This window comes from Shimia ponticola (genome assembly GCF_007995215.1).
Classification (GTDB): domain Bacteria; phylum Pseudomonadota; class Alphaproteobacteria; order Rhodobacterales; family Rhodobacteraceae; genus Shimia_B; species Shimia_B ponticola.
This window is the reverse complement of the sequence record NZ_VCDK01000005.1, coordinates 456599-512934: the sequence shown is the minus strand read 5'-3', so window position 1 is coordinate 512934 and position 56336 is coordinate 456599. Positions and strand designations below refer to the sequence as shown.

Annotated in this window: 57 protein-coding genes and 1 pseudogene (2 of these 58 running past the window's edge); 32 read left to right on the top strand and 26 right to left on the bottom strand. The window is 59.2% G+C overall.

Translation table 11 applies throughout. The features are described 5' to 3' along the window. Positions 1–696, top strand: the 3' portion of a protein-coding gene (locus tag FE702_RS12675) for a PAS domain-containing hybrid sensor histidine kinase/response regulator (RefSeq protein ID WP_147126673.1). It extends 2085 nt beyond the left edge of the window; 696 of the gene's 2781 nt are visible here — the last part of the coding sequence; its start codon lies off the left edge, out of view; its stop codon occupies positions 694–696. Next, on the top strand, positions 693–1307 hold the full coding sequence (locus FE702_RS12670) for a response regulator transcription factor (RefSeq protein WP_147126672.1): 615 nt from the start codon (positions 693–695) through the stop codon (positions 1305–1307). The genes FE702_RS12675 and FE702_RS12670 overlap by 4 nt, the downstream gene beginning before the upstream one ends. 21 nt (positions 1308–1328) lie before the next feature. On the opposite strand, the gene FE702_RS12665 is transcribed toward FE702_RS12670, so the two are convergent. From FE702_RS12665 to FE702_RS12635, 7 genes and pseudogenes are all read right to left on the bottom strand, one after another. Next, complete coding sequence (locus FE702_RS12665; protein WP_147126671.1) at positions 1329–3806, bottom strand: calcium-binding protein; 2478 nt, start codon at positions 3804–3806, stop codon at positions 1329–1331. Between the two features lie 41 nt (positions 3807–3847). After that, positions 3848–5251: a UDP-glucose dehydrogenase family protein gene (locus FE702_RS12660; protein ID WP_147126670.1), complete on the bottom strand. Its 1404-nt coding sequence runs from the start codon at positions 5249–5251 to the stop codon at positions 3848–3850. 310 nt (positions 5252–5561) lie between these two features. Then, positions 5562–5900, bottom strand: a pseudogene (locus tag FE702_RS12655) (cupin domain-containing protein); the annotation flags it as partial. A 221-nt stretch (positions 5901–6121) separates the two neighbouring features. After that, the gene (locus FE702_RS12650) at positions 6122–7714 is read right to left on the bottom strand and encodes a glycosyltransferase (protein ID WP_147126668.1); all 1593 of its coding nucleotides are present in this window, start codon (positions 7712–7714) and stop codon (positions 6122–6124) included. Further along, positions 7711–9123 carry an HlyD family secretion protein gene (locus tag FE702_RS12645; protein WP_147126667.1) on the bottom strand — a complete coding sequence of 471 codons (1413 nt, stop codon included), beginning with the start codon at positions 9121–9123 and terminating at the stop codon, positions 7711–7713. The genes FE702_RS12650 and FE702_RS12645 overlap by 4 nt, the downstream gene beginning before the upstream one ends. Positions 9124–9232: 109 nt before the next feature. After that, a complete protein-coding gene (locus FE702_RS12640; RefSeq protein ID WP_186827077.1) occupies positions 9233–12259 on the bottom strand; it encodes a M10 family metallopeptidase C-terminal domain-containing protein in 3027 nt (1008 codons plus the stop codon). A 152-nt stretch (positions 12260–12411) separates the two neighbouring features. Continuing rightward, entirely contained in the window at positions 12412–12837 is a 426-nt protein-coding gene (locus FE702_RS12635) for a CoA-binding protein (protein ID WP_147126665.1), read from the bottom strand. A gap of 113 nt (positions 12838–12950) precedes the next feature. Between FE702_RS12635 and FE702_RS12630 the strand changes: the two genes are divergently transcribed. The 14 genes from FE702_RS12630 to FE702_RS12565 all read left to right on the top strand — a co-directional run bounded on the left by FE702_RS12630 (position 12951) and on the right by FE702_RS12565 (position 23484). Then, positions 12951–13565, top strand: a complete 615-nt coding sequence (locus FE702_RS12630; protein ID WP_147126664.1) for a ribonuclease D — start codon at positions 12951–12953, stop codon at positions 13563–13565. A gap of 5 nt (positions 13566–13570) precedes the next feature. After that, positions 13571–14530: a KpsF/GutQ family sugar-phosphate isomerase gene (locus tag FE702_RS12625; protein ID WP_147126663.1), complete on the top strand. Its 960-nt coding sequence runs from the start codon at positions 13571–13573 to the stop codon at positions 14528–14530. After that, a complete protein-coding gene (gene lptC / locus FE702_RS12620; protein ID WP_222611814.1) occupies positions 14530–15141 on the top strand; it encodes an LPS export ABC transporter periplasmic protein LptC in 612 nt (203 codons plus the stop codon). Before FE702_RS12625 ends, lptC begins: the two co-directional genes overlap by 1 nt. A 24-nt stretch (positions 15142–15165) precedes the next feature. After that, positions 15166–15651 (top strand): LptA/OstA family protein, encoded by a 486-nt coding sequence (locus FE702_RS12615; protein WP_186827075.1) that lies wholly within the window; start codon positions 15166–15168, stop codon positions 15649–15651. Continuing rightward, the gene (gene lptB / locus FE702_RS12610) at positions 15651–16406 is read left to right on the top strand and encodes an LPS export ABC transporter ATP-binding protein (RefSeq protein ID WP_147126660.1); all 756 of its coding nucleotides are present in this window, start codon (positions 15651–15653) and stop codon (positions 16404–16406) included. The genes FE702_RS12615 and lptB overlap by 1 nt, the downstream gene beginning before the upstream one ends. Positions 16407–16429: 23 nt before the next feature. Further along, positions 16430–16954, top strand: coding sequence for a 2-thiouracil desulfurase family protein (locus tag FE702_RS12605; protein ID WP_147126659.1), 525 nt, complete (start codon positions 16430–16432; stop codon positions 16952–16954). Between the two features lie 245 nt (positions 16955–17199). Continuing rightward, positions 17200–17775, top strand: coding sequence for a ribosome hibernation-promoting factor, HPF/YfiA family (gene hpf / locus FE702_RS12600; RefSeq protein WP_147126658.1), 576 nt, complete (start codon positions 17200–17202; stop codon positions 17773–17775). Between the two features lie 32 nt (positions 17776–17807). Continuing rightward, positions 17808–18272, top strand: coding sequence for a PTS sugar transporter subunit IIA (locus tag FE702_RS12595; RefSeq protein ID WP_147126657.1), 465 nt, complete (start codon positions 17808–17810; stop codon positions 18270–18272). 65 nt (positions 18273–18337) lie between these two features. Beyond that, complete coding sequence (locus FE702_RS12590; protein ID WP_147126656.1) at positions 18338–19267, top strand: histone deacetylase family protein; 930 nt, start codon at positions 18338–18340, stop codon at positions 19265–19267. A 20-nt stretch (positions 19268–19287) separates the two neighbouring features. Next, positions 19288–19527 (top strand): exodeoxyribonuclease VII small subunit, encoded by a 240-nt coding sequence (locus tag FE702_RS12585; RefSeq protein WP_147126655.1) that lies wholly within the window; start codon positions 19288–19290, stop codon positions 19525–19527. Positions 19528–19530: 3 nt separating this feature from the next. Then, positions 19531–20394 carry a polyprenyl synthetase family protein gene (locus FE702_RS12580; RefSeq protein WP_147126654.1) on the top strand — a complete coding sequence of 288 codons (864 nt, stop codon included), beginning with the start codon at positions 19531–19533 and terminating at the stop codon, positions 20392–20394. Between the two features lie 37 nt (positions 20395–20431). Beyond that, positions 20432–22378 (top strand): 1-deoxy-D-xylulose-5-phosphate synthase, encoded by a 1947-nt coding sequence (gene dxs, locus FE702_RS12575; RefSeq protein ID WP_147126653.1) that lies wholly within the window; start codon positions 20432–20434, stop codon positions 22376–22378. An 89-nt stretch (positions 22379–22467) separates the two neighbouring features. After that, positions 22468–22767 carry a DUF6525 family protein gene (locus FE702_RS12570; RefSeq protein WP_147126652.1) on the top strand — a complete coding sequence of 100 codons (300 nt, stop codon included), beginning with the start codon at positions 22468–22470 and terminating at the stop codon, positions 22765–22767. 54 nt (positions 22768–22821) lie between these two features. Then, positions 22822–23484, top strand: coding sequence for an androgen-induced gene 1 family protein (locus tag FE702_RS12565; protein ID WP_147126651.1), 663 nt, complete (start codon positions 22822–22824; stop codon positions 23482–23484). On the opposite strand, the gene FE702_RS12560 is transcribed toward FE702_RS12565, so the two are convergent. Further along, positions 23481–24326 (bottom strand): SDR family oxidoreductase, encoded by an 846-nt coding sequence (locus FE702_RS12560; protein ID WP_147126650.1) that lies wholly within the window; start codon positions 24324–24326, stop codon positions 23481–23483. The two genes, FE702_RS12565 and FE702_RS12560, sit on opposite strands and share 4 nt — an antisense overlap. A gap of 102 nt (positions 24327–24428) precedes the next feature. On the opposite strand from FE702_RS12560, the gene paaA reads away from it, so the two are divergent. From paaA to FE702_RS12530, 6 genes are all read left to right on the top strand, one after another. Next, complete coding sequence (gene paaA / locus FE702_RS12555; protein ID WP_147126649.1) at positions 24429–25412, top strand: 1,2-phenylacetyl-CoA epoxidase subunit PaaA; 984 nt, start codon at positions 24429–24431, stop codon at positions 25410–25412. Between the two features lie 67 nt (positions 25413–25479). Then, positions 25480–25761, top strand: coding sequence for a 1,2-phenylacetyl-CoA epoxidase subunit PaaB (gene paaB / locus FE702_RS12550; protein WP_147126648.1), 282 nt, complete (start codon positions 25480–25482; stop codon positions 25759–25761). After that, on the top strand, positions 25761–26480 hold the full coding sequence (gene paaC / locus FE702_RS12545) for a 1,2-phenylacetyl-CoA epoxidase subunit PaaC (protein ID WP_147126647.1): 720 nt from the start codon (positions 25761–25763) through the stop codon (positions 26478–26480). The genes paaB and paaC overlap by 1 nt, the downstream gene beginning before the upstream one ends. Beyond that, complete coding sequence (gene paaD, locus FE702_RS12540) at positions 26474–26962, top strand: 1,2-phenylacetyl-CoA epoxidase subunit PaaD (protein WP_147126646.1); 489 nt, start codon at positions 26474–26476, stop codon at positions 26960–26962. Before paaC ends, paaD begins: the two co-directional genes overlap by 7 nt. A gap of 10 nt (positions 26963–26972) precedes the next feature. Continuing rightward, entirely contained in the window at positions 26973–28013 is a 1041-nt protein-coding gene (locus FE702_RS12535; RefSeq protein WP_147126645.1) for a 2Fe-2S iron-sulfur cluster-binding protein, read from the top strand. A gap of 11 nt (positions 28014–28024) precedes the next feature. Beyond that, entirely contained in the window at positions 28025–28651 is a 627-nt protein-coding gene (locus FE702_RS12530; protein ID WP_147126644.1) for a class I SAM-dependent DNA methyltransferase, read from the top strand. Here FE702_RS12530 and FE702_RS12525 read toward each other — a convergent pair. From FE702_RS12525 to FE702_RS12515, 3 genes are all read right to left on the bottom strand, one after another. After that, positions 28648–29502 carry an extracellular catalytic domain type 1 short-chain-length polyhydroxyalkanoate depolymerase gene (locus FE702_RS12525; RefSeq protein WP_147126643.1) on the bottom strand — a complete coding sequence of 285 codons (855 nt, stop codon included), beginning with the start codon at positions 29500–29502 and terminating at the stop codon, positions 28648–28650. The genes FE702_RS12530 and FE702_RS12525 overlap by 4 nt on opposite strands. 82 nt (positions 29503–29584) lie before the next feature. Next, positions 29585–30364, bottom strand: coding sequence for a carnitinyl-CoA dehydratase (locus tag FE702_RS12520; protein ID WP_147126642.1), 780 nt, complete (start codon positions 30362–30364; stop codon positions 29585–29587). Then, positions 30351–32390: an acetate--CoA ligase family protein gene (locus FE702_RS12515; protein WP_147126641.1), complete on the bottom strand. Its 2040-nt coding sequence runs from the start codon at positions 32388–32390 to the stop codon at positions 30351–30353. The genes FE702_RS12520 and FE702_RS12515 overlap by 14 nt, the downstream gene beginning before the upstream one ends. 204 nt (positions 32391–32594) lie before the next feature. Between FE702_RS12515 and FE702_RS12510 the strand changes: the two genes are divergently transcribed. Continuing rightward, a complete protein-coding gene (locus FE702_RS12510) occupies positions 32595–32789 on the top strand; it encodes a hypothetical protein (protein ID WP_147126640.1) in 195 nt (64 codons plus the stop codon). A 3-nt stretch (positions 32790–32792) separates the two neighbouring features. Here the strand turns inward: FE702_RS12510 and FE702_RS12505 are convergent, their stop codons facing one another. Continuing rightward, the gene (locus tag FE702_RS12505; RefSeq protein WP_147126833.1) at positions 32793–33953 is read right to left on the bottom strand and encodes an acyl-CoA dehydrogenase family protein; all 1161 of its coding nucleotides are present in this window, start codon (positions 33951–33953) and stop codon (positions 32793–32795) included. A gap of 72 nt (positions 33954–34025) precedes the next feature. Between FE702_RS12505 and FE702_RS12500 the strand changes: the two genes are divergently transcribed. From FE702_RS12500 to FE702_RS12485, 4 genes are all read left to right on the top strand, one after another. Next, complete coding sequence (locus FE702_RS12500) at positions 34026–34934, top strand: GlxA family transcriptional regulator (RefSeq protein ID WP_147126639.1); 909 nt, start codon at positions 34026–34028, stop codon at positions 34932–34934. A gap of 233 nt (positions 34935–35167) precedes the next feature. Then, on the top strand, positions 35168–35980 hold the full coding sequence (gene map / locus FE702_RS12495) for a type I methionyl aminopeptidase (RefSeq protein WP_147126638.1): 813 nt from the start codon (positions 35168–35170) through the stop codon (positions 35978–35980). Beyond that, positions 35977–36897 (top strand): serine hydrolase domain-containing protein, encoded by a 921-nt coding sequence (locus FE702_RS12490; protein ID WP_147126637.1) that lies wholly within the window; start codon positions 35977–35979, stop codon positions 36895–36897. The genes map and FE702_RS12490 overlap by 4 nt, the downstream gene beginning before the upstream one ends. Positions 36898–37112: 215 nt before the next feature. Further along, on the top strand, positions 37113–38159 hold the full coding sequence (locus tag FE702_RS12485) for a TRAP transporter substrate-binding protein (RefSeq protein ID WP_147126636.1): 1047 nt from the start codon (positions 37113–37115) through the stop codon (positions 38157–38159). Between the two features lie 186 nt (positions 38160–38345). Here FE702_RS12485 and FE702_RS12480 read toward each other — a convergent pair whose 3' ends face one another. Both FE702_RS12480 and FE702_RS12475 read right to left on the bottom strand, forming a co-directional pair. Beyond that, positions 38346–38888: a methyltransferase family protein gene (locus FE702_RS12480; protein WP_186827074.1), complete on the bottom strand. Its 543-nt coding sequence runs from the start codon at positions 38886–38888 to the stop codon at positions 38346–38348. A 5-nt stretch (positions 38889–38893) separates the two neighbouring features. Next, the gene (locus FE702_RS12475) at positions 38894–39529 is read right to left on the bottom strand and encodes a cation efflux transmembrane domain-containing protein (protein WP_147126634.1); all 636 of its coding nucleotides are present in this window, start codon (positions 39527–39529) and stop codon (positions 38894–38896) included. 72 nt (positions 39530–39601) lie between these two features. Here FE702_RS12475 and FE702_RS12470 point away from each other — a divergent pair, with 72 nt between their 5' ends. Further along, a complete protein-coding gene (locus tag FE702_RS12470) occupies positions 39602–40018 on the top strand; it encodes a MerR family transcriptional regulator (RefSeq protein ID WP_147126633.1) in 417 nt (138 codons plus the stop codon). Between the two features lie 143 nt (positions 40019–40161). Here the strand turns inward: FE702_RS12470 and FE702_RS12465 are convergent, their stop codons facing one another. Genes FE702_RS12465 through arfB form a run of 3 tightly spaced genes read right to left on the bottom strand, consistent with a single transcriptional unit; the run spans position 40162 to position 42771 of the window. Continuing rightward, complete coding sequence (locus FE702_RS12465) at positions 40162–41109, bottom strand: phosphotransferase enzyme family protein (protein ID WP_147126632.1); 948 nt, start codon at positions 41107–41109, stop codon at positions 40162–40164. Beyond that, positions 41097–42359, bottom strand: a complete 1263-nt coding sequence (locus FE702_RS12460) for an aspartate aminotransferase family protein (protein ID WP_147126631.1) — start codon at positions 42357–42359, stop codon at positions 41097–41099. Before FE702_RS12460 ends, FE702_RS12465 begins: the two co-directional genes overlap by 13 nt. Continuing rightward, a complete protein-coding gene (gene arfB / locus FE702_RS12455; protein WP_147126630.1) occupies positions 42352–42771 on the bottom strand; it encodes an alternative ribosome rescue aminoacyl-tRNA hydrolase ArfB in 420 nt (139 codons plus the stop codon). Before arfB ends, FE702_RS12460 begins: the two co-directional genes overlap by 8 nt. Positions 42772–42869: 98 nt before the next feature. On the opposite strand from arfB, the gene FE702_RS12450 reads away from it, so the two are divergent. Then, positions 42870–43556 carry a D-lyxose/D-mannose family sugar isomerase gene (locus FE702_RS12450; protein WP_147126629.1) on the top strand — a complete coding sequence of 229 codons (687 nt, stop codon included), beginning with the start codon at positions 42870–42872 and terminating at the stop codon, positions 43554–43556. A gap of 167 nt (positions 43557–43723) precedes the next feature. On the opposite strand, the gene FE702_RS12445 is transcribed toward FE702_RS12450, so the two are convergent. Then, positions 43724–44839 carry an aminotransferase class I/II-fold pyridoxal phosphate-dependent enzyme gene (locus FE702_RS12445; RefSeq protein WP_147126628.1) on the bottom strand — a complete coding sequence of 372 codons (1116 nt, stop codon included), beginning with the start codon at positions 44837–44839 and terminating at the stop codon, positions 43724–43726. A 24-nt stretch (positions 44840–44863) separates the two neighbouring features. Between FE702_RS12445 and FE702_RS12440 the strand changes: the two genes are divergently transcribed. After that, complete coding sequence (locus FE702_RS12440) at positions 44864–45592, top strand: MBL fold metallo-hydrolase (RefSeq protein WP_147126627.1); 729 nt, start codon at positions 44864–44866, stop codon at positions 45590–45592. Here the strand turns inward: FE702_RS12440 and FE702_RS12435 are convergent. After that, positions 45585–46283 (bottom strand): SDR family NAD(P)-dependent oxidoreductase, encoded by a 699-nt coding sequence (locus tag FE702_RS12435; RefSeq protein WP_147126626.1) that lies wholly within the window; start codon positions 46281–46283, stop codon positions 45585–45587. The two genes, FE702_RS12440 and FE702_RS12435, sit on opposite strands and share 8 nt — an antisense overlap. Before the next feature lie 111 nt (positions 46284–46394). Then, a complete protein-coding gene (locus FE702_RS12430; protein WP_147126625.1) occupies positions 46395–48005 on the bottom strand; it encodes an alpha-amylase family glycosyl hydrolase in 1611 nt (536 codons plus the stop codon). Between the two features lie 138 nt (positions 48006–48143). On the opposite strand from FE702_RS12430, the gene FE702_RS12425 reads away from it, so the two are divergent. Together FE702_RS12425 and FE702_RS12420 are read left to right on the top strand one after the other, a co-directional pair. Beyond that, positions 48144–49166 carry a substrate-binding domain-containing protein gene (locus tag FE702_RS12425; protein ID WP_147126624.1) on the top strand — a complete coding sequence of 341 codons (1023 nt, stop codon included), beginning with the start codon at positions 48144–48146 and terminating at the stop codon, positions 49164–49166. 69 nt (positions 49167–49235) lie between these two features. After that, the gene (locus FE702_RS12420) at positions 49236–50450 is read left to right on the top strand and encodes an NAD(P)/FAD-dependent oxidoreductase (protein ID WP_147126623.1); all 1215 of its coding nucleotides are present in this window, start codon (positions 49236–49238) and stop codon (positions 50448–50450) included. A gap of 2 nt (positions 50451–50452) precedes the next feature. On the opposite strand, the gene FE702_RS12415 is transcribed toward FE702_RS12420, so the two are convergent. The 6 genes from FE702_RS12415 to galU form a co-directional block, all read right to left on the bottom strand. Beyond that, a complete protein-coding gene (locus FE702_RS12415) occupies positions 50453–50746 on the bottom strand; it encodes a DUF6958 family protein (RefSeq protein WP_147126622.1) in 294 nt (97 codons plus the stop codon). Between the two features lie 55 nt (positions 50747–50801). Continuing rightward, a complete protein-coding gene (locus FE702_RS12410) occupies positions 50802–52190 on the bottom strand; it encodes a sulfotransferase family 2 domain-containing protein (protein ID WP_346722160.1) in 1389 nt (462 codons plus the stop codon). Between the two features lie 48 nt (positions 52191–52238). Further along, positions 52239–53942 carry a DUF5927 domain-containing protein gene (locus FE702_RS12405; RefSeq protein ID WP_147126621.1) on the bottom strand — a complete coding sequence of 568 codons (1704 nt, stop codon included), beginning with the start codon at positions 53940–53942 and terminating at the stop codon, positions 52239–52241. Then, positions 53939–54967 (bottom strand): glycosyltransferase family 2 protein, encoded by a 1029-nt coding sequence (locus FE702_RS12400; RefSeq protein ID WP_186827090.1) that lies wholly within the window; start codon positions 54965–54967, stop codon positions 53939–53941. The genes FE702_RS12405 and FE702_RS12400 overlap by 4 nt, the downstream gene beginning before the upstream one ends. 166 nt (positions 54968–55133) lie before the next feature. Beyond that, on the bottom strand, positions 55134–56162 hold the full coding sequence (locus FE702_RS12395) for a glycosyltransferase family 2 protein (protein ID WP_147126620.1): 1029 nt from the start codon (positions 56160–56162) through the stop codon (positions 55134–55136). A 70-nt stretch (positions 56163–56232) separates the two neighbouring features. Then, a protein-coding gene (gene galU, locus FE702_RS12390) for a UTP--glucose-1-phosphate uridylyltransferase GalU (RefSeq protein WP_147126619.1) crosses the window boundary here: on the bottom strand, positions 56233–56336 show its 3' end. The gene runs 790 nt beyond the window's last position; only the last 104 of its 894 coding nucleotides appear in the window; its start codon lies off the right edge, out of view; its stop codon occupies positions 56233–56235.

Here is a 56336-nt window from a genome sequence, read left to right as displayed (position 1 = left end):
CTGAGTCGTTTCAGCCCTTCGGCAGACCGCGCTCCCATGGTCGGCAAGGTCCTGTCCGACCGCGCCTACGCAAGCATCACAGTTAGCGACACCGGAACCGGGATCGCGCCTGACGTTCTTCCGCGCGTCCTTGAGTCGTTTTTCACGACCAAAGGCAGCCGCGGCACGGGTGCGGGACTGGCCATGGTGTCAGCCATCGTGAAACGCTTGGGCGGTGCGTTGTTCATCGACAGCGAATTGGGCCACGGCACATCGGTCGAAGTGATCTTGCCCATGGTGGTCGAAAACGTCACCGCCGAAGATGCAAGTGTCGGCGGCGACCTACGCGGCAAGGCCATCCTGATCCTCGACGACCAGCCCGAAGTGGCCGAAGTCGTTGCCTCGTTTCTTGAAACATGCGGCGCTGAGGTCAGCGTTCTGGAGGAACCGGCGCTCGCGATTGAAACGGTTCTGGAAGACCCCTCAGACTGGGCGGCTTTGATCACCGACTACGATATGCCCGAATTGAACGGCGGCGATGTCGTCGAACGCATCCGTGCCGAGCACCCTGATTTTCCCATATTCGTGATCACCGCCCTGGCACGTCGATTGTCGGACCCGCGTATCAATGCATCGTCGGTGCAGGGAGTATTTGCGAAACCGACCAATCTCGGGCAACTTGCACAGGCGCTAGAAAAGGTTGGGAACGACGCATGAAAATCCTGATTGCTGACGATCATGATTTGGTTCGGGATACGCTGGCAGCGTTCCTGGGTCGGGAAAAGGATTTCGAAATCGACACGGCGTCGGATCTTGCCGACGCCTTGGACAAGATCAACGCGAAACCACGCTATCATCTTGTGCTCTTGGATTACTCGATGCCCGGCATGAACGGGCTGGAAGGGCTTGCCAAAGCCAAGGAGGCAAATGAGCCTTGGCCGGTCGCCATTATGTCCGGCATTGCCCCCAAAGCCATCGCGCAGGAGGCTTTGGACGCTGGGGCAATTGGTTTCCTGCCCAAGACCATGGCCGCCAACTCCATGATCAACGCGATCCGCTTTATGTCCGCCGGTGAAACCTTTGTGCCCGTGCAGTTCATGACCGCAGAAGAGCCTGAGGAAACCAACGAACTTGCCAAAGGGCTGTCACCACGCGAACTCGAAGTCCTGAGTGGGCTTTGCAGAGGTCTTGCGAATAAGGAAATCGCGCGCGAGCTTGATCTGCAGGAGGTCACGATCAAACTGCATGTGAAAACCCTGTGCCGGAAGCTGGACGCCAAGAACCGGACGCAGGCCGCGATGATTGCGAAAGAGGCCGGCCTGTTCTGACCGGCCTCTTCGCTTGTTTGATTAGAGCAACAGGCCATCCAAGACCTGATCCATGAACGACTGTCCCAGATCGTTGTGATCGTGCAGCAGGATTGTCGCGCCACCCAAATCGATCTCGATATCGCCGTCCTGTTGCTGTGACAGGTTCGCAGCAATCCAGTCGTCGACGCTCGATCCGTTGTTCACGAGGTTGAGCTGACGCAGATCCAGTCGGTCACGGCCAGAACCATCGCGGGCGTAGTCGAGGATTTGGTTGGTGTTGCCGTCCAGATCCTGCGTCCGGAACACGAAACGGTCAGAGCCCGCGCCGCCGGAGGCGATATCCGCGCCGGCACCAAGGTAAATCGTGTCGTTCCCGGCCCCGCCGTCGACGACATCATCGCCCTTGTGCGCGTTGATATAGTCGCGTCCGTCGCCGCCGGTGACGCTGTCATCACCAGAACCAGATTTGATCCGGTCGTCTCCTTCGCCGCCTGCGACGGTGTCATTGCCGGAACCGCCATTGATCCGGTCGTTTCCAAGACCGCCTGTGATCGTGTCGGCACCGCCGCCCCCAATCAGGTTGTCGGCGCCGTCACCCCCATCAAGAACGTCGTTGCTGGACCCCCCGTTCAAGGTGTCGTCGCCATCGCCGCCAGACAGCGTATCAGCATGCCGACCACCGCTGAGCAAATCGTCGCCGGTACCGCCAAACAACTGGTCGTTGCCCGACCCACCAAAAAGGCGGTCATCGCCCGATTCGCCCGACAGGACGTCGTGACCAGCAGAGCCTGACAGCATGTCCTGACCCGCACCGCCAAACAGGATGTCGTCATCCTCTGGCAGAAGGTTGCCAAACTGATCATAGCGCAGGCCGTTTTCGTCGTAGAAGGAAACGATCGTCGAGGTGCTGTTTGGTCCTGCGCCGCCATAGATCATGTCGTCGCCATCGTTACCGCTCAGAGTGTCCCCGCTGGACGAGCCGATGATTTCGTCTTCACCGAACCCGCCCAGCACCGTGTCGGCTCCACCGCCGGCATGGATGTTATCGTCAAAGCTGTTGTTACCGCCTTCGACAGGCAACAATTCCGGCGACCGGATCAGGACCGTTGCGCCGGGATCGGTTTCTGTGAACGGATCAATCGCACGTGGGTCTGCCGCGCCGTCGTTGGAATAGGCCTTCGGGGCTTCGGTGACCAACTCAAGGCGTGCGGTGCCCGTCGCTTCGTCAAGAATCACGCGGTAGATGCCACCGCTGGTGCCAGTAGCGTCGTTCATGTCGTGATCGCCACCGTTGCCGCCAACATAAAGGTTGCCGTCTCCGTCAACGATTGCAGCGCCGAATGTGATCGCTGGTGCGCCGTTGTGCAGAACCCCGTCAATCAACGTGCTGTCGATCTCATAGGTCGAGAATTGCGGAACGCCTCCATCCTGGACGTCCTGGACATCGACGACCATCAGCTTTGCCGACGCACCTTCGTATTTGGGGCGCACGACACCGTAGAATTTTTGTGTCGTCGCATCAAAGGCAACGTCCCAGACCGAGTCTGTCACTAGCGACTTGGGAAATTTGAAAACGGTCGTGAGCGGATTGCCATCTGCATCACGCTGATCGACGTCGATGACGGTCACGCGGTCCATGCTGGAATGGAACGACCAGAGGTTGCCCTTGTCGTCAAAATCACCGGTCCATGACGCATAAGGACCATCGCCCAGACGATAGCTGTCGCCATTTGCGTCCATCATGACAATGTCATTTTTGGTCACAACGTTGCCAAGCGAGTCGACACCGTTTTTGACTGCGATGCCGTAGAACAGGTCGTCTTCCTGGTTGAAACCAAAACCGTTAATCACGACGGTCGCGTCAGAACCAGCTTGCTGGTAGGTTTCGGTTTCAACATCAAACACGTTCAGGGTGCCGTTCATCACCTGATAGAGGTTCGGTTGACCCGGAGCGACGGCTTTGACGGTGACTGTCTGGCCGCCAATCTCCATCTCTTTTTCATAGTAGAAGACCGGGCCATCCGTGTTGATTACGGGACCATCCGACTGGGCTGTACTTTCGACTGAGCGGAATGTCAGTTGATCCTGCCCACCCGTACCGATCAGGTTCAGCGTGTGGCTCTCGAACCCGGCTTCCGCCGTGTTGATTGTGTCGATCACTTCGCCGTTCCAGAGAACTTCGATGGTACCCGACAGATGGCCTTCGCCAATATTGGCTGCGGCTTCGAAGGTGATGGAATACGCGCCGTCGGTGACGGTTTGTACCGACTGGGTCATTGCAGAATGACCGTTGCCCAGGTCGGTCAGGGTCCACGCACCGTTTTCAGCGAATTGCGCAAAGCTGAGGGCATCTTCTGTGCCTGTCAGCATGTTGTCTGGCAGATAGTCACCGATGATTACATCGTCGCCTGCCGTACCGGTGACTGTATCGTCACCGCCTTGGCCGATCAGAAGATCGTCGCCCGGAGTTCCGGAGATGAGATCATCTCCGGGTGTTCCTACAAAAGTCTGGGTCATGTCACTCGTCCTTTTATCGTGAAGTGAAACCGGAGGCTGGGTTACCAGCCGATCCCTGTGCAAGTTGCTGGCTTGGCTCCGTCAAACAGGCGAACGACGTCGATCACTGGCACATCGGCGACCGATGCAAGGGCAGCAGAGTTGCGGTAGGTTTCGTTCTTTTGGGTCACCACCAGAGCGTCTGCGCCAGCGGTCGCTTCTTCGACGGTGTCGCAGATCATGTCTGCGAGGTGTGGCGCAACGGCTGCGAGACCTTTGGAACCGTGCTGAACGTAGCTCAGCTGACCGTCGAGTGGCGTTTCACGGGTGATCGCCGGGTCATGGATTTTGATCTCGACACCTTCGGCATGCAGTGCTGCGATGGTCTCAAGGATTGGGCTTTCACGCAGGTCATCGGTGCCTGGTTTGAACGCAAGGCCAAGGATCGCCACCTGGCGTGCTTCGGTTGCACGCACCATTTGCGTCGCCGATTCGATGTGCTGTTCGTTCGAAACACCGAGGCTTTCGATCAGTGGCAGGCTGACGCCCTGTTCACCCGCGATGTGCGCAACGGCGCGAACCTCTTTTGGCAGGCACGAGCCGCCATAGGCAAAGCCGGGTTTCAGGTAGTACGGCGACAGGTTCAGCTTGGTGTCCTGAACAAAGATATCCATGACGTCGTGGCTGTCGACACCCAGCGGCTTGCACAAGCGACCGACTTCATTGGCAAAAGTCACTTTGGTCGCGTGCCAGACGTTGTCGACATATTTGACCATTTCTGCAGTCTCGATCGAGGTAACGATGACGTTCTCATCGACCGGCAGATACACTTGGCGCAGGATGTTGCCCGAGCGTTCGCAGGTCGCACCGATCACGGTTTTTGGTGGTTCGTAGAAGTCTGCAACCGCCACACCTTCGCGCAGGAATTCAGGGTTGAAGCACACACCGAAATCTTCGCCGAGGACCTTGCCCGACACTTGCTCGATGATCGGGGTCATCACGTTCAGGGTGGTGCCTGGTGGGATCGAGCAGCGCATGACGACAACGTGAAAATCATCCTTCTGCGCGATGCCGGCGCCGATCGAACGGGCCGCCGATTCGATGTAGCGGTAGTCACAACCGCCATCTTCGGATGTAGGCGTGCCGACCGAGACAAAGGTGACGTCGGTATCGATAACCGCTTGGGTCAGATCGTCGGTCGCGGTGACAAGACCGGCTTCGACGCCCTCGGACAGCAGTTTGCCCAGGTCTTTTTCGTGGATTGGCGAAACACCTTCGCTGATCTGCTGGATTTTGACCGCGTCCAGATCGACACCGATAACGCGGTGGCCAAGGCTGGACAGGCAGGCTGTCGAGACAGCGCCAACATAGCCCAAACCTACGACAGAAATGGATGGTTTTTCTTCAACCACATACAGGGCGGCTGGTACTGCGTTCGAGAACTGTGCTGTGTTTTGGTTCAACATTTTCGTCGGTCCTTTGCCGGAATTTCGTTTCTGAAAATCGGTATAAAGGTCTGGAAAAACGAAAATATTCGGAGACGGTATAGATTCCGGCGCAAAGGCCCAGAGGCGCTATCCTTTGGGATATGGCGACTATCCCGGGCCGAAACTGCTGAGTTTAGTTGGCTTTTTTTGGCGGTGTTTCCATTTCAGAAACAGTTGGTCGCAAAACAACAAAGCCCGGCCAATGGCCGGGCTTTGGAGCTGTCCTCAGAGCGCGTGAGTGGAGGACTTTAAAAGGACAGCTAAGACTTGAGAGAGGCTTAGTTTGGGATCAGGCGGCGCGCCCGTAGACGTCGTCGTAGCGCACGATGTCGTCTTCCCCGAGGTAGGTGCCGGTTTGCACTTCGATCAGCGCCATTGGCATTTTGCCGGGGTTTTCGAGGCGGTGAACTGCGCCCAGCGGGATGTAAACGGATTCGTTTTCGCTCAGCATCATGATCTCTTCATCACGGGTGACGCGTGCGGTGCCTTCGACGACGATCCAGTGCTCAGCGCGGTGGTAGTGGCTTTGCAGCGACAGCGTTTCGCCAGGGTTCACAACGATGCGTTTGACCTGAAACCGTGCGCCGAGGCTGATGGTCTCGTAGTAACCCCAAGGACGCTCATAGCGCTGGCCAGCTTCGTTCAGCTCAGGCGACTTTGCGGCGGTCTTGGCAGGGGCAACCAGCGCGGTGCTGGCGGTGTTGATCTTTGCAATGGCGTTCATGTCACTGTTCCTCTTATCAAGTGATGTCAGAGGTTTATGCTTAAGAAACCGTTAAATCCTGCCTGCGGAGGCATAGCTTTTCGCGCTTTCGACCAGCCTCCCCATCCAAAAGGATAGCCGCTTTATCAGAACGCCAACGGGGCAGGTGCGAGGCCAACATACCAGGCAAGAAAGTACACGAATGCGGTGACGGTCGTGACCAGTTGGACCTTTGCCATGCCGTTCTGGGTGCGCGCCAAGAGACCTTCGCCGCCGCCAGAGGTTTGGTTACCCCGGTTCGACCATTTCTGTTTGGACAGGTGAAAGATCATGAAGATCTTCACCGAGGCGTTAATGATCTGGTTGAAGTACAGAATCACCGGCCAGCTGAGATCGACGCGTCGGCTATAGGTGTACAGGAACAGACACAGCACGATCCGGCTAAACAACACCCAGATCAGACAAGACCAGATGTAGGATGGCTCAACAATCGTTCCGAGGATGGCGACGATGGGCGACACCATCATGGTCCACATTGCGATTCGCTGATCGACCAGACACCACCAGATGAACGGCTTCACCTGACGCGGACCAAGCGCGATGGCGCGGCTCCCGTTGCGCAGCATGTTGCCGGACCAACGGCGGAAGTTCTGGACCATCCGCTCCAACCCGTTCTCTTTGATCACCTCGATCGTGTAGACGGTCGCGTCCGGCACATAGGTCATTTTCGCGCCACGGGTCAGCATGTGATACCACGTCGACTTGTCATCACCCGACAAGAACCGAAAGCGGCCCCAAAGCCAGTGATCCAGATGGTCGGCTTCAATCGTGCGGATGAACTTCAGGCTCAGCATGTGCTCAGCCCGAAACACCGACATCCGACCCGTCAGGGTCAAAACCTTGTCCGACATCGCGTGGCTTTGCATCGCCAAACGCCGCTGGGCAAAGCGCATATCGAGCCAGTTCGCAATCCAGGTCGGACCGTAGCAGATCACTTCTTCATCGGTCGTCAGAGCCTGCAATTCAGGATCAGCGCCGAACATCGACAGCGTCTTTTCCAGAACGTCGCCGCCATAAAGCGCGTCGCCATCCATGAAGATCACAAGGTCATCTTTGTGGACACCGTTGCGGTTGATCGCCCGGAGAATCATTCCGATGGCCATCCGCTTGCCAGGCTGGTTCTGGCGCAGGAACACCAGTTCGGCAAGATCGTCGTCAATGTCCTGTGCGTAGGTTTCGACAAATTCACGAATGATCAGTTCATCAAAGGATGAGCCCGTCCCGATGTAGAGTGTCGTTGGAATCCGTTCGCGGCGGATCTGCGAGAGGATCGAACCGATCACCCGTTTGGTGATGGCCTCTTCCTCGTAATAGGTTGTCATCTGGATGTGCAGACGGCGTGGACGCCAGCCCGATTCCCAAAGCTCGGTCGCACGTGCGCGCATTTTGGGAAACTTGAACCGGCGATAGATTTCGGCCCGAACGGCATGGGTAAACCACCAGCCAAACCGCCACATGCCCAGCGCACCGAGCGTGAAGGTCAGGTGCATGACATCGGGTTCAAGAAAGCGGTTGGGCACATTGACCAGCAACCACAGCAAAAGCAGACCAACCGAAAACAAGATCAAGGCCTGCCGTGCGCTCCACTTGGCCCAGCCGGTCTTGGCAGGGGCTTGCAGATCGCGCAGTCGGACCGTCAGGTCCTTGTCGAAGGCATACTCTGTTTCGGGGGCGCTCATCCGCGCCACCAATCGGTCAGGAACCACGACTTCAGCGCGCGTGCCTGAACGGGTGCGCCAGGCATCAGGGCCGCGCGGGTATCGTCCATGTCCATGCCAGTCAGCTCAAGCGTGACAATCATGCCAAAGCCGTTGTCCGTTTCTGGGTCAATCCCGGCGGACAGGTCGGTCACAACTGCCTTGTAGCGCTTCTTGCCCTCGACGGTGCGCAGAACAACGTCGCTGCCCATGCCGATATAGACGGCGCCAGCGCGTGCCTCGTTCAGCCAAGCTTGTACAAAGCGGCCCCGGTCCTCTTCCACGGTGACAACCAGTTGGCCGCGACCGAGGTATTCGTTGCGCATCACCAGAACCTCGGAAACGGTTCCATCCGCCTCGGCAAGGATATTGTGCGCCTGAGCGGCATCCTTGGCGTTGCCCAGATCGCGACGCAGACGACGCTCGTCTTCTTTCGCGCGGTTCAGCTGGTCTTTCAGATCTTTGTGCAGGTGCCAGAAGTCGCCCGGAACAACGCTGTCTTGCGCGTCAAATGCAGCAAGCGCCGCCAAGGCGGCTTCGACTGCGTCGAGGTTGCGACCAGCGGTAAAGTCGCTCCAGTGGCGGTCCCGAATCGCACGATCCAAGATTTCGAGAAGGCGCGCGCGCTCCTGATCCCCGAGTCCCAAATGAGAATTCAGGATCGCGCGCGCCTCTCTCACGCGGTCTGCAGCTCGCGTGATGTCACGGCGAATGTCGTCAACGGCACTTTCACGGGCAGGGTCGGAAAGGCGGACAAGCAAGTCACCGCGGTTTACCTTTTGGCCGGGTAGGGCCACCACTTCATCGACGTAGGCTGGGGCTGGCGCGGTATGGCTCAGGATAGGAGCCACAACCCGCGCACTCTTGAGGTTGACGCTGGTCAGCCGATCCACGATCTGCCCGCCGATCAATCCGATCAGCGCCGCTGCCAGGGCAAAATAGAAGACCGTGTTCCAGACAACGCGCAGGGCGCGCGACGTCTGTTGAGCCTCGCCGGTGGCCTTCTCTTCCTCGGTTTCGCCCATAGGAACAAGGTCCACGGGCGTATCCAGAGCGGTGATCATGTCCTCTGACGGAGCCATCTTGCCCGACAGCAGCGAGCGATAGAACACGCCGATCACCTCGCGCTGACGACCTGTCAGCCCGACAAAAACCATCTCGTTATCGCGGGTGCCTGCCTCGAAGTTTACCGGAAACCGGATATCGACACCCTGAAACGGGATGATCAGATGCGCACGTTTGGGAAGAACGTCGCTTGCTTCTGGATATGTGATGCCTGCCTGAGACCACTCGTTGACTTCGACGACCTCACCCGAAGGCAGTTCAAGCCGCAGCGGTGCGCGGACCTTAAACTCCAGATCGGACATGGGACGTTCGTGGCGAATCTTCACTTGGGGCTCTCTTTCATCAACGCCGCAGTGTTAGCGCGTATAGAAATCCCTTTGGAGGGTAACACTGGATAGGTATCTATCCTTCGGTATAGTGGGCCCTCTGCCCCCCTCAGACAAACTCGAAATCTGCAAGGCTGAGGTTGCTCAAAAGCAAGTCCTCGATGATCACGGTCACCAAAACATCGGGCGTCGTATCAAGCGACCAGGCACCAGCGGAGGTGTCCAGCGTGGCATGCACATCGTCCCCGACCTGCTCCAGCGTGAGTTCAAGGGTCAGGCGGTTCGCGTTGCCGCGTTGGCCAACGCCCGTCCAGCCAACGTTGCCTTTGTCGCCAATGAATTGGATGTTTGCCCCGACATTCAGGGCATCCAAGCCTGCGAACCGGATCGTATCTTGTGCCTCGTAATCGGTGAGCGTGTGCGTGCCCGATGCCAAACGGAAGACGAACGTGTCTTCGCCCGCACCGCCCGTCTGGCTGTTGGTGCCGCTCCCTGCGTCCAGCACATCATCACCATCCCCACCGTTAAGCATGTCATCGCCGTCGCCACCAACGAGCATGTCGTCACCAGCTTCGCCAAACAGGGAATCATCACCCAGCCCGCCGAAAAGCGCGTCGTTGAATTCAGGATAGCGGAATTGCGCCGTTGTGCCGGTCACGTTGGTCGCGGCCATGTCGTCACCGCCTGTGATCTGCTGACGCGGCACGCCGCTTGCATCCACGGTCCAGTAGTCGGTCAAGCCGGACACTGCGTTTGGATTGTCGATCTCGTAAAACGCCGTGGCCTCGATATCCGACTGACTGAGCGCCCGGTCATACAGCCGAATGTCGCCGAATTGCGTATCCGGCAGTTCGAACCGAAGCGCGCCCGTGGTTGTGCTCAGGATCGGGCCTGCGTTGAAGGTATAGGAATAGACCGCCTGCCCGTTCACATAGCTGATCATCTCACCGGTTGCGGCGTCATAGGTGATCGACAGACGGCTGAACTCTGTTTCATCCCAGACCGAGGCACGGAACAGGCTGTAATGCCAGTTTTGCTGTCCCCCAACCGGGCTCCAGATATTCATCGACAACGCCCCGTCATCAAAGGCGTAAAGAGAGAACCCCGGCAGATCGATATCATAGCCTTGGTGGCCAAGCGCGTTGCGGTCGATCAGAAACTCAAACGTCCATGACGCCCCCATAGTAACATCGGCCTGAAGCCGCGTTGTCCCAGAGGCCGCCATCTGGGCCATACCAAACTCTTCCGGTGCAGGTGGCAGGCTCGCACCCTCGCCCCAGAGCGTGTCATCGCCCACGCCGCCGATCAGCGTGTCATTGCCCTCGCCGCCGATAAGGGTGTCATCGTCCGACTGGGCCGGACCCTGCGCATGTTCCTGACTTACGGTGACGCCAGCCCCAAGGCTGAGATTCGCGTTTCCGGTGGCGTCGGTGACGGTCGTGGTGTCCGACAGGTCCACGATCCAGTTGTGTTGCAGGTTGCCCGCTGGGCCTGAAATCGATCCGAAGGCGTTGTCATTGATCTCTTGCGCGGTGCGTACATCATCCCAGATGCGGATTTCGCCCATGGTGCCCTGGAACGTCTCGCGATTGGAAAACCCTCCGCCGAGCAAGTCCTGTTCCTGACCAAAGACCAACGTCCCACCGGTACCGACTGATCCCCCTGCGGACAGGGTTCCGTCCCATGCGACATCGCCGTCGACATAGACACTCAATGCCCCGCTGGCGGCATCCCATGTGAAGGCGAGATGATGGGAAAGGCCGTCGATCAGGCTGATCGACAGGATGTCCGTGTCGATGGAGTTCCCATCGATATGGATGCGTATGACCCCATCGTGGCGAAGTTCGATCAGAACCTCGTTCGAGTTACCGTTGACCGCGTAGCTCAACAGCGGGGTTGTCGTGGCCGACATCCGCAGGATGTTGACCATCATATCGATCGAGAACGCGGAGCCGCTGAACGCGGTGATGCCCGTCACCTGTGCCGAGTGCCCGAACTCATTCGGATCAGCATTCATGGTTATGCCCGTGAAATTCCGGCTGCTGTCCAAGGCAAATTCGGTCAGCGCGCCGCCTTGGATCACATCATCGCCGGTACCGCCTTGCATGTGGTTTTGCGCCCAGTTGCCCAGCATCTGATCATCATGGTCGGACCCGACCGCGTTCTCGATCACTGCGCCGTAGGCAATCGAGACGTTATAGGTTTGGCCGTTGACCGAGCTGAACCCACCCTCGCGCAGGTCCATGGCGGTGCCGGTCGTCGATCCCGAGAAATCGAGCGTATCGGTCCCGCCCGCATCCCAGATCGAAAACGCCATGTCCAAGTTCTGGGTTTCCGTGCCGCTGCTAGTCGTTCGGGTCGATGTGAAATCGTAGGCGTCGCCGGCATTCGAGTTAAAGCCATAGGTCGTGTCGCCCGTGCGCGTCGACAGGTTTGCCCCATATTCTATCTGGATCGCCAGAATGTCATGCAGCCCAAGCGTCGACATATGCCCGAACGAAGCATTGGTATTCGTCTCGCTCCAATAGGACATGACAGTATATTGACGGCTGTCATTCCAGTGGTCGGCATCCGCATAGGTGGCCGAACTGCCGTTGTAGTTCCCCGGATGTGCTAGCCCCATGCCATGCCCGATTTCATGCAACATCAGGCGGCGATTGTAGGTGCCGTAGTCCATCTCTGGCTCCCAGCCGACCCGGCTGACAACAACTTCGGATCCGTTCCAGAAGCCGCCGCCGTTTTCACCGTCGCGGTAGCGAAAGTTGATATCGGCCGACGTGTCCGAGCCCGACAATTCACGGAAGGTGACATCGGCCACGTCTGAGAACTGATCCAGAATGCCCCGCGTCAGGGCCTGATTGACCGCCTCAAAAACGTAGAATTCACCACCCGCGCTAGCAGCGTCCTGAAAACGGAATGTGACCTCTGTACTTGTGCCAGGATCATCACCGTCATCGGCATAGGTGCTCGAGAAACGCGCGATATGCTGCGCCGTTCTATAGGCGCTCCAGATATCAAGCCCGTTGATCGCGGTTCCAATCAGGCCTGACTCGGTGCTTGAGGGATCAACGTCATACGTGACTTCGCCCGGTGAGACCTCTGGGCCAGTATCTTCGCTCAGGTAAGTGTCCGCCATGCAGCCCGGACACATACACACGGATTCGTGCCAATCGCCTTGCACCTGTACTGTCACGTTACGCTCCGACTGATCGTGGTTGGGCGCACTCTAGGGGTCGATGATGGCGGCAAAAAGGCAAAGCTGACCGCAGGTAGGGACAACCAGACCCGTTAGGCCATAAGCCGCGCATGGTCGATCTTGGGACATCGGTTGGCAACATAGCGAAGCCCGGCGGCTTGCGCCTTTGCCTCGGCGTCGGCATGCATGACGCCCAATTGCAACCAGACAGTCCTTAGGTTTGGCAGGGCGTCTATTGCCTCGGCCACAATGGGTGGCACAGCCTCTGACCTGCGAAAGACATCAAGCATGTCCACGTCATCAGGCAAATCCGCGATGCTAGAGACGATGGGCGTCCCGAAGAGATCTTGCCCAGCCAGATTGGGGTTCACGCCGATGATCTTGTATCCGTGGCGCACCATATAATCGACCACGCCATAGGATGGACGCGAGGGGTCAAGCGACGCGCCAACGCATCCAATCACCTTGGTCGTTTGCAGGATGTCACGCAGATCAGCGTCGGAAATCACGGGTGCCATGTGCCTGAACTACGCAAGACACTGCCCCGAAACAAGCAAAGCCACACTGTTTGTCCCGGTTGACAGGCGGTGCCCTAGGCGGCAAGCCCCGCGCAACTTATGTGAGACATGCGATGACGATACACCTGTACCAACGCGATTTGCCGGACGACCTGACGCTGGGCCCGATCGTGGCGATTGATTGCGAAACGATGGGTTTGAACCCACACCGCGACAGGCTCTGCCTTGTGCAGATGTCCGATGGCGACGGCAACGCACACCTTGTGCAGATCCACAAAGGCCAGACGGAGGCACCCAACCTGTCCCGTTTGCTGCGCGATCCTGCGACGCTCAAACTGTTCCATTATGGGCGTTTTGACATCGCCGCGATGTACCATGCCTTTGGAGCGCTCACTGCGCCGGTCTATTGCACCAAGATCGCCAGCCGCCTGATCCGCACCTACACCGACCGCCACGGGCTCAAGAATCTCGTGAGCGAGCTGTTGGATGTGGACATCAGCAAACAGCAGCAATCCAGCGACTGGGGCGCGGCAGAGTTGAGCAAGGCGCAGCAGGAATACGCGGCATCTGACGTCCTGCACCTGCACAAGCTGCGTGAGAAACTGAATGAGCGGCTGGAGCGTGAAGGCCGCATGGAGATTGCGCAGGCTTGCTTCGATTTCCTCCCGACGCGGGCCAAACTTGATCTGGCCGGATGGCCGGATACCGACATTTTCGCGCATTCGTAATCACCATGACCAGCACCGATTACCTTGAAACCGCCCGCCGCGTGATCCGCATCGAAAGCGCTGCCTTGGGCGCGCTGGCCAATGCGGTCGATGACAGCTTTGTTCAGGCCGTTGAACTGTTGCTGACGGCCAAGGGCCGCGTGGTCGTGACGGGCATGGGCAAATCCGGACACATCGCGCGCAAGATTGCGGCGACCTTTGCCTCGACCGGGACGCCTGCGCAGTTCGTGCATCCAGCCGAGGCCTCACACGGCGATCTTGGCATGATGGCGCAGGGCGACGTGGTGCTGGTGTTGTCGAACTCGGGCGAAACACCGGAGTTGGCGGACCTGATCGCCTATACCCGCCGCTTCAAAATCCCGATGATCGGGATGGCTTCGGTCCCGACGAGCAGCTTGCTGCGTCAGGCCGATATCGCGCTGGTCCTGCCCAAGGTCGAAGAGGCCTGCGGCACAGGCAATGTACCGACAACCTCGACCACAATGAGCCTCGCCTTGGGCGATGCATTGGCCATGGCGCTGATGGAGCATCGCCAATTCACCGCGGCCCATTTCCGCGAATTTCATCCAGGCGGTAAGCTGGGTGCACGTCTAAGCCGTGTCGCGGATCTGATGCACACAGGCGACGCGCTGCCAATCGTCAGCGCCCGGACCGGAATGGGCGACGCGCTCTTGGAAATCAGCCAAAAGGGCTTTGGCGTGGTTGGCGTCACAGAAGAGACCGGCGGTCTGATCGGGATCGTGACCGATGGTGACTTGCGCCGCAACATGGACGGTCTGCTGTCACTCGACGCGGGCGCGGTGATGACCAAGGCACCGCAGACCATCAGCGCCGACGCGTTGGCCGAAGAGGCTGTTGCCGACATGAACGAACGCAAGATCACCTGCCTGTTCGTTACGGATGCAAACAAAATCCCAGTCGGCCTGATCCACATTCACGACTGCCTGCGCGTCGGCCTGGGTTAGTGGCAAGCCGCGCGGATGGATATTCGCGCCTTGTGACGGCGCTCAAGGTGGTGCTGCCGATCACGGCTGTCGCGCTCTTGTCGACGTTGTTCTTCTTTTCGGGGCAAATCGACCCGACCCAGTCGCTGCCTTACAAGGAACTCGACGTCGAGAGCATTGCGCGCGAACAACGGCTGTCCAAGCCCAGCTCTTCTGGTGTCACGAATGATGGGTCAGCTTTCAAAATGACCGCTGACCGCGCGTTGCCGGACGCTTCGGACGATACGATCACGCGGTTCGAGAACCTGAACATCGAACTCGTTGACCCTGACACAGATGTCCGCACCTTTCTGTCCGCGCCGACCGGGTCGTCCAACTCTGCCACCGGCGAAACGGTTCTGTCAGGCGGGACGGAGATACGGTCGACCGACGGCATGCTGATTCAGGCCGAAACCCTGCGCATGTTTTTGGATAACGACGAGATCATAAGCGATGGTCCCGTCACCGCGACCGGATCATTCGGTGATCTGGAGGCTGGAAGCATGCGCATTGCCCGTGCTGGACCGGGGCAGGATCACCTTGCCGTTTTCAACAACGGTGTGAACCTGATATACGAGCGCGAAAGTGATTGAGAGGTCGGCCCTATGTGGCGATTGATGTGTTTGTTTTTACTGATGCCGGGGCTGGCGCTGGCGCAAGGTCTTCAGGTCGGTTTCAAAGGGTTGAACCCCGATAGCAACGACCCGATCGAGATCGCGGCAGAAAGCATGTCAGTCAACAATGAAACCGGCGCGGCCCAGTTGATCGGGGATGTGGTCGTGATTCAGGGCGATCTGCGCATGCAGGCACCCCGCATCGAAATCCTCTACACGCAGGAAGGTGGCGTGCAGTCCATGGTCGCAACGGGTGGCGTTTTGCTTGTCACCTCTGAAGAAGAGGTCGAAGCCCAGAGCGCCAACTACAACGTCGACGCTGAAACGATGCTATTGTCTGGTGATGTGCTGATGGTCCAAGGCCGCAGCGCCATTTCAGCGGACAGCATGGATATTGATCTGGATAAGGAAATCGCCGTCCTGTCCGGACGGGTGCGGACGGTTTTGTACTCTGACGATGATACATCTGGCGCGGCATCGGAAAACTGATGGCCAAGCCAAAACTCTCTGTCTCCGAAGGCTCACCCGGGCTTGAGGTTCGCAACCTGCGCAAAAGCTATCGCAAACGGCTTGTGATCCGAGACGTCAGTCTCGAATTGCGTCGCTCCGAAGTCGTGGCTCTTCTCGGCCCAAATGGGTCGGGCAAGACGACCTGCTTTTACGCCATCGCCGGTCTTGTCGATGCCGAAGCGGGGCAGGTGATCGTGGATGGCCGCGACGTGAGCGGGCTGCCGATGTATCGCCGCGCGAAGTTAGGCGTCGGCTATTTGCCACAAGAGATGTCGATCTTTCGCGGGTTGAATGTTGAAGACAACATCATGGCCATCCTTGAGATCGCCGAACCCAATCGCAAACAGCGCCGGGCCCGTCTCGAAGAGCTTTTGAGCGAATTCTCAATCGGTCACCTGCGCCGCGCTCCGTCTCTGGCGCTGTCGGGTGGCGAACGCCGTCGCGTGGAAATCGCGCGCTGTCTGGCGGCCAACCCGAAATACCTGCTTTTGGATGAACCCTTTGCCGGGGTCGACCCAATTGCCGTGGGTGAAATCCGTAGCCTTGTCAGCGATTTGAAGGCGCGTGGAATCGGGGTGCTGATCACCGACCACAACGTGCAGGAAACGCTCGGGATCGTTGACCGCGCCTACATCCTGCACGACGGTCAGGTGCTGATGTCAGGCACAACGCGCGAAATCGTCGAAGACGAGAATGTGCGCCGGGTCTATCTCGGCGATAATTTCCGGTTTTGAGGGCCTCGGGCAAACCATCATCTGTGCCAGGTGATGGCTCGGTCCGCATCCTGATTTCCGCCTGCCTGTTGGGCCGCAAAGTCCGATACAACGGCTCTGACAAAACCTCTGGATACCAGACCATCCTCCAACGCTGGGCGCAGGAGGGTTGGCTTGTCCCGCTCTGTCCCGAAATTGCCGTCGGCTTTCCGACACCCCGACCTCCGGCAGAAATTCAAGGCGGCGGCGGCGCAGAGGTCCTGAATGGCCATGCTCGTATTGTCGAGGATTCAGGTCGCGATGTGACCGCGCTTTACCAGAAGGCGGCCGCAGACGCCGTAGCATTTGCCCAGCGCAACGGATGCGAGCACGCGGTGCTGACCGATGGCTCGCCATCCTGCGGATCATCTGTGATCTATGACGGCACCTTTGAGGGGGCGCAGAAAGCAGGAATGGGATCAACGACAGCGGCGCTCAGACGATCCGGTGTCCGCGTCTGGTCTGAAAAGCAAATCCCGGAACTGGATCGCGTTTTGAAGGCACTCCACGACAGCCAAGAACAGCAATGAGAACGCGCGACTTGCGCATCGGCTCCGTTCAGCGCGCCTGTCGATTTCCGACGACGACCATTGACACAGACGGTTTTGCATTCCCAAATGTAAAGAATGGACAGTCCGCTTCTGCCTTTGAAGTTCTGCAAAGACCCATCCTTGGGCCGCTTTTGCACAGGACGCCATGACTTAACCAATCGGCAACCATAACCGGCCAACGCTTAGGCGAGGTCCGTCTTGGATGCTATATGACAGGAGGGTGCATGAGGTACCAAATCACCGGCAAACAAATCGATATTGGCGCGGCGCTTCAGCAGCATGTTGAAGATTCGCTTTCTTCCGTCGTTCAGAAATACGCAGAGCGACCGACGGAAGCGCAGGTGATTTTCTCGAAGTCAGCCCACGAACACGTGTGTGAGGTGACTGTGCATCTATCCACTGGCCTAACCGCCGCTGCGCGCGCCCAAGCTGTTGAAATTTATGCAGCTTTCGAAAGCGCGTGTGACAAGATGGAAAAACAGCTGCGCCGCTACAAGCGTCGGTTGAAAGATCACCACAAGGATCGCACGGAACCCGTTGAACTTATGGGCGGGGCCTCGTATATCCTCGCTGCATCGGACGCCGGGGATGACGCCGAGCCTGAAACCTTACAGCCTGTGATCGTGGCCGAGATGGAAACGCAAATTCCGTCTCTCTCCGTCGGCGAGGCAGTGATGCAGATGGAACTGGCTGGGTCCCCCGTGCTCGTGTTCAAAAATGAAGGAGCGGGCCGAACTAACGTGGTCTACCGTCGCGACGACGGAAACATCGGTTGGATTGACCCAAACACCAACGGCTAGAGCAGTCTCGCCAGAGTAGAAAAGTGATCGCGATGGAACTTTCGGACATCCTCTTGCCAGAGGCCGTGAAAGTCGTTTCTTCGGTATCGTCGAAAAAACGCTTGTTCCACGAGCTGGGTGACATCATGGCTGATGTCCATGGTCTGCCTGACGGCGCCGCTGTGGCTGCGCTTATGGATCGCGAATCTCTTGGCCCGACCGGCGTTGGCAAAGGCGTTGCCCTTCCGCACGCCCGCATGGCTGAAGCATCCCGTGTCTCGGGTTGCTTCCTGCGTCTTGAAAAACCGGTCGATTACGGTGCGGTTGACCGCAAGCCCGTTGACCTGGTGTTTTGCCTGTTCGCCCCAGAGGCAGCCGGTGTCGAGCACCTCAAAGCCTTGGCTCTGGTGTCACGTACCCTGCGCGACGAAAGCATTTGCGCCAAGCTACGCGCAAATACGACGGCCAGCACGCTGCACGCCATCCTTACTGAAACGCACGCAAGCGCAGCGGCCTGACGACTGTTCGCCTTGCGCTTTGCGGTTGGGGGCATAACTGTGCGCCCAAGTGAACGGAGGCGCATATGGCCACAGCATTGATCACGCATGAAGAGTGCTATGGGCACGTAACCCCACCGGGCCACCCGGAACAGGTGGCGCGGTTGGACGCTGTGTTGGGCGCGCTGTCCGATATGGACCTTGTTCGGACCAACGCACCGTTTGCAGCCGATGATGATTTGCTGCGCTGTCATCCCGCCTCCCATATCGCTGCGATCAAAGCCGCCGTCCCACAGAGCGGCTGGCGCTCATTGGATGCGGATACACATTTGTCGCCCGGGACACTCGCCGCGGCGATGCGCGGAGCGGGTGGATGCGTAAAGGCCGTCGACATGGTCCTCAGCAATGAGGTGCAGAACGCCTTTGTCGCCTGCCGTCCACCCGGTCACCATTGCGAACGCGAAACCGCAATGGGCTTTTGCTTCTTTGGCAATGTCGCGATTGCCGCCAAGGCTGCACTGGATCACCACGGGCTAAAGCGCGTAGCGATCCTTGATTGGGACGTCCACCACGGCAACGGCACACAGGACCTTGTCGAAGAAGACCCGCGCATCTTTTTTGCGTCCTCCCATCAGATGCCGCTCTATCCCGGTACGGGCTATCCCAGCGAAACCGGTGCGGATGACAACGTCATGAACGTGGCCCTTGCCGATGGCGCGGGCAGCGACACGTTCCGCGATCTGTGGGGGCAAACAATCCTTCCTGCGGTCGAAAGATTTGCACCCGACCTGATCATTATTTCTGCTGGCTTCGACGCCCACAAACGCGACCCGCTCGCCGGGCTGCTGCTGGAAACCGAGGACTTCGCTTGGGTCACACGTGAAATCTGCGCACTTGCTGCACGGGTTTGCGGTGGCAAGGTGGTATCAAGCCTCGAAGGCGGCTATGACCTTGAAGCACTTGGCGACGCATCCGCAGCGCATGTGGCCGAGTTGATCGATCAAGGCTCGAAGTAGCCCGTCAGGAAGGAAGACAGATGTCCAAAGCGGTATCCGAAATGAGCTTTGAAGAAGCGATGACCGAACTGGAACAGGTCGTCGGTCAACTGGAGCGCGGCGACGTTGCGTTGGAGCAATCGATCACGCTCTACGAGCGCGGTGCTGAGTTGAAGGCACATTGTGAGGCCAAGTTGAAAGCCGCCGAGGAAAAGGTTGCCGCCATTACGTTGAACGCTGACGGTCAGCCGACGGGCACGAAACCTCTCGATCCGCAGTAAACCATGTTCAAAGACGATCTGACCGCCGCTGCAACCGCCACTCAGGATCGGTTGGTCCAAGCCATGGCTGAGATGGGCAATTTGCCTGTGGTTCAAGGCATGCGCTACGCGGTTGCGGGCGGCAAAGGCCTGCGCGGATATCTCGTGATTGAAGGCGCCCGCCTGCACGGAATCCCGGTCGCGGAATCCGTGACAGCCGCAGCCGCGATTGAAGCAGTGCACGCCTATTCGCTGGTTCATGATGATCTGCCCTGCATGGACGATGACGACCTGCGCCGTGGCCAACCGACCGTACACAAGAAATGGGATGACGGCACCGCCGTCCTCGTCGGAGACGCCCTTCAGACACTCGCGTTTGAACTCGTGTCCCAAGCGTCCGACAAAGCCGAGGTCAACGTCGCGCTCGTGACGTCTTTGGCGAAGGCCTCAGGCGCACAAGGCATGGTGCTGGGTCAGGCGCAGGACATCGCGGCCGAGACCGCCACCACTCCGCTTACCCTTGATCAGATCATCGAATTGCAAGGCAACAAAACCGGCGCGCTGATCGAATGGTCTGGCGTGGCTGGTGCCATGCTGGCGCAGGCAGACACCGCGCCTCTGCGCGCATATGCGCAGGCGCTTGGACTCGCCTTTCAAATCGCCGACGACATATTGGATGTCGAAGGTGACGCTGCAGCGGTGGGCAAAGCCGTTGGGAAAGATGCGGACGCAGGCAAAGCGACCTTTGTTTCGCTATTGGGCTTGGATGCCGCCAAGACCCGCGCAGCGGAATTAGTTGACCAAGCATGCGATGCGCTGGCACCATACGGTGAAGAGGGTGTGTCGTTGAAACAGGCCGCGCGCTTCGTTGTCGAGCGGCGGAAGTAAGTGTCAGTTTGCGCTGACCGATGAGGAGGCACGTGTTATGCCCGCCGAAAACACACCCAAGGGTCACCCTGCGACTCCCCTACTCGACAAGATCGACTCGCCTGCGGACCTCAAGGGTCTATCAGACGCGCAACTGACGCAGGTCGCGCATGAACTGCGCTCGGAAACGATCAGCGCTGTGTCGGTCACAGGCGGGCACCTTGGGGCCGGGTTGGGTGTTGTAGAACTCACGGTCGCCCTGCATGCCGTCTTTGACACGCCAAAGGACCGACTGATCTGGGACGTGTCCCACCAGTGCTATCCGCACAAGATCCTGACCGGCCGCCGTGACCGTATCCGTACCCTGCGGATGAAGGACGGGCTGAGCGGATTTACCAAACGCAGTGAGTCGCCCTACGACCCCTTTGGTGCAGCACATTCGTCGACGTCGATTTCCGCCGCCTTGGGGTTTGCCGTCGCGCGTGATCTGGGCGGTGCGCCGGACCACGGACTGGGCGACGCGATTGCGGTGATCGGTGACGGGTCAATGTCGGCTGGCATGGCGTTTGAGGCGATGAACAACGCAGGCCACCTGAAAAAGCGCCTGATCGTCATCCTGAACGATAATGAGATGTCGATTGCCCCGCCCGTCGGGGCGCTGTCGTCATACCTGTCGCAGCTCTACGCAGGCGCGCCGTTTCAGGAATTCAAATCCGCCGCAAAAGGCGCGGTGAGCCTTCTGCCCCCGCCCCTGCGCGAAGGGGCCAAGCGCGCCAAGGACATGCTGAAACACATGACCGTTGGCGGTACGATGTTCGAACAGTTGGGCTTCAGCTATGTCGGCCCCATCGACGGCCATGACATGGACCAGCTACTTCCGGTCCTGCGCACTGTGAAAGACCGCGCCCACGGTCCGATCCTGATCCACGTGATCACCAAAAAGGGCAAGGGCTATGCCCCTGCCGAGGCCGCGCGCGATAAAGGTCATGCGACGGCCAAGTTTGATGTCGTCACAGGTGAGCAAAAGAAAGCCCCCTCAAACGCGCCATCCTATACCTCGGTGTTCGCACAGGCCCTGATGAAAGAGGCCGCGAAAGACGACAAGATCTGCGCCGTCACTGCCGCCATGCCAGACGGCACGGGGCTGAAACAATTCGCTGAACGCTACGGGTCGCGCTGCTTTGACGTGGGCATTGCGGAACAGCATGGTGTCACCTTCTGCGCGGGCCTCGCAGCTGGCGGGATGAAGCCGTTCTGCGCGATGTATTCGACCTTCCTTCAGCGCGGGTATGACCAAGTCGTGCATGACGTCGCCCTTCAGGGTTTGCCGGTCCGGTTTGCGATTGACCGCGCAGGCCTTGTCGGGGCCGATGGCGCAACGCATGCCGGGTCTTTCGACATCGCCTACCTCGCGAACCTTCCGGGGATGGTCGTCATGGCCGCCGCAGACGAAGCCGAGCTTTGCCGCATGGTCGCCACCGCAGCCGCACATGACAGCGGTCCCAGCGCGTTCCGGTTCCCAAGAGGTGAAGGCGTGGGTTGTGACCTGCCAGAAGACGCGCAACCTCTTGAAATCGGCAAAGGCCGCATGATCCGCGAAGGGTCTGGTGTCGCCATCCTGTCATTCGGCACACGCCTGACCGAAGTCGAGGTTGCATGCGAGGCTCTTGCCTCCAAAGGCATCAAACCCACCATCGCCGACGCCCGTTTTGCCAAGCCGCTGGACCGCGATTTGATCCTTGATCTAGCCGCCAACCACGAAGCGCTGATCACCATCGAAGAAGGCGCTGTCGGTGGTTTCGGAAGCCATGTCGCACATCTCTTGGCCGAAGAAGGCGTGTTCGACACAGGGCTCAAATATCGCTCGATGGTGTTGCCTGATTCGTTCATCGATCAGGCCAGCCCACGGGACATGTATGATGTGGCGGGACTGAACGCTGAGGATATCGAAGCCAAAGTGCTTGAGGTTCTGGGCGTCACTAAACTGGATGCCGCCCGAGCCTGATACCGGCAAAAACTCCGTTCTTTAGTTGCAGACTGTTATGTTGTAACATAACAGATATGCGTCTCATGGAATGGATCTTTGGCGGCCTGATGACTCGCTCTCGCACGCTGGTAAAAACGCGCAATCGCGGGGCTACGACCCTGCGCACACGACGGTGTCGGGGCAATCCGCTTGCTGAATATGACAGCCTGCCGCCAGAATTGCGGCGCTGGGTGTCCGAGGCCGCCCTGCCATGGGGCGCGCAATCGGTCCGCACCGCCTATCAAAAAGCTCTGGCGCGAACCGGTGACAAAACCCGCGCCCTGCAAGAGCTTGACGCTATTGAACGCCGCCTTGTTGCCAAGGACGCGGGCAAGGTCTGGATGGGAACGCATCCTGCGACGCATTAGCGTCACGCCACGTTCTGCTTGGGTCGTCACGGGTGGTCGGTCTAGCGTCTGCACATGGCACCCAACCCGCATTCCCGCCCAGTTCTGATCTATCGTTGGTTCGTTTTCCTGCTGGCCGGGTTCTATGCGATCTACATGATCACCACGTCCTCCTACACGGGACCGGGTGGGCCGTTCCGCTATCTGACAATCTGGGCATTGATCCTTTCGTTCTTTTGCGCGAGCCGGGTGCTGGCCTATTCGGAACGACGGTCTGACCGTCGCTGGGACCCGATCACCGCCGCCACTGCCGTTCTGAATGTGATGGTGGTGTTCCTCTACTGGCGCTTGTTCTTTGCCGATCCCGCATCAGTGACACGCAACGGCGAACTCGGCATCTGGTGGAAGGAATACTATCTGCACGGGTTGGGGCCGCTTTTGATGTGGCTCGATGCCGTGATCATCAACCGCCCGTTTCGCCGGTACTTTGCCTCGGCCGGAACGCTGGTTGGCGTTGTCGTCGCCTACCTGACATGGGCTGAGCTTTTTGTGCAGCGGTTCAACGATGCGCCGCGCGGGACGGTGACCAGCGGCTTGCCCTATCCATTTCTGAACAGCCTGGAATTCGGTGCCCGGTTGAATTTCTACGGTGTGAACATAGCAACTGCTTTGGTGCTTCTAGGGGTCTTCTTTGTCATCGGCTGGACCATGACCCGGGCCGTCGGCGATCGTGCCTAACCCGTCTCAAGTGCCAGCAATGCCTGCAAGCCTTTCCGGTAATCAGGATAGAGCAGAGACACACCCAACTCATCCTTGATCCGATCATTCCGCACCTTTTTAGACTCCGCGTAGAAACTACGCGCCATCGGCGTCATCTCGGCAGTTTCAAAGTCCTCTTCGGGCGGCAGGGGCAGGTTCAGCAACTCGGCAGCATAGGCCAGCACATCCTGCGGCGGGGCCGGATCGTCGTCGCAGAGGTTATAGATCGCACCGGGGTTGGGCTGGGCGATCGAGGCAGCCAAGACCTGCGCGATATCCTCGACATGGATGCGGCTAAAGACCTGCCCCGGCTTGATGATGCGTCGCGCCGTGCCTGCGCGCACTTTGGAAAACGGTCCGCGCCCCGGCCCATAAATCCCTGCGAGACGGAAGATATGCAGCGGCAGGTCCAGCGCGCGCCACTCAGCCTCAGCCGAAACACGCATTTGCCCGCGTCTGGTGGCAGGCGTAAGGGCCGTGTCTTCGTCCACCCAGGCACCGCCGTGGTCGCCATAAACACCTGTGGTCGAGAGATAGCCGACCCATGTGGCCTCGGACGCCGCCACCATATCGCGGTAATCGGTTAGGCACGGATCGCCATTTTCGCCCGGTGCTGCAGACATCAGGATATGTGTCGCCTGCTGGATATCGCCGCTCAGGTCGTCTTGACCGATTACGCGCGGCGTAATCCCGGATGCAGCCAATCTCTCAGCCTTATCCGCGCTGCGGGTTGTCCCGATGATTGTGAACCCTTGAGCCAGCAAAAGTGGGGTCAGGGCTTGGGCCGAATATCCGTGGCCATAGGAGAAAAGCGTGGGCATGCTGAGGCATGTGGAGCGCCAAGACGGCCAAGTCAAAAGCATTACAAAAATCTTGGTCACTGCCGTAGTTTGTAATATGTAGGCGTGCAGGAGGAGACGCGCATGTATTCCCAAGGTCTGATTGGTGCCGATGGCGCCACCGAAGAAACACCCGAATTTCTGGCTGCATTTCAGGCGCGGATCGACCGCGAGGAAAAGATCGAGCCACGCGACCCGATGCCTGCGGGATACCGCAAGACACTAGTCCGTCAGATCGGCCAGCACGCGCATTCCGAAATCGTCGGCATGCTGCCAGAAGGCAACTGGATCACCCGCGCCCCGTCGCTGCGCCGCAAGGCCGCCTTGCTGGCCAAGGTTCAGGACGAAGGGGGGCATGGGCTCTATCTCTACTCCGCCGCTGAGACGCTGGGCGTCAGCCGAGAGCAGATGACCGAGGAATTGCTGAGTGGGAAGGCCAAGTACTCATCGATCTTCAACTACCCAACCCTGACATGGGCGGACATCGGCATCATCGGCTGGCTGGTTGATGGCGCGGCGATCATGAACCAGATCCCGCTTTGTCGCTGTTCTTACGGGCCATATGCCCGCGCGATGATCCGCGTCTGCAAGGAAGAGTCGTTCCATCAGCGTCAGGGCTATGAGATCGTCATGACGCTCGCCGAAGGTACGCCTGCGCAGTTCGACATGGTGCAAGATGCGCTGAACCGCTGGTGGTGGCCGTCGCTGATGATGTTCGGCCCGCATGACGCGGACAGCCAGCATTCCGATCAGTCCATGGCGTGGAAGATCAAGCGGTTCACCAATGACGAACTGCGCCAGAAATTCATCGACGCGACCGTCCCTCAGGGCGAACGCCTTGGGCTGACCTTCCCGGACCCGGACCTGAAGTGGAACGACGACAAGGGTGGCTATGATCACGGTCCGATTGACTGGGACGAGTTCTGGAAAGTCGTGAAAGGCAACGGCCCGATGGCCCGCGACCGGATCGAGGCCCGCCAAAAGGCGTGGGATGACGGCGCGTGGGTGCGCGAGGCGGCGCTGGCCCATGCAGACAAACGCCGCGCAAGAAAGCTGGCTGCCGAATAGGGGCGCTGCCCCCGCCCCTCCTGTGGGAGGGGCTCCCCCGAAGTTATTGAAGCAAGAAGATGATGCGATGACCGAGATCCCCCTTTGGGAAGTCTTCATTCGCCCCCGAAATGGGCTGGCTCATAAGCATGTGGGGTCGCTCCATGCGGCGGATGAAGTGATGGCCGTACAGGCAGCGCGGGACGTCTACACGCGTCGTGGAGAAGGGACTTCGATCTGGGTGGTGAGGTCAGCCGACATCGTGGCGGCAGACCCGGATCAGGCAGCCGAGAACTATGACCCCGCTGGCGACAAGGTGTATCGCCATCCCACATTCTACGACATCCCGGACGACGTGGGTCATATGTGATGCTATGGGAAGGTTTGCTAGAACTGGCGGATGACCACCTGGTTTTGGGCCATCGGCTGAGCGAATGGTGCGGGCATGCGCCGATGCTGGAAGAAGATCTGGCGCTGCCCAACCTTGCGCTCGATCTGATCGGGACGGCGCGAACTCTTTTTGATCATGCTGGCAAGCTGGAGGGCGCGGGCCGGACAGAGGATGATCTGGCTTATCTGCGCGATGCACGGGTCTATCGGAACTGTTTGTTGGTTGAGCGCCCGAATGGCGATTTCGCACATACAATGCTGCGGCAGCTTTATTTCGCGGCTTTCATGGAGCTTTATTGGCAACAGGCCTTGGATCATACCGATGACATCGTGCGCGGGGTGGCTGGCAAAGCGGTCAAGGAGATGGGGTATCATATCCGCCACTCTGCCGAATGGGTCATCCGGCTGGGCGATGGAACAGAGGAAAGCGCGCGCCGCATGCGTGCCGCTGTAAACGCGCTCCATCGTTACACGGGCGAGATGTTTGAACCCAGCTACAGCGAATTGCCCAACCGGGTCGCCCTGCAAGGCGCATGGGAGGCGCGGCTGAAACCCGTGTTCACCGAAGCGATGCTGGACTGGCCCAACGACGTGTTCATGCAAACAGGCGGGCGGCAGGGCATTCATGGCGAAGGATTGGGTCATATGCTGGCAACGATGCAGATCCTGCACCGCGCCCATCCGGGGGCCACATGGTAGAAGTTCTCGATCTGGATCAGGCGCGGGCTTGGGCCGCGGCGGCAGCCGTACCTGACCCCGAAGTCCCCTGTGTGACCGTCGCCGACCTTGGCATCCTGCGCTGGGTGCGGGTCGAAGACGGTGTCGCCACCGCCGGAGTTGCGCCGACTTATTCCGGTTGTCCGGCTGTTCTGGCGATTGAACTCGCTGTTGAAACCGCCCTGCGTGACGCCGGCTTTGACGCGCGCACCGAACGCATCCTGACACCCGCTTGGACCACTGACTGGATCACCGACGCAGGCCGCGAAAAACTGCGCGCCTACGGCATTGCCCCGCCTGCATCCGGCGGCAAGGGCAGCCTGTTCGACAGCCCTGTAGTTGCCTGCCCGCAATGTGGGTCGGACGACACGGCCAAGATTTCGGAATTCGGCTCAACCGCCTGCAAAGCCCAATACCAGTGCCGGTCCTGCGCTGAGCCTTTTGACTATTTCAAATGTATCTAGGGGGCGTCTGATGGCCGGTGGGTTTCATTCCCTGACACTGCGTGATGTTCGTAGGGAACCGGGCGACGCGGTTTTGTTATCATTCGACGTCCCTACAGAGCTTGCCGAAACCTTTGCCTTTGAGGCTGGGCAATACCTGACATTGCGGGCGCGTATCGACGGCAAAGATACCCGCCGGTCTTATTCAATCGCCTGCGCGCCGGGGGATGGATTGTCCGTGGGGGTGAAACGGGTCCCCGGCGGCGCTTTTTCAGAGTTTGCGATGGGCCTGCAAGCTGGCGATACGCTGGATGTCATGGCCCCGATGGGTCGGTTCACACGCAAGAGTGCGCGCAACCTTCTGCTGATTGCGGCGGGTTCGGGCGTGACACCCATGGTGGGGCTGGCGGCCGAGGCGCTTGCCGAAGGCGGCGACGTCACGTTGATCCTTGGCAATCGCTATGCCAGCGGCGTCATGCTGGGTGAGGACATGCAACGTCTGAAAGACCGCTATCTGGGCAGGTTTACTCTGATCCATGTTCTGTCACGTGACACGGGCGAGGCTCCGATTACATCTGGCCGCATCGACGCGGAGAAGGTGCAGGCTTTGACCGATGCGAGGCTAATCAATCCGCACGCTGCGGATGGCGTATTCTTTTGCGGACCAGGCGACATGATCGAAACGGGGCGCGCGGCTTTGACCTCCATGGGCGTTCCGGAAGACCGCCTTCACGACGAACGATTCACACCTGCTTCAGGGGCAACGTCAAAACGGACGCCCGCACCACCGCCCAAAGGCGCGGAGGTCGAGATCATTCTCGACGGGGCGCGCCTGACCGTTCCGATCACAGATCAGACGGTGCTGGATGCGGCTGCGGCGCGCGGGCTGGAGCTTCCCTATTCATGCGCAGGGGGCATGTGTTCGACCTGCCGCTGCAAGGTTGTCGAGGGCAAGGCGACCATGGATGTGAACTATTCACTTGAGCCTTGGGAAACCAAGGCAGGGTTTGTTCTGGCCTGTCAGGCGCGACCGGTCGGCAAACGTCTGGTGTTGGATTTCGATGCCATGTAGCCTTTACCCCGATGGCTGATGATCCCGATCTTGAGGGCGCTTATGCCCTGAATTCGCCGGAGGCGGTGCAACGGCTTTATGCCGATTGGGCCGCGACCTATGACAACGGTTTTGCCTCCACCCATGGCTATCAATTGCATGACCATGTGGCAGAGGCTTTCCATGCGGCCGAGGGGTCCGGCCCTGTTCTGGACATCGGTGCAGGCACCGGGCTGGTGGCAGAGGCGCTATCGGCGCGTGGGATCAGCGGGATTGACGGGACCGATATTTCGGCAGAGATGCTGGCCGTCGCCCGGGCCAAGGGCGTCTATGCTCACCTGTTTCAAAGCGATATTCTGGCTGGCTTGCCAACACCCGACAATCATTACTCCGGCGCGGTCAGCGCAGGGACCTTCACGCTGGGCCATGTCGGGCCGCAGGCACTGAACGAAGTCTTGCGCGTCACCAAACCCGGTGGCCCAATCGTGATTTCCGTGAACACGCAGCATTGGGAAGCCGCTGGATTCGAAGCCTTTTTGGACAGCCATCGCAACCGCATCAGGCATATCCAGATGCGGCAGGTCCCGATCTATGGCCCGGGGGCGGAACATGAGCATGCCGCGGACAAAGCCTTGATCGTGACTTTGCGCCCGTCCTAGGGGCGGAGGCGAAAGAACTCCCACGCGACGTCGACGGCGCGAAAGCCCGCGTTGGTCAGATTGGGCAGATCGTGGCCAAAGCCATCCATCTGAAGAAACCATACCAGATCGTCTTGGCGCGTGCTGCCATAGCGGAATCGGACCGCCCCAGGCAGATCACGGTCCACCTGCACCGTATCCGCACCGTTGCGTGCCGCCCAGAATTGCACCACCTCGGGTATTGCCGGGGTTGCATCACCGGGTCCGAGCCAATGGGTCTCGCCTTCCCATGGGATCAGCTCGTCCTCGGTGCCGTGAACATGCAGAACCGGCGTCGCACGGCTTGGGTCGCAGTGCTGCCAATCCGCTCCGCTCATGGTTCCGGCGATTACGGCAATGGCCTCGAACACCATCGGCGCGCGGCAGGCCATATCATAAGCCATGACCCCGCCGTTCGAGATTCCGACGACATAGGTCTGCGCGGGGTCATAGCCGCGACGATGCTCCAGCACGGAGACAAGCGACGTAAGGAAGCCGACATCATCGGACCCCACAGGTTCCGGCGCGGCATTCCAATAACTGGTTGTCGGCCGAACCTCCGCGCCCTGCGGATAGGCCACGGCAAACCCATGCTGATCCGCAAGCGCATTCAAATGGGTGCCATAGCGCAGCCGCTCGGCACGACCGCCCAATCCGTGCAGCGCGATCACGAGCGGCGCGCCAGAGGTCAGGCCCTCGGGTTCGTACAGATAGTATTCGCGATCCGCCCCGCCGTGACGATGGACAAGCCGATCCTGAACGTCGCCCAAAGGGTCTGAATGGACCGGGCCTATTCCCCAACCAAACACCAGAAGAAAAATCAGAAACCGCATACCCGACACCGCATTTATCGACACGGGTCTCTTGCCTGCGATTCCGGAAACAAATCCCTAAGCCGCGCGCCAATTCACGGCGCTAGCGACCTTTCCACACAGGATCGCGTTTTTCGGCAAAGGCGCGCGCGCCTTCCATCTGATCTTCCGAAGCATAGAGGACATCCACCGTCCGCAATTGCCGCTGTGTGATCCGGTTCATGGCATCTTGAAACTTGCTGTCCTCAGCGTCACGGACGACTTCCTTGATCGCTGCGTAAACCAGAGGCGGACCAGAGGCGAGCAGGCGCGCCATCTCCCACGCCTGATCCATAAGCTGGTCGCCGGGGTAGCTGTGATTGATCAGGCCCCACGCCTTGGCCTCATCAACATCAAACCAGCGCCCCGTCAGCAGCAACTCCATCGCGATATGATAGGGAATGCGCTTGGGCAGCTTCACACTGGCTGCGTCCGCCACTGTACCAGAGCGGATTTCCGGAAGGGCAAAGGTGGCGTGGTCGGCGGCTAGGATGATGTCAGCGCTCAGCGCGAGCTCCAGCCCGCCCCCACATGCGATGCCGTTCACAGCGGCAATCACCGGCTTGTTCATGTCGCGCAGTTCTTGCAACCCGCCGAACCCGCCAACGCCATAATCCCCATCTACGGCATCGCCATCAGCGGCGGCTTTCAGGTCCCAGCCGGGGCAAAAGAACTTCTCACCTGCGCCTGTGATAATCGCCACACGAAGGTCTGGGTCATCCCGGAAGGCCGCGAAGGTGTCGCCCATGATCCGGCTGGTGGCGAGGTCGATGGCATTTGCCTTGGGCCGGTCCAGTGTGACTTCGAGGATCGCGCCGTCGCGGCGGGTTTTAATCGGGGACATCTGGGGCCTTTCGGATCAGGGCATCGGCGGCAATGGCCGCGTCTTGGGTCAGGATCAAAGGGTTCACTTCAAGTTCGTGCAGGGTGGCGGAGTTGTCCAGCGCGTAGGCTTGAATGGCGTCAATGGCGTCCAAGGTTGCGGTCAAATCGACTGGAGGTGAGCCGCGATACCCCGTGAGGCGCGGTGCCAGTTTCAACTTGAACAAAGCCTGTTCAACCGAGGCGCGCGGCGCAGGCAGCAAAAGTGTCTGACTGTCATCCAACAGTTCCGTCAAAGTCCCGCCAGCTGCCAGTGTCAGTAGGAAACCATGCGCCGGGTCGCGCGTGATGCCGACCAGCAATTCGACCAGCGGGGCTGGGATCATCTGTTCGATCCACAGCGGACCATCAGCAAGTTCGGACAAGGCCGCCTGAACCTCTTCTACGGAGGTCAAACCCAAGGCCAAGCCGCCTGCCCCGGTCTTGTGGGCCAACCCTTGCACCTTGATCGCGACGGGAAAGCCGACGGCTTGGGCGACGTCAACTGCGGTGGCCTTGGTGGCGAAATCGCCCTTTGGTGCTGACAGACCAAAACGCCTCAGGGCGTCTTTTGCCGCGGCTTCCGTGAACTCTTCGGTTTCGGCGTCCGAACCGGAGAGAGCGACTGGTGGCTGTGCATCTGGTACATCGCCGCTCATCGCTTCAATTGCCTCAATCGCATGATCCAACCCGTGCAGTGGCAACACGCCATGATCCATCAGGTGCCGCGCGGTGGCTTCTGGCAACAGCTCTGGCATTGAAGCTACCAATGCATAGCGCGCCCCTGTCTGTGCTGCTGCGCCGATGGCAGCCCGCGTGGCAATCTCCCAATCCACAGGATCGCAGCGATCTGCACGCGGGTAGTCGAGGATCAAGCCAATCAGATCAATGCCAGGATCCGCCATCGCGGACCACGCGCGCGTCATTGCGGCCTCGTTGCGCCAAATATAGGTGTGGTAGTCCAGCGGATTGGCCAGTGCCACCATCGGACCCAGTGCATCCCTCAGCGCGGTTTCCTGCGGCGCGGTCAAAGCCGGGAAGGTTACGCGCGACCCATGTGCGGTGTCCGCCGCCAAAGAGGCTTCACCCCCCGAGCTGGAAATCGTCGCAATCCGGGCATCGGGTAGACGTCCGAACATGTGCCCCAGCTTCAGCGCCTCAAGAAACGCGGGGATCGACCGGACGCGTGCAATCCCCAATCGCTCCATAAACGCCTGAGCGCCAGCATCTGCTCCGGCCAGTGACGCCGTGTGTGACACTGTCGCTGCCTGCGCCTGCTCGGAGCGGCCAGATTTCAGGGCGACCAAGGGGATGCCCCGCGCGTGCGCCTTTTGCGCCAGCGCTTCCCACGCGCGCAGGTCGCCGAAACCCTCGACATAGAACCCAAGGGCGGTGATGCGTGGGTCATCAAGCAAGTGATGCGCAAGCCCGGCTTGGGTCGTTTGTGCCTGATTTCCCAGCGTCGCGACAAAGGCGATGGGCAACCCACGGTGCTGCATGGTCAGGTTGATTGCGATGTTCGACGACTGGCTGAGGATCGCCACACCACGTTCAACCGGGACCAAGCCGTGCTGATCGGGCCAAAGGCCGGATGGCTCCAACGCGTTCAGAAAACCATAGCAGTTGGGGCCAAGGATCGGCATGTCACCGGCGGCGTCCACAAGCGCCGCCTGCAAATCCCCGGCGCTGTCATCCTCGGCCACGGCCTCGGAAAACCCGGAGGCAAAACAAATCCCCCCTCCGGCACCGGCGGCGCGGAGGTCCTTGACGACCTCTATCGTCGCGTGGCGGTTGACCCCGATAAAGGCGGCATCCGGCGGCTCGGGCAGGTCGGCGATACTGGCAACGGCGGGCAGGCCCGCAACCGCGGTCTTCGTGGGGTGGACCGGGGTGATCGTGCCGGAAAACCCAATCCTCCGTGCCGCATCTACGATGGCCGCGCACCACGCACCGCCGCCGATGACTGCCAGCGACCGAGGCGCAAGAAACCGTGAGAGATCCCGGCTCATCACGTCGATCTCGTCATTTCAGAGTAGAATTGCCCGGAAAATAGGCAGTTTGGCCGAGCAAATCGCAAAACATGCTGCAGTGCAGCGAAAAACAAATCTCGACCCAACCTTTGTCTGCTAAGCTTCAAACAGGCACCGCGGTTGGGGAGGTCGCGGCGACCCGTGTGCACAGCACACGTCCCCAACCGAAAAGGACCTTGATCCATGTGCATTTCATCCGCCGCCTTGGCCGCTTTCCTGACACTTGTTGGCGTGGACCACGTCGAACTGGGCGATGACCGCGTGGTGGTCAAAGCCACGACCCGCGACGCCCATTGGGTCGCCGATGGTGACCTGTGGTGCACCATGGCCCCGCAAATCGACCGCATGGCCCGCGTGACCCAAGCCGCGGCTGAGTGATCCTTACGCACCCAGCGCCCTCAGCAAATCGCGGCTGATGATGTGGCGCTGGATTTCGCTGGTGCCGTCCCAGATACGTTCAACGCGCGCATCACGCCAGAAACGCTCCAGCGGGTAGTCATCCATCAGGCCCATGCCGCCATGGATCTGAATGGCGGCATCCGTCACACGCGCCAGCATCTCGGATGCGTAAAGCTTGGCGCTCGCAATCTCGCGGTTCGCGGGCAGCCCTTTGTCCAGCCGGTCGGCTGACGCCAGCGTCAGCAAGTCTGCGGCATCGATCTCGGTGATCATGTCAGCGATCTGGAAACTGACGCCCTGAAACTTGCCGATCTTCTGCCCGAACTGTTCGCGCGTGGCGGCATAGTCGAGCGCATAGTCAAACACACGTCGCGCGCGCCCGACGCTCATGGCGGCAACGGTGATCCGGGTCGCGTAAAGCCACGTGTTCATCACCTCGAACCCGCCATCGACCTCGCCCAACACTGCCTCGGCAGGCAGGCGGCAATCGTCGAATTCAAGGATCATGTTCTTGTAGCCCCGGTGGCTGACGCTCTTGTAGCCATCCCGGATGGTAAAGCCCGGATGTCCTCGGTCTACGAGGAACGCGGTGATACGTTTCTTGGGTCCTTTCGGCGTCTGATCCTCCCCCGTTGCGATGAACACGATAACAAAGTCCGCGTGTTCCGCACCCGAGATGAAGTGTTTGGTCCCGTTCACGACCCAATCGCTGCCATCGCGCACAGCCGCGCATTTCATGCCCCGGACATCTGATCCTGCGCCGGGTTCAGTCATTGCCAGCGCGTCCATCTTCTCGCCGCGCACAGCAGGCATCAGATAGCGTTCGACCTGCTCACCCTCACACGCCATCAGGATGTTCTGGGGCCGCCCGAAGAAATGCGTCAGCGCCATCGACCCACGCCCAAGCTCTCGCTCAACCAGAGCAAACTCAAGGTGGTTCAGACCTGCACAGCCGACGCTTTCGGGAAAGTTGCAGGCATAGAAACCCAGATCGATGGTCTTTTGCTTGATCTCCTGCGCGATCTCATGCGGCACTTCACCGGTGCGTTCGACAAGCTCTTCGTGGTGATAAATCTCTTTCTCCACAAAGCTGCGCACCGTGTCGGCGATCATATGATGTTCGTCAGTCTGACCAAAGATCATGGCTTCCTCTCCCAAACCTGACGAAACGCTAGTTGCCAGAGACGCAGCGATCATGCATCCCTCGCCACGATCATGCAGATTTCTGTTCTCCTCTATCCGCAGTTTTCCAACCACTGCCTCGCCAATACGGTCGAACCGCTGCGCGCTGCCAATGACCTGAGCGGTACGCGCCTGTTTGAATGGCAGGTGCTCAGCCGCAGCGGCGCGCCTGAGACATCATCCAGCGGGTTAAATCTGACGATGGACGCAGCGCTGCGAGACGCGACAGGCGATATGCTGATCCTGCAACCGTCCTACGGCTTTCGCGATTTTGCCACGCCCGCTGATCGCGCCGGGCTGCGCGCCGCTGATCGTCGCTTTGGCACGCTTGCGGGGTTCGATACCGGGGCTTGGCTATTGGCCGATGCAGGGCTGCTCGACGGCCACACCGCGACGGTGCATTGGGAAGAATTAGAGGATTTCGCAGAAGCGTTTCCCGAAGTCACCGCCCGGCGCGCGCGTTTCCTGTGGGACCAAAACCGCCTGACTTGCGCGGGGGCATCGGCGGCCTTTGACGCGATGGCTGACTTGATTGAACGGGTGGCTGGTCCCGCGCTGCGGCTGGAGGTGTCGCTTTTGTTTGTGGCACCCGATGTCGCCGCCGAACCCGAGGCACCAACTGCAGGCACGCGAACAACTGCACGTTTGTTGGGCATCATGCAGGACACGGTCGAAACGCCCCTGACAATGGCCGCTCTCGCCGCACAGGTCGGGATGTCACCCCGGTCACTCGACCGGCTTGTAAAGCGCGATCTTGGGTCGAGCCCTGCACAGGTCTACGCCCGCCTGCGGTTACTGCGCGCGCGCAAATTGGTGCGGGAAACCCAATTGAGTATCGCCGAGATTGCAATCCGCACCGGGTATCAGGACGCCAGTGCCTTTACACGCGCGTTTCGACTGACCTTTGGCCATGCGCCTAGGGCGCTGCGGCAGCACCGATAGGTCACGATGTCATGTAAAAGGCGCCGAACCGAGAGGTGGCGCCATCGCGCCGACCGTCATGCTGAAAGCGTGCTGATCGCACGACGGGGCCAGTTCGGCGCGGCGCAGCGGTGGCCCGCTGCGCAGGTAATTTGTTCTGAACGCAGCCCTTAAGGGACAAACGCAAACCACGCACACTGGTGACCAGCCGTCCTTTGCCCTATATTGCGGCGCAAGCATCAAGGACACATCCCATGGACACCGCACACGGTCGGCTGACAAAAGACGGCATCCGCATTTACGAACAAAACGACTTTGCTGGCATGGCAAAGGCGGGCGAAGTGGCTGCACGGATTCTTGACGAAATCGCTGTTCACGTCTTTCCGGGCCAAAGCACCGCAGAGATCGACCGCATCATCACCGAAAAGGTCGAAGCAGCTGGCGCAAAGTCCGCCACCATCGGCTACAAGGGTTACCAGCACGCCTCGTGCATCTCGGTGAACCACGTCGTTTGCCACGGTATCCCCGGACCCAAGACGCTCAAGGACGGCGATATCCTGAACATTGACGTCACCGTCATCGTCGACGGTTGGTTCGGCGACACAAGCCGCATGTATGTAGCTGGAAAGCTCGGCCGTAAGGCTGAGCGCTTGATCCAAGTCACCCATGACAGCCTCATGCGCGGGATCGAAGCGGTGAAGCCGGGCAACACCTTCGGCGATATCGGCCACGCCATCCAAAGCTATGTCGAAGCCCAACGCATGTCCGTCGTGCGCGACTTCTGCGGTCATGGCCTCGGCCGCGTGTTCCATGCACCGCCGAATGTCCTGCATTATGGACGTGCCGGCACGGGTCCGGTCCTTGAGGAAGGCATGTTCTTTACCATCGAACCAATGGTCAATCTTGGCCGCCCAGAGACCAAGGTTCTGGCCGATGACTGGACCGCTGTGACTCGGGACAAATCGCTCAGCGCCCAGTTTGAGCACTCGGTCGGCGTAACCGCGGACGGCGTCGAAATCTTTACGCCGTCCCCAGCAGGCACCTTCCACCCGACCTATACCGCGTGATCCGCGCGCTGGCGCTTGGCTTTGTCCTTCTGACCCATGCTGTCAGCGCCGAACCCTTGCCTGATCAATTCGCCGCCTTGGTGGCAGAGCACGGCATTGCGCCTGCCTCTGTGACCGTGCTGTCGCCGGCTGGGGATGTCTTGGTGCAAACTGCGCAAGGGCAGGATGTCAGTGACGCTGCCCCGATCTTGTCGGTATCGAAAACCCTGACGGGCGCCTGCGTGCTGTACTTGGTGTCTCAAGGCGACCTTTCGCTTGAGACGACAGTTGCCGACGCCCTTGGATGGGACAGCGCGGCAGGCAACGCCACAATCGCAGAGCTTTTGACCCATACCAGCGGCTACCGCCCTGACCGAACACAGCGCGACATTCTTGGACGGTTTCTGACCCGGCCCGAACGGATCGCCGCGCTGCTGGAGCGCCGGAGGACAACGCCCCTCAAATCACCCGCGTATTTCTACAATAACGAAAACTATATCGTGCTGGAGGCCGTTTTGCAGGCGGTGCTTGGTCAGCCGCCCATGGACTGGTGCCGCACCAATGCTCCTGGACTTGCCGACATGGCCAGCTTGGCAACGGCACGAGACTATCCCGCCATCGGACTGGCCGGTGGATACGCGGCCTCTACCCCCGACCTCGCCAGTTTCATGCAACAGCTCTCTGTCACCGCCGACTGGCCACTGACCCTGGTGGACGACGGGATCACCTATGGACCCGGCATTGTTCTGGTGGACACACCACGAGGACAACGTCTGATCCACAGGGGTGGCATGTGCCTATTGACCGGGCGTGGCCACGGGTCGGTGGTGTCACGCGACAGCCGCGGCTGGGTCGTGGCCTTTACCTATACCGGATGCCCGTCGCGAGACGCGGAAAACGACCTGCAAGCCATGCTGGACGCCGCGATCAGCCCATGAATCCCAACATGACGACAGACGGCCTGGGAACAATTCTGGGGAAAGTTTCCGATAACTCCCCCATATTTCAGAAAGCACGTCTTATTTCAGGCTATTAGCGTCCAAACCGGCGGGTTAGCACTTGCGACTGATTTGCAAGTAAGGTCAACGATCCTTACCTACAGGTCGCCCACTCGGGGTGGGCCTGATGATTTCTGCAAAAAGGAGCGCGCCACATGACGATGCTCAAACCCCTTAGTTTCGCGGCCGCACTTGGCCTGATGTCCACAACCGCGATGGCCCAAGAGGTCACGCTGCGGTTCCAGCATTTCGTTTCGCCCAAATCGGCGAACCCGACCCACTTCATGCAGCCATGGGCTGACAAGATCGAAGCGGACAGCAATGGCCGCATCAAGGTCGAACTGTATCCGGCGATGCAGCTGGGCGGTAAGGCCCCGAACCAGTACGACCTGATCCGCGACGGCGCAATTGATGGTGGCTGGGTGATCCCCGGCTACCAACCGGGCCGCTTCCCAGAGGCAGAAGCGCTTGAGATGCCGTTCATGACCACCAAGAGCGCTGAGGAAGCCTCTAAGGCGGCCTGGATCTTTACGCAAAAGCACCTGATGGACGACTTTGCGGACGTTCACCTGATCGCCGCGCACATGCACGGGCGTGGTCTGGTCCACAAGAAAGGACCTGCGATTTCAAGCGTCGACGACTTTGACGGCCTGAAACTGCGCGGTCCATCGCGGGCGGCGACACTGCTGCTGGACAAGCTGGGCGCAAACCCGGTCGGGATGCCAGTTCCGGCCTTTCCAGAGGCAATTGCCAAAGGTGTCGTGGACGGCGGCGTGATCACTTGGGAGATGTCCCCATCACTTAAACTTGATGAACTCACGGATAGTCACACTGACGTTGAGGGGGAACAGTCCCTATATAATTTATACTTCCTGTGGGCGATGAACAAAAACGCCTATGACGCGTTACCATCAGACCTGAAGGCAGTCATCGACGCCAACTCTGGTCTGGAGGCTTCGGCTTGGGCCGGGCGGGCGCATGACACGGGTGATGTCACGGGCCGCGAGGCCATGGCAGCCGCAGGAAACGAGATTGCGACACTGAGCGCAGAGGAGACTGATGTCATCCGCGCGCTGGGTGAAGCTGTGATATCCGACTGGGTCGAGGACGTCTCGGCCAAGGGGTTGGATGGGCAGATGTTGATTGATGACGCGCGCGCTGCGGTCCAAGTGACCCGGAGCGCCTCCGCGCCGGTCAACTAAGCACCATCCCGCGCCGCCTGGGTCGGAGGCTGCGCTGGGCGGGTCCTTGGAGAGGGGCCCGCCCTACGCGTTTGTGGGGGGGGTGATGCACTCATTCGCCCTAAGCGGGGCGAAGGTCCGGATTGAGCCCAGACCTACCAAGATGCTGCAGCATGGCGGAGGCCTGCTTTTGCACTTATCGTTCGCCTAAAGGAACCGACGGACCGTTTCCCTATAGTCCTCAAACGCGGAACCGTATTGCTCTTTAAGCCACGGTTCCTCAGCGAATGGCGCAGCTATCAGGACAACTATCCCTGCTAAACCAATTAGAGCTGCTCCCTCCGACGCACAAAGCACGACCCAGCCGAAAATCATTGCAATATCTGCCACGTACTGCGGGTTGCGCGAATAGCGATACATGCCGTCCGTTCGTAGCGATCCTTTCGCGCCGCCAGTCTGGGCTATTCCGAATTGCGCGACCTCTGACCACACGATGACGTTGCCCACAACAATCATTGGAATGCCGATTCCGAACCGCAGCCAACTTGGGATTGGCAGGCTTCCCCAATCCATGAACCCAAGGACGATCAAAATACCAAAGAGGGTGAATGTCGGAACCCAAACCAAAACAGGTGTCGCCGTTGTGTAGCGCTGCGGCGGCCAAAGGCGGCGCTCAGGGTATGCGATGGACCAAAGGATCGCGATTAGGGTGGCAGCCGCGATCACAAGGCCGATGAGAATCAAGAGCATCTGCATCATGCATCCACATGCTTATGGTCGGTCATTTCACGTCGCTCAGCCAATGCTTGACGCACAATTTGGAAGGCCGATGACAGGAACAATCCAGCCATAATGGTTGCCACGATCAGGTCAGGCCAACCCGTTGCCGTGCCCCACACACCAAGTGCTGCAAGCATCACTGCGACGTTTCCAATCGCATCGTTGCGCGAGCACAACCAGACCGACCGGACATTGGCATCACCGTCCTTGTAACGGACCAACAGCAATACGCTTGCCAGATTGGTGAGCAGCGCAAGTAAGCCAACGATTCCCATGATTTCTGCGGTTGGGACGCCGACATAGAAGACGCGAAATACCGTTGACCCGAACACCCAAAGGCCCATCAGAAGAAGGCTGACGCCTTTGAACAGTGCCGCATTCGTCCGCGCACGAAGCGAGGCCCCGATGACTGCAAGCGAAATGCCGTAGGTCAGCGCATCCCCGGCAAAGTCGAGGGCGTCGGCTTGTAGCGCTTGAGATTTGGCCAGATGGCCTGCAGTCATCTCGACAACGAACATCGTCGCGTTGAGCGCGATGACGATCCACAGCCGCCTTTTGTAATCATCCGAAACGCCGTCAAACTTGGCATCATGTCCGCAGCAACCTGCCATGGGAACCCTCTTTCATTTTTGGTAGCCCATAGTGTAATGTCTCTAGTGACTAGAGGTTCAAGAGGTATCTTCATGTTTTCTATCGGCGAGCTTTCAAAGCGGACAAACGTCAAGGTTCCGACCATCCGGTACTACGAGGATATGGGACTATTGCCCGAGGCAGAGCGCACGTCCGGCAACCAACGGCGATACGACAAGGCTGGGTTGGAGCGGCTGAGCTTTATCCGCCATGCACGGGATCTAGGGTTTTCGATTGAAGCGATCTCCTCGCTAATCGAGTTGCAGGATCATCCAGACCGGTCGTGTGAGGCTGCGACGGAAATTGCCGTATCCCAACTCGAAGAGGTCCGAGCCAAGATCAAACGTCTCAGAATGCTTGAAAAGGAACTCAGCCGAATATCCAGAGGCTGCGACGGTGAAGGTGTATCCGGGGACTGCTACGTGTTAGCTTCACTTGCCGACCACAACATGTGCGACCGCGAACACTAGAAGCCGCGAATGCAGACATTGGACTTTCAAGAACGAAAGGCAGCAAAGTCCCGCAACTCGTCCGTTCGCGGCCACTGAACCCAACGACCCATGACTATCGAAGGTCGGCAAACATCGTGACGATAGACGCTGTCCACGCCCTCTTACGGGACACCGTCCCGCGCACTTTCCCAAATCTCCACACACGCCAACGCCCGGTCCGCCATCGCCCTCTGCGCGGCTGCGTTCCCCTCGCAGCGCGTGATCGCCCATCCGCAGGACGCCATCGCCCGCAGGCTCATGAAAAAGAAGACATCCGATACGGTCGGCGCGGGTCGCAATGTGCGATACCCGCTGAGCAATGCTTCGGTCAGCTTGGTCAGGTTCGGATGGGCGTGATGCTGGATCATTGCTGATCCCAGATCATACCCGCGATACCCAAATCCAGCATCGTCAAAGTCGATCAGCGCCAGACCGGACGGGGTGGTCATGATGTTTTCTTGCAGGCAATCGGCATGGATCAGGCCTGCATCCGGAGCCTCCATGTTGATCAGCGTCTCAAAGGCCCTCGCGCGCGCCATTTGCAGGCGATCCGCTTCTGCCGTGGAGAGGGTCGGGTTTTCCCAAAATCGCCCCCATGTTGGCGCATCCCCAACCAAAGCGTCCGCGTCCCAGGGCAATCGCTGAATGTCGCCGGTCGGAACCGTGTCAGACGCATCATGAAACGCCGCAATCAACGCGCCCACCGCAGAATACAGCGCCGTCTGCTCTGTCAGGGTCCCACCCAAAGGTGTGTCCCCATCCCCAATCGCATCGCCATCGACCCATGTCACCGCCGACGCAAAGGACCCGCCCGGAACCGCCCTGAGGAAGGCGCCATCCAAGGCCGCAACGGGGGCTGGGCATGGAAAACCGATAGCCGCCATCCGCGATGTCCAACGCAATTCGCTCTCAATCGCGATCTGTGACTGATACCCCGCACGATGCAGGCGTAAAGCGAGCCTCTGGCCACCGATCACCGCTTCGTAGACCGCATTCTCACGCTGCGCGATCAGGCGCGGCGCGGCGTCCACCTGCCCCCAAAAGGCGGCGATTTCGTCTATATCGGACATGCGTTCAGGCTTTCTTGGAGGCGCTCGGCCAAAAGATCGGCGTTGGCCCGGTCAAAGGGCATGGGCGGTCGCATCTTCAGGATATGTTGCTTGCGTCCAATCACCCCCATGAGGACGCCGTTTTCCTTCATGGTCTCGACCACGCGCCGCGCAAGCTCTGTCGCGGGCGCTCCGTCGATTTCGAGCTCCACCCCGTAGAACTGGCCCTGTCCTCGGACGTTGACGATGGCAGGATGTGACACCCCGCGCAAAAGACCCAGCGTATAGGCCCCGACATCTGCCGCATGCGTAACCAGTTCATCCTCTTCGATGATATCCAGCACTGCAGAGGCCGCCGCGCAGCTGACAGGGTTGCCGCCGAACGTGTTGAAATAGCCAAAGGCATTTCGAAACGCCGCCATCACATCGGGGGTTGCGACCACGGCAGCCGTTGGATGCCCGTTCGCCATGGGTTTGCCCAAGGTCACCACATCCGGCGCAATGCCTGACCACTCATGCACCCACATGCCCGTGCCGCTGCGCCCAAAGCCCGGCTGTACTTCATCGACCAACAAGAGCCCGCCTGCCGCCTTCACCGCCTTTGCAACGGGCTTCAGGAAATCTCGCGGCAGGTCATGCATGCCTTCATTGGCAAAGCTCGGGCAGATCATCAGACCAGAGAACCCGCTGCCATTGGCTTCCAGCTCGGCAGCCGCGCGGGTCACTTGGTCGGCAAAGGCCTGCCCCTGCCCTTCGCTCGTACCGCCCAGAGGCCGCAAGGTGTCTGGCGCAGGCACAAGGCGGACATGGTCCGGATATCCGCCGATCGGCGGACGACGTGTTGAGAAAGCCGCCGTCGCGGTGGTGTTGCCGTGATAGGTGTTGTCGGTTGCGATGATCCCGGTCTTTCCCGTCACCGCCTGCGCCATCCGCAAGGCAATGTCGTTCGCCTCTGACCCTGTGCAAACCATGATCATTTGCGAGAGCGCAGAGTTGAAGGTCTCAGCCAGCCGCTCACCGTAATCAAGAATGCCCTGATGCAGATAGCGCGTGTGTGTATTCAGCGTGGACGCCTGACGCGTGATCGCCTCGACCACTTTGGGATGGCAGTGCCCGACATGCGGGACGTTATTGTAGCAATCTAGGTATTGCTTCCCATCCGCATCCCAGAGCCAGACACCTTCACCGCGCACAATCTCGACAGGGGCGTCGTAGAAGGTTGGCACATTGGGCCCAAGCACCGCTTGCCTGCGGGTCAGAAGGTCAGTCATCACTGACCCGCCCACGCAGCGCCTTGACCTCACCCCGACGGGTCTTGGCCTCTAGCCTCCGCCGCTTGGACCCCAGCGTCGGTTTGGTCGGAATGCGCCGCTTTGGGCGCTCGGTGGCCTTTTGGATCAACTCTTTTAGGCGGTCGCGGGCAATATCACGGTTGCGCGCCTGCGAGCGCGTCTCTTCAACGCGGATGATCAAAGCACCATCCTGGGTCCATTTCCGCCCGGCCAGCCGCTTCAACCGGTTCTTGACGTAAGGCGGCAAGTTCGGACTGCGCTGCGCCTCAAAGCGAAGCTCGACAGCGGTCGCCACCTTGTTGACGTTCTGGCCACCGGGTCCTTGGGATCGGGTAAAGCTTTCGGTCAGTTCCCAGTCTTGAATCGTGATATCCGGCGTGACGCTCAACATGGTCCGGACCATAGGGATGCGGGCGAAGAAGGGGAACAGGGCTTGTGTCGGCGCGCGCCGTGGGTACGTTGGCGCTAACGCAGCCGAGGGAGGGCACCATGGACCGATCCACCGTGAACGAAATCATCGCTGAAAGCGACGCCTTCATCCGCAGCCACGGCGTCCATCTGCCTCCGTTTGCCTATCTGTCTCCGGATGAGTTGAAGGCCCATGTCGCAAATGCGCCAATGATCCGCGATCATTTCCTTGGATGGGACATCACCGACTATGGTCAGGGCAAATTCGAAGAACTCGGTCTCTTCCTCTTCACGACGCGCAACGGGTCTCAGGCCAACATCGCGGCCGGTGGCGGGATGCTTTACGCCGAAAAGGTCATGATCTCTGGCGAACGCCAGATCAGCCCGATGCACCGCCACATCACCAAGACCGAAGACATCATCAATCGGGGCGGCGGTGATCTTGTGCTGGAGCTTTTCACCGACAACGGCGAAGGCCAGATTGACGACAGCTTGCCTGTTGAGGTTCTGAGCGACGGACGCAAGGTGACGATGAAGGGCGGTGAGCTGCTGCGCCTGAAACCGGGCGAAAGCGTCACGCTGGAACCGCACACGTGGCACGCGTTCTGGGGTGAGGGTGGTCCGGTGCTGATCGTCGAGGTGTCGAATGTGAACGACGACCGCATCGACAATATCTTCCGCGAGCCGATTGGGCGGTTTTCCGATGTGACCGAGGATGAGGCGCCGAAGCACTTGCTGGTGAGCGACTACGATACCTGGCTGAGCTAAAGACACCTGCGCGGAATCAAGGCGAAGCCACCGCGCGATTGCTGGGCCGCCCCCGGCCCAGCGATTGGTCAGCCTTCCACGCCGCACGGGCGGTGCAGGCAAATCATAGGCATAAAGTGCTTTGCACAACCAACGCATCGCTGCGCCACGGCCCAGCAACCGCGCGGCTACTGCCCCAAGTATTCCGCTAATCTGATTAGCCCCACATCCAAATTCGCCTGTGCGCCGCCTCCGACGCCCACCCGAATATGCGCTGGCTCATTATACGCTGACCCAGGCAGCAAAAACGTCCGGTAGGGATCGGTCAAAAGGTTGCGCGCGAGTGTCTCACCATCCTCGCCTTCAACACGTGCCAACCCGATCAGACCAGCCTCGGGCCGTACCCAAGACAACCGCTCTTGGCCCGCAATAAACATATCCAGCATCGTCAGGGTCTTCTGCGCCTCTGCCCGCGCGGCATCCAAAGCCGCGGCATAGCGCTCAGGTCGCAAGGCGATCTCTGCGATCACCTCGCCCATGATATTCATGATTTCGCTGCCATTCTCACGCAGGATCACGGCATCCATCACCATCTCGGGATCCCGGCAAATCAGCCAGCCGGTGCGCAACCCTTGGAGGCCCAGCGCTTTGGATACTGATCCCGTGGTGATCCCTTTGTCATACATCCCAGCAATTGATGGCGGGCGCGGCCCGGCCCACTCTAATCCTGCATAGACCTCGTCTACGACCAACCAGGCATCCGCCGCGCGGGCAATATCGACGACCTGACGCAGTTCGGCGTCAGTCAACAACCGCCCTGTCGGATTGTTCGGGTTCGTCAAAAAGATCAGCCGCGTGTCAGGGGTGACAGCATCCGCAAAGGCCTGCATTGGAAACGCCCAACCGTCGTCTTCGCGCCGACGCACATGGACCATCTCGGCCCCCATCGCGCGGCCCAAAACGTCAATCTGAGGCCAGCCCGGCGTTTCGGTCACAACCCTGTCCCCCGGAGCGACCAGTTGCTGAAATGCAAGATAGTTTGCCTCTGCCGCGCCTGCTGTGATCAGCACATCATCCGGGGCACAGGCATCGGATAAACCTGACACCGCCAGCACATTGTCCCGCAACGCAGGCAGACCCCGAAAACTCTGCCCGTTCCAGTCCAGTGACAGATCAGGATCAAGGTCCCCAAGGAAATCACCCAGTTTGGGCGGCTGTGATAGCGAAAACCCGACGAATGCCTCCGGCTCGGACCCCGTTGTTTCCAGAAGGTATTCAAAAAGCGTGTGAATCTTGACTTTCATCGGCACTCTGCCCCCCATGACAGAATGATTAAAGGACGTCCCACATCCCTGACTATCCTGAATTTTGGCCAGTTCATGGTCCATTCGGGGCCGCGTATCATTCAACTGATGGGGGCGCTGATCAAAACCGATCAGGACGAAGCCATTGTCGTCGATACCGGGATGCCAGCCAAATACCTGTCGAACCCGGCGGAAGCCGGACGCGAAGACGGTCTCGACAGCTTTGGCGAGGTTCTGCAAATCGGCCCGGAAAACAGCGTTGAACAGCAATTGGCTCAGTGTGGGGTTTCACAGGTCAAGCTCTTGATCCTGACCCATGGCCATATTGACCATGTCGGTGGGATCGACGCGTTCAAGGGGGTGCCGATCATGATGGGCAAACCCGAGCGCGACATGCCGCGCCCGTCATACTTTGGTGACACTCAACCGATGGAATGGCCCAAAGGCCAATACCTGACGGTGGAACAGGATACGGGCCTCGGCCCCGATCTCGACCTGTTCTTCACACCCGGCCACGCGCCAGGACAACTGGCTCTGGGCGTTACACTGGCGGGCGTTGGCCGCGTGATCTGGGCGTCAGACGCGATCTCGCGCGAAAGCGAGCCGGATGAAGGGTTCACCGACGCATGGGACCCGGAGTTGGCCTTGCACCATGCCAAGCGGCTTTTGGATATGCCGCACGATCATCTTATCTATGGCCACGATCCCGATCAGCGCCTTCAAATCCCCTTTGCGCCGATCCCGATCACCTGACATCGCGGCCTTGGTTCAGGATAATCACGTTCCCACTGCACACGTCGCCCAACGGGCCTGCAAGGTGACTGACCCATCCGGCGATCTGCGCTGGCTGCATTGGCTCACCATGGGGCATCGCACTGATCGCACGCTCCAAAGTCGCGTCGTCCAGAACCCCAAATAGCGGCGTCTCGGTCATGGCCGGCGCAATCGAATTCACGGCGATCTTGTCGGCTGCATAACGCCGCGCAAGATCCTTGGTCATCGTGTCCATCGCCGCCTTGGAGGCGCGGTAATGCGGTGGATCGAAGACGTCGAAATTATACGCCCCGTTGGAACTGATGTTGACGATCTTCTTCACCCCGGGGCGCGCCAGCATGAGCGGGATCGCCGCCTGACAGCAGTGAAACATCGAATGGAAGTTCACCTGCATCTGGGCTTCGAACTCGGCCACTGGAATGTCAGGGAAATCCGACATGAAACAAGTGCCTGCATTGTTGACGAGGATATCGACACCGCCATGATCCCGCGCGATCCGGGCAAACGCATCGGCAATCGCTGCGGCATCGGTCAGATCGATTTCAATCGGCGTGTCTGTGTCAGAGGTCTTCAGATCCATTCCGACGACGTGGCAATCATCCGACCGCAATTGTTCGGCAATCGCTGATCCCAGTCCACCGGCCGCCCCTGTCACCACAGCTATGCGCATGTGTCGCCTCCCTCAATCATTCGTTGCGCTCACGCTGTCGGTGAAAATAGCGAAGGTCAACACGTGCAATCCGCGGCCCCGGCGACAACGCGGAGCCGCGCAGGGTGCGGATCAGAACAGCGTTCCGTCGTGTTGCAGATACACAAAGCCGTTGCCCGGAAGGATCAGCGTCTGACTGTCCAGTGTTGCCGCATGGGGGCCGACAATCTCTGCGGTCCCGCCCAGTGCGACGGTCTTCTGCTCAACATTCATATTGAACAGGCACGTCAGCATCTGATCGTCAGATGCCCGCGTGAAGGCCAGAACGGTTGGCCCTGCGTCGTGGAATTTCGTCGATCCATAGCGCAGCGCGCTCGATCCTTTGCGGAAGGCAATCGCCTCTTTGTAGAACTCCAGAACCGAGCCTTCGCCTTGGGTGTCCACGGCGTTCTGGGCTTGCGCAGGCTTTACCGGCAACCAAGGCTGGACCCCACTGAACCCGGCATGAGCAGCATCCTTTTCCCAGACCATTGGTGTCCGGCATCCATCACGCCCTTTGACCCCCGGCCAAAACCGGATCGCGGGCGGGTCGGTCAGCTCTTCATAGACAAGTTCCGCTTCGGTCTGTCCCAGCTCTTCACCCTGATAGATACCGATGGTCCCTTCAAAGCTCATGAGCATCGCGCAGGCCTGACGGGCAATGGCATCGCTGCTGACGGCATGATCCGCCCAGCGCGACACGTGCCGCTGCACATCGTGGTTCGAGAACGACCACGACGGATGCCCATCCGGCGCGCCTTTTTGGAAGCCTTCGATGCAGGTGCGCATGTGGTCGACGCTAAAATTCGGGCTGAGCATCGCGAATGAATAAGCCATGTGCAGCCGATCTGACCCGGCGGTGTAATCGCCCATGATCTGGATCGATTTCGCGCCGTCTTCGCCCACTTCGCCAACCATCATCCGGTCGTCATACTGGTCCGTCAGCGCGCGCAATTTTTTCAGAAACGCGATGTTCTCTGGTTGGGTCTTGGAGAACAGGTGATCCTGCATCGCGTAGATTTCGTTGGGGATGTCATCACGCTGGGCAGGTGGGTTTGAGCGCAGCCGCGCATCGTGGAAATAGTAGTTCACCGTATCCAGACGGAACCCATCAACGCCCCGGTCCAGCCAGAACTTACAGGTCTCAAGGATCGCGTCCTGCACCGCGGGATTGTGGAAATTCAGGTCCGGCTGCTCGATCAGGAAGTTGTGCAGGTAATACTGCCCTCGGCGCGGCTCAAACTCCCACGCTGGGCCGCCAAAGACCGAAGGCCAGTTGTTTGGGGGTGAGCCATCGGCATTCACGTCGGCCCAGACATACCAGTCGGCTTTGTCGTTATCCCGCGACGCGCGGCTTTCTTCGAACCACGGATGTTTGTCCGAGGTGTGCGACAGCACCTGATCAATGATCACCTTCAAACCCAGCCGATGCGCCTCGGCAATCAGCGCGTCAAAATCCTCAAGCGATCCGAACAATGGATCGACATCGCAATAATCGCTGACGTCATACCCCATGTCCTTTTGTGGCGACGTAAAGAACGGCGACAGCCAGATCGCGTCGACACCCAGATCGGCCACATGCTGAAGCCGCCGCGTAATACCGGGCAAATCACCGACACCGTCTCCGTTATCGTCCTGAAACGACCGCGGATAGATTTGATAGATCACAGCATCACGCCACCACTCACGACCCTGATCGGTCATGCACGCCTCCATCTTTTGGGGTGAGGGTGACGCCACGAGTCACCCGATTCAAAACGTTTTGAAACACAAAAAATCTGTACACAAAACCCTCTATCTGCCAACTCGGAAAAAACCTGAAAACGATGTGGGTACGGGTCGGTGGCAACACTCAAGCAAATCGGCAAGGAACTTGGGTTGTCTGTCACGACCGTCAGTCGCGCACTCAATGGCTTTCCAGAGGTCAACGAGGCGACACGCGTAAAGGTTCGTGAAACTGCGGAGCGGTTGGGCTATCGGCCGAACCGGATCGCACAGCGATTGGTCACAGGCCGCTCGGGCATGGTGGGCATGATCCTGAAGATCAAACCTGACATGAGCGCAGATCAGACATTCTTTCAAACCCTCACTGGAATGACGGCAGCCCTCGCGGCGCATGAAACCGATCTTGTGCTTGCCGTCGATCAGGATGCCGATCCAGTACAGGCCTACCGTAAGCTTCTTGAGCGAAACATCGTGGACGGGTTCATCCTGAACGCACCTGTCCGGGACGACCCACGCATTGCCTACCTCAAGGACCAGAACATCCCCTTTGTCCTGCACGGGCGCGACCGCGACGCGCCAGACTATCCGTTTTACGACATCGACAACCATGCCGTTTCCACGGATGCCGTCGATCTACTGGCCAACCTGGGCCATCGCCGCATCGCCCTGATCAACGGGGAGGTGCAGTACACGTTCGGACTGGATCGCGAGGCGGGGTTTCGGCAGGCTATGGCCGGACGTGACCTCGCGCCGGGATGGATCGTCAACGACGCGACGCTGGAACAACAGGGATATCAAGCTGCGCTCGACATGCTGTCTCAGGCCAACGCGCCTACAGCGTTTGTATGTTTTTCAACGCTTGTTGCCGCGGGCGTAATGCAAGCCGCGCGCGACAAGGGTCTCAGCATTCCCAAGGACGTCTCAATCGTCGCCCATGACGACGCCCTGCCACAGACGCGCGCCATTGAATTCAACCCTGCGCTGACCGTCACCCGCGCGCCTCTGCGCGATGCGCCAGAACCGCTGGTCAACCACTTGATCAGCGTTCTGAGGGGCGCGGCGGCGACAGATCATCAGCAGCTTGTCCGCGCCGAATTGATCCTGCGTGGTTCAACAGGACCGGTTCCTTCAGTGCCTTGATCACACAAGGATTGACCCATCGCAATTTCCCGGCTGAGGTGGTCTGAGACAGTTTCAGGGACGACATCGATGGCGACAGGAAAGTTCGACACCACCCCAAAACAAACCTCGTACGACGTGGTCATCATCGGCGGAGCGATCATGGGGTCTTCCACGGCATGGTTTTTGTCGAACAACCCTGACTTCAACGGCTCGGTCCTCGTAATTGAACGCGACCCCAGCTATTCGGCCTGTTCGACTGCGCACACAAATTCCTGCATACGGCAGCAGTTCTCGACTGACCTGAACGTGCGGATTTCGCAATTTGGTGCCGAATTCTACACCAAGCTGTCAGAGTACATGCAGGATGACCGCATCCCGCCGATGACCATCCAGAATTACGGATATCTCTACCTTGCCGATAACCCCGGCTTTGCCGACGTGCTACGCGAAAATCAGGCGGTGCAGCACACCGCCGGTGCCACGACCGAACTGCTGACACCAGAAGACATTCTTGAGCGCTATCCGTTCTACAACGTCGAAGACATTGTCCTTGGGTCGATCAACACGACGAACGAGGGGTACTTTGACGGTGGTGGCCTGTTCGACTGGTTCCGCCGCAAAGCCCGCGATGGCGGTGTCGAATACATTCAAGGCGAAGTGAGCGAGATCGACGTCGACAGCGGGCGCGTGACCCATGTTACCCTAGCTGACGGAACCCGCATTGCTTGTGGTCAGGTCGTTAACGCCGCTGGCCCGCGCGCGGCTAAGGTCGCAAAGATGGCTGGCCTCGATATCCCGGTTGAGCCACGCAAACGTTTCACGTGGATTTTCACCGCTGAACAGCCTCTCGATCGTGACCTGCCCCTGACGATTGACCCGTCCGGAGTTCATTTCCGGCAAGACGGGCCCAAGAGTTACCTTGCAGGATGCCCATCAGACCCTGATCCAGCTGTCGCTTTCGATGACTTTGCAATGGACCACAACCGATGGCAGGATCACGTCTGGCCAATCATCGCGACCCGCATTCCACAATTCGAAGCGATCCGCGTCGTCACCGAGTGGGCCGGGCATTACGCGTTCAACACGCTCGACCAAAACGCCATCCTGGGCCCACATCCTGATGTGTCGAACTTTGTCTTTCAGAATGGGTTCTCAGGCCACGGCCTGCAACAGTCCCCAGCCATGGGACGCGGCACCGCAGAATGGCTGACATACGGAGAGTTTCGGTCGCTTGACCTATCCCCATTCCAGTTTGATCGGTTGATCGAAAACCGACCCATCATCGAAAAGGCCGTGATCTAGGGTCATACCTTCCGAAAGCGCAGCGGTTTGGTCGGCGCACGCTGGACCAAGCCTTTGGCCTCCAGATCAAGTTGTACTGTCTTCATCCACCAGCCGGACTTGGCCCCGCCGGGAAACAGTTCTTGATCCAATACTGGCAATAGCGCCTCTTTGGCTTCGGCAGCGGTCATGCCGGGATCATCTGTCGTGAGCGTTGCCAGATACGCTTCGCGCATCGCCCTGTACTTGGCGGCATCCACGCGCTCGGTATGGCCCGGCACGTTCACATTCTCGACCACGACCTTGTCGTCTGTCATGTTGTGGTCCTTCCGTCGTCTTGCACCAGCAGTCTAGCACAGCCGACGCTGCCGGTCATTTCCAGCGATCAAAGCCAAACATCATGTAGTCGCGGGAATACACGTCGCGCACCATGTCCTCGATGCTTTCGTCATAAATGTCGTCCAAGGTGATCGGCTCTTGCTCTGGCGCAGCGACCGGCCCGGGATTGGTCAACCCAAGCGTCTGGCATACACCGTCAAGACCCGCATCAACCTGATCTTCCCTCAGAACCAGATCGGGCATGGCAAACTCGGAAAACCCGCTCAGGATTTGCGCCTGCGTCGCCCACGTCACATCCACCCGAAGAGCTGTCTGCCCTTTCAGGCTTGCCCGCACGAAATTCAGAAACTGAAGGAATGCCCCATATTGGTCGTCCTTCGTCCAACCATCCTCAGGTCCCTCGCGGGGCATATCGACGTGATAGCTGTCGATCAGGATATGGCGCATCTGCCGGTAGGATCCGGGGCGATACTTGTGCAGGATCTTGTCGTTGAACGTTTGATACGCCCGCTCGACAGGGTGCCTGAGAACGGTAAAACTGCGATGCGGTTTGTGATCCGATTTCCAGCGGCGCAGCGTCTTTTGCGTGAATTGACGTGTGAGGGCGTCCTCCTCGACGCCATCCAGCCGCGCCATCCAATCCGAAACGCCCGGTGTCGGACCAGAGGCAATTGGCATGAACAAAAGCGGCGACTCTGCAGCGGCCACATAGCTGGGCACATTCGGCGCGCGACGCGGCTCAAAATTCGGCACGCGCGACAGCCCCAGCCAGTCGATCTCGCCCAGCGTGGCCTCCATCTCGGCATAGTTCTCGACCTTGTCGCGCAACTGACCGGGATTTTGCTTTTTCAGCGTTTGATCCAACTGCTCCAACCGTCCCTCGACGCCCAGAAACTGCGCGATGCCGTTCAACACATCCATGTTCTGGATGTCTTCGTAGGCAATATAAAATGCAGTCTGCCCTCGTTCCTGCAAACCGCGCATCAGGCGCAACTGGAACTGATGAATGCTTTCCAGATGGGTCTCGAATTCGTCCTTGTTGAACACCGCCTTTTGCTGAATCCGGTCGCCCGAATGGGTCAGAACCCATTGATCAGTCGCCTCGGCAATCCGCCAACTGACATAGCTTTCCGCCGGGTTGCGCGTCAGGATGATCTTTGCGCAGCGCGGGTCATCCAGCACCAGATCAACGACCGCAGGGTGATGATCGTGGAAAAACCGGAACCCTCCGATCCCGTCTGACTTCTCACGGATAGCCTCAAGGATCTTGTGCGGATGCACATCGCGTTCTGCCCGCGAATAGCCAAGGAAAGACTTGGTCTTGGGATAGGCCATGAAGCGGGGGTTGAACACCTCGCCGTGGCACTGAACACCGGGGATTTTGTTCAGGTTGTTTTCAAGAAAATTGGACCCTGTCCGCATTTCCGCGAAGACAACAAATGAGTCAAAGCGCGCGCCCATCATCAGACCCTATTTCACAAGATACGGACGCCGCCCGCGAGGCCGTTGGTTGGGCTGCGTCGTCATATCGTCTATAGGATAGTCCCCCATCAGATAGGGATGCATCCCCTCGTTCTTGAGCGTTTGGAGGAATTTCCCGAACCCTTTGAGGTTGTGCATCTTGGGCGCTTCGGTCAGGCGCCGATTGCCGGGGGACCCGATCTCTTCGAGGATGACCTGAAGATGTTCCATCGGGTTCTCGATAAACTCGGTCATCGTCAGAATGCGCACCTTGGCCTTGGCATAGGGGCTCTTCAGCGCATGCAAATGCTCTGACTCGATCTTTTGCCGCCACGCCGCATCCTTGCGAATGTCACTGAACTTCGCGTTCGAGCGAAAGTGTTGGAGCGCCCAGGCTCCCGTGATCACGTTGATCCGGGCATTCGGGTCACGGGCGATATCCCAGTGGACGTACTGAGCGTCCCATGGACCGAACTGGAAGCACTGATGCTCGCCACGTGTGTTCCAGATCAGGTTTGTCAGAAAAGCCCGGCTGTTATAGTCGCGCATCTTCGGGCTGTCCCACATCCCGCCGGTAAAGGTCTTTTCCCGTTCCGAGAATTGCACCCAATTCTCAGAGAACAGGTGCCCATGCACGCGCGCGCCTGTTGAGCGCGACAGCCACTCTTCCCAGTCCGAAAACAGGTCAGAGAACCCTTCGAAAACCGTATAAGGCGCGCTGGTGACGATGTCGTTCCACTCTCCTTGTGGAAAGCGGGACTGCATATAAAGCCCCCTACGACCACGCACGCGCATATCGATGGCCCGCGAAAACACGCGGTCGATCTTGCCGGGGTCAGGCTCGGCCTTTTTCATTGCGTGCTCGGCATCGGTCAGGAACCCGGCATAAAGCCGATCCGCCTTGGGCCAGATCTTGCGCGCCACAAAGCAGTCCGACCGCCGCAAAAGTTGCAGGTGGTCGTCGTAGAAAATATAGGGTTTGCCCTGATGATCGAACTTGGACAGTGTCAGCGACCGCGACTGCACATCCGTCGAATACAGCCGACAGAGGGTCTGGAAATAGCTCTCGTCAGGGATCCAGACTTTCTTGAAGTAACGATCGTAATCGCTGCGATCCGGGTCCTCTAGGATCGCGGCCAAAGTGCGGCGCGTCAGGCACCACCACTGGCTGCCCATATGCGGCACGATCCCGTTCGGTATCTTGCGTTTGACCTTCAGCTTGCGCTGAATCTGGACATAGCGGTCAAAAAGACGACGCTGTTTGCGCCACGAAAACGGGAAGCGCAGGGTAAAGCGTTCTTCGTCCAATCCGCCCACAGTCCAAGGCACATCGGACGTTGTCGCGCTTTCGATGAAATCAGTTCGGGGATGATCGGCAAGATAGTCGATCAGTTCCTGTACTGGTCTCAGCGGCAGGCATGACCCAGAGGCCAAGTAAACGTGCCTGAGGTCCGGATGTTTCTCTAGGATCAGCTCGGCAGCCGCCTGCGTGCCGGCAACCATGCCCCATGTGCCCCACTCACAGCGGTGCCGCGCACAAAAATGAATGTCGGGCAAATCGGCGAGCGCGCTGACCAGTTGGTCGTAATCTGCCCTTTTGACCGAACGATCAACATGGATCACCACCGGGCATCCCGACGCCGACCAATGCCGCGCGACCTGTTCCACACGGTGGAACGCCGTATGGACAAGCATGATGACGCCCAAGCTCATGCCCAGCTGCCTTTCGACATCAGTCCAAGTATCTCAAGCTGGCGCCAATTGATGTACCGCTCGGACCACTTGCACCACAGGTCGGGGTCATCCTGCAGGCCGGCAGCATAGGCCTTGTACTCGACCGATCCGGCATAGTGCTGCTTGCGCTTGAGTTCCTCCTGCGCCTTCACGGTGAAGGTATCGAGAAACTTGGTATGAAGCAGGACCCCTGACGCCTTTTCACCGCCATTGCTGTCGAACACGTTGTTCAGGCCACGCGGCAACAGCATGTGGGTCGAGCTTATGTAGGTGTAATTGCTCTGCCACTTGACCAAAGGTGTCTTGTTCAGTGCAGGCGCTTTCGCAGGCTCATCCGTAAAGAAACGCCGCGTGCGCGGGCCGCCCTGAATCCAGAGGTTTCCATAGGTGTGATTCTTGCTGATCACGTAGTTACCGCTGTCGAACCACGACGCGATTTCCAGCGGGTTCTGACCTTCGCGATAAGGGACGTCGTCAATCCGCCCCTTGGGATACATGTCCAGCAGCATCGCGCCAAAAGACCGGATATCCGAGGCATCCAGCCAATCGCACAGGGCAGGCAAAGGACGCGTGTCGCAGAACGGGTAAACAAGGAATTCGTCCGGATCGACAACCAGTGACCAATGCCCGTGGGCATATTTCCATTGCAGGTAATTCAGCCAATCCACGCCAAAACGGGACCGCTTGTAACTGGCTTTCGTGTGCCAGACCGACACGTCATCCTGCGCGGCCAGATAGGGGACCGAACCATCGTTGCTGTCATTATCGACAATGAAGAAATGGTTCACGCCGAGGTCGCGGTAATACTTCAGGAAATAGGGTAGCCTGATCTTTTCATTCCGCTGGGTCGAGAACAGCAGGATGTCGCCTGGTTTGATTTGGTTGGTTCGATTGACAACATTGCGCAACTCACGGCGCTTGCGAAAGGCCCGCGCAATGTATCGCTTGCGTCGAAGACGCAGTCGGTATCTTCCCCAGACGCCCAACCCGTAATAACTCCTCATCCTGCGCTGAACGTGCATGCCGACCTTCAGGCCGTGTTTTGCCTATGCACATCCTGATGCTTCGTGCAGCCTTACCCACTCCGCATAGATCAGTGATAGGCCCAGATTGTTAATCGGACAACGGCAATATCCCCAATAAAGGGGGAATGTTTCCCAATAGTTAGCCTCACAGCTGGGTTTGCCCCCAGTCACCCGCATACATCAGGCCCAGCTCAACCAGTTGCGACGGCCCGGCATACCTAACGGACCCCGCATGCCAAAGCACCGGATCATCGACAATCCGGTCATAGTAATCACCGTAGCGCTCGGGATGGGTAAAGTGCTCTGCACGGGTCTTTTCGCTGGCGGATTTTTCAATCACCTCGGGCAGAAACTTGGTGTGTAGCAAGGCTCCGGTCGGCTGGTTCGTGCGTCGGTCGAACCCGGCATTCAGGTGCCGGGGCAGAGCGATATGGGTCGAACTGACATAGACATAGGGCCGCGCCCATTTGACCAACGGGACCTTGTGCATATGCGGCGCATGATCCGGCGCGTTCGCAAAAAACACCCGTTTGCGCGGTCCACCTCGGATCGAGATGTTTCGATACTTGGCCTGTTGTTCCCAAGCGTAGCCATCGGCATCAAAGTACGGCAACGCCTGGGCCGGATCGTCTCCAGCCGCATAGGTCACGGATGACAGCGCCCCGCGCGGGTACATGTCCAGCATCAGCGCCGCCATGGCGCGTATGCCGCGCCCATCCAGCCATTCGGTCAGGTCGCGTAGATTGCGATTTTCAGCATCCGGATAGACAAACAGTTCATCGGCATCGACCGTCAGCGCCCAGCGCCCCGGTGCGTATTTGAGTTGCAGCCACGCAAGCCAATCCACACCAAACCGCGATGCCTTGTAGCTAGCCTCGCTGCGCCAGACCGATACGTCCTTTTGCTGGGCCAAGTACTCGGCCGTGCCATCATCGCTGCCGTTGTCGACGATCAGGAAATGATCAATTCCGAGGGCGCGATGGTGCTCCAACCAATAGGGAAGACGCGTGACCTCATTTCGGATGGTCGAAAACGCCAGCATAGCCGCTGGGTCACGCGGCACCTCTGCGCGAACCGTCGTCAGCTCATGGCGTTTGCGAATGGCGCGCGCCAGATATCTGCGCCTGCGCCACCTCAATTTATATGCCAGCCATGCTTCGGACAGTGATGCCATGACAAAACGCCTAACGCGCACGTCAGATCATGTCACGCACCACGACGAAACCGGCTTGGATTGTCAGGAATTACTCTGCAGCAGACCGCAGGCTATGCAGCTCGGACAGATAATTCGAAAACTCATCGCGCAGCTCTTCGCGCGCAAGTCCGAAAGATACCGTCGCCTGCAGGA

Coding starts and splice junctions, on each gene's coding strand:
- FE702_RS12420 (WP_147126623.1), top strand. CDS start 49,236: ATGGCGACAGGAAAGTTCGACACCACCCCAAAACAAACCTCGTACGAC.
- FE702_RS12415 (WP_147126622.1), bottom strand. CDS start 50,746: ATGACAGACGACAAGGTCGTGGTCGAGAATGTGAACGTGCCGGGCCAT.
- FE702_RS12400 (WP_186827090.1), bottom strand. CDS start 54,967: ATGAGGAGTTATTACGGGTTGGGCGTCTGGGGAAGATACCGACTGCGT.
- paaC (WP_147126647.1), top strand. CDS start 25,761: ATGCTATGGGAAGGTTTGCTAGAACTGGCGGATGACCACCTGGTTTTG.
- FE702_RS12515 (WP_147126641.1), bottom strand. CDS start 32,390: ATGAGCCGGGATCTCTCACGGTTTCTTGCGCCTCGGTCGCTGGCAGTC.
- FE702_RS12470 (WP_147126633.1), top strand. CDS start 39,602: ATGTTTTCTATCGGCGAGCTTTCAAAGCGGACAAACGTCAAGGTTCCG.
- FE702_RS12670 (WP_147126672.1), top strand. CDS start 693: ATGAAAATCCTGATTGCTGACGATCATGATTTGGTTCGGGATACGCTG.
- FE702_RS12580 (WP_147126654.1), top strand. CDS start 19,531: ATGTTCAAAGACGATCTGACCGCCGCTGCAACCGCCACTCAGGATCGG.
- FE702_RS12435 (WP_147126626.1), bottom strand. CDS start 46,283: ATGCGCATAGCTGTGGTGACAGGGGCGGCCGGTGGACTGGGATCAGCG.
- FE702_RS12535 (WP_147126645.1), top strand. CDS start 26,973: ATGGCCGGTGGGTTTCATTCCCTGACACTGCGTGATGTTCGTAGGGAA.
- FE702_RS12520 (WP_147126642.1), bottom strand. CDS start 30,364: ATGTCCCCGATTAAAACCCGCCGCGACGGCGCGATCCTCGAAGTCACA.
- FE702_RS12560 (WP_147126650.1), bottom strand. CDS start 24,326: ATGCCCACGCTTTTCTCCTATGGCCACGGATATTCGGCCCAAGCCCTG.
- paaB (WP_147126648.1), top strand. CDS start 25,480: ATGACCGAGATCCCCCTTTGGGAAGTCTTCATTCGCCCCCGAAATGGG.
- FE702_RS12510 (WP_147126640.1), top strand. CDS start 32,595: ATGTGCATTTCATCCGCCGCCTTGGCCGCTTTCCTGACACTTGTTGGC.
- paaD (WP_147126646.1), top strand. CDS start 26,474: ATGGTAGAAGTTCTCGATCTGGATCAGGCGCGGGCTTGGGCCGCGGCG.
- lptB (WP_147126660.1), top strand. CDS start 15,651: ATGGCCAAGCCAAAACTCTCTGTCTCCGAAGGCTCACCCGGGCTTGAG.
- map (WP_147126638.1), top strand. CDS start 35,168: ATGGACACCGCACACGGTCGGCTGACAAAAGACGGCATCCGCATTTAC.
- arfB (WP_147126630.1), bottom strand. CDS start 42,771: ATGTTGAGCGTCACGCCGGATATCACGATTCAAGACTGGGAACTGACC.
- FE702_RS12635 (WP_147126665.1), bottom strand. CDS start 12,837: ATGGCACCCGTGATTTCCGACGCTGATCTGCGTGACATCCTGCAAACG.
- FE702_RS12615 (WP_186827075.1), top strand. CDS start 15,166: ATGTGTTTGTTTTTACTGATGCCGGGGCTGGCGCTGGCGCAAGGTCTT.
- FE702_RS12665 (WP_147126671.1), bottom strand. CDS start 3,806: ATGACCCAGACTTTTGTAGGAACACCCGGAGATGATCTCATCTCCGGA.
- FE702_RS12405 (WP_147126621.1), bottom strand. CDS start 53,942: ATGAGCTTGGGCGTCATCATGCTTGTCCATACGGCGTTCCACCGTGTG.
- FE702_RS12525 (WP_147126643.1), bottom strand. CDS start 29,502: ATGCGGTTTCTGATTTTTCTTCTGGTGTTTGGTTGGGGAATAGGCCCG.
- paaA (WP_147126649.1), top strand. CDS start 24,429: ATGTATTCCCAAGGTCTGATTGGTGCCGATGGCGCCACCGAAGAAACA.
- FE702_RS12460 (WP_147126631.1), bottom strand. CDS start 42,359: ATGACTGACCTTCTGACCCGCAGGCAAGCGGTGCTTGGGCCCAATGTG.
- FE702_RS12450 (WP_147126629.1), top strand. CDS start 42,870: ATGGACCGATCCACCGTGAACGAAATCATCGCTGAAAGCGACGCCTTC.
- FE702_RS12570 (WP_147126652.1), top strand. CDS start 22,468: ATGACTCGCTCTCGCACGCTGGTAAAAACGCGCAATCGCGGGGCTACG.
- FE702_RS12660 (WP_147126670.1), bottom strand. CDS start 5,251: ATGTTGAACCAAAACACAGCACAGTTCTCGAACGCAGTACCAGCCGCC.
- FE702_RS12640 (WP_186827077.1), bottom strand. CDS start 12,259: ATGGCGGACACTTACCTGAGCGAAGATACTGGCCCAGAGGTCTCACCG.
- FE702_RS12395 (WP_147126620.1), bottom strand. CDS start 56,162: ATGGCATCACTGTCCGAAGCATGGCTGGCATATAAATTGAGGTGGCGC.
- FE702_RS12445 (WP_147126628.1), bottom strand. CDS start 44,839: ATGAAAGTCAAGATTCACACGCTTTTTGAATACCTTCTGGAAACAACG.
- dxs (WP_147126653.1), top strand. CDS start 20,432: ATGCCCGCCGAAAACACACCCAAGGGTCACCCTGCGACTCCCCTACTC.
- FE702_RS12625 (WP_147126663.1), top strand. CDS start 13,571: ATGACCAGCACCGATTACCTTGAAACCGCCCGCCGCGTGATCCGCATC.
- FE702_RS12565 (WP_147126651.1), top strand. CDS start 22,822: ATGGCACCCAACCCGCATTCCCGCCCAGTTCTGATCTATCGTTGGTTC.
- FE702_RS12630 (WP_147126664.1), top strand. CDS start 12,951: ATGACGATACACCTGTACCAACGCGATTTGCCGGACGACCTGACGCTG.
- FE702_RS12465 (WP_147126632.1), bottom strand. CDS start 41,109: ATGTCCGATATAGACGAAATCGCCGCCTTTTGGGGGCAGGTGGACGCC.
- FE702_RS12530 (WP_147126644.1), top strand. CDS start 28,025: ATGGCTGATGATCCCGATCTTGAGGGCGCTTATGCCCTGAATTCGCCG.
- FE702_RS12430 (WP_147126625.1), bottom strand. CDS start 48,005: ATGACCGATCAGGGTCGTGAGTGGTGGCGTGATGCTGTGATCTATCAA.
- FE702_RS12440 (WP_147126627.1), top strand. CDS start 44,864: ATGATTAAAGGACGTCCCACATCCCTGACTATCCTGAATTTTGGCCAG.
- FE702_RS12410 (WP_346722160.1), bottom strand. CDS start 52,190: ATGCGGACAGGGTCCAATTTTCTTGAAAACAACCTGAACAAAATCCCC.
- FE702_RS12480 (WP_186827074.1), bottom strand. CDS start 38,888: ATGCTCTTGATTCTCATCGGCCTTGTGATCGCGGCTGCCACCCTAATC.
- hpf (WP_147126658.1), top strand. CDS start 17,200: ATGAGGTACCAAATCACCGGCAAACAAATCGATATTGGCGCGGCGCTT.
- FE702_RS12485 (WP_147126636.1), top strand. CDS start 37,113: ATGACGATGCTCAAACCCCTTAGTTTCGCGGCCGCACTTGGCCTGATG.
- FE702_RS12650 (WP_147126668.1), bottom strand. CDS start 7,714: ATGAGCGCCCCCGAAACAGAGTATGCCTTCGACAAGGACCTGACGGTC.
- FE702_RS12590 (WP_147126656.1), top strand. CDS start 18,338: ATGGCCACAGCATTGATCACGCATGAAGAGTGCTATGGGCACGTAACC.
- FE702_RS12595 (WP_147126657.1), top strand. CDS start 17,808: ATGGAACTTTCGGACATCCTCTTGCCAGAGGCCGTGAAAGTCGTTTCT.
- FE702_RS12505 (WP_147126833.1), bottom strand. CDS start 33,953: ATGATCTTTGGTCAGACTGACGAACATCATATGATCGCCGACACGGTG.
- FE702_RS12585 (WP_147126655.1), top strand. CDS start 19,288: ATGTCCAAAGCGGTATCCGAAATGAGCTTTGAAGAAGCGATGACCGAA.
- FE702_RS12500 (WP_147126639.1), top strand. CDS start 34,026: ATGCAGATTTCTGTTCTCCTCTATCCGCAGTTTTCCAACCACTGCCTC.
- FE702_RS12475 (WP_147126634.1), bottom strand. CDS start 39,529: ATGGCAGGTTGCTGCGGACATGATGCCAAGTTTGACGGCGTTTCGGAT.